Raw genomic sequence first — 57,671 nt, 5'->3', positions numbered from 1 at the left:
CCGGCACAGAGACGTTCATGGTGATGATGTTGATCCGTCCCGCAGCCCGCGGTCGGCTCAGGAGCGGCCCCGAAAGCGTCAGGTCAAGGTCGGCGCTCGCCTCTACGGTCTCGTTCGAGACGAGCTGGGCCCGGGTTCCCGTGATGCGAATCTCGCCGGGCAGCCCCGCGGCAGGATCGATGGTCACCTGGCCGCGGGCCGCCAGGGACCCGCCGGCGGGCGTCTGGGCCGTGAGGTTCTCGATGGAGAGCACCTGCCCGCGGGCGACGAACCGTCCGGCGATGCCGTTGAGCTGGATCCCCTGCAGGGAGTCGACGAAGCTGCCATTGGCGAGCGTCACGCTGCCCTCGATTCGCGGGTTCGAGAACGTGCCGGCAATTGACAGGTCGAGATTGGCGGCTCCTGTCAGACGCTGACCGGATGCGGACAGAAAGGAGTTGGCTATGGCGAGATCGGTGCGCCCGGCAACCCTCAGAGCAAGCTCGTCGGCAGGGCTCAAGGGAACGCTGCCCGAGACCTGCAAGGTTCCGCCGCGGCCGATGGCGATCCTCGCGTCGAGACCAGCGCGCTGGTCGGCCAGCCGCCCCTGCGCGTCGATGGTGAGCGCCGGCAGGCCGGCCCGACGCGTCTCGGCCGTGGCGAGACCCGATACGGTGACCCGGTAGGTTCCGGTAGGACTTGCCACCGTCCCACCAATGGACGCATTGCCGTTGACCGTGCCGGCGAGGCCGAGATTGGGGACCACGATGTCGGCGACCTGAAGCGGCAGGCTGCGGATGTCGACCGTCAGATCCAGCCTGTCGGCCACCGTGCCGTTCACGGTGACCCGTCCCTGATCCGTCGCGATCACCAGGTTGGACAGGGTGACGGCACCGTTCTGCAACGTGATGGCCGCCGGCTGCGCCAGAGCCAGGCGCCTGCCACCCCGACGGGCGCTGAAGCTCGCAAGCTCGATCCGTGTCGCGTCACCGGGTACGACGCGACCCTGTGCATCGAGATCGAACCCTTGGCCGACAGCCGATGCGGTGAACTGCGAGGACTGAGGCGTACCGGCAGCCACAAAGCGTACGGTTCGGTAGGTCTGTCCGCCGGCCGTCAGAGCCTCGGCCGAAACCGTGCCGTCGATCATCGGACGGCGATAGAGATCCTGGAGGGTGAGCCTGGCGTCGACGTCCCTCACCAACACGTCCGCCACGGCAAAGCGCGCGCCACGCGCGGTCACCTGAACGTTCTGACCGCCGTTGCTGACGCTGAGTGAAACAGCGGCATCCAGTGCGCCATCGAGCTTGGTGAGCACGAGCGGCGAGAGATCGTCGAAGTTGCTGCCGGACAGCTTGATGTCACCCTGTGCCAGATTGTCGGCGCCCAGGCTGAGATTTCCGTTCAGCGCCACCGAGCCGATGTCGATATCGAGCCGGTCCAGGAGCCATCCGCCCGCCGCGGGCCTTGCGAGATGCAGAGAACCGGTTGCGGGCTTTCCATCCACCTGCCCATCCAGCGTGAGCGCCGCGTCCAGTGCGCCCGTCACATCTTTGGCATCGAGGCTGACGCCGAGGTTCGGAACAGATCGATTGAGAGCCCGTACGTCGGTGAGTGTTGCGACCCCTTTCACGTCTGGCCGCTCAAGGGAGCCCCCGAGACGAGCCATGATGCTGGCCCGGCCGGCGGTGATCCGTGGATCCACACGCCTGAGCTCGTCGATGGTCACGTCCAGGCCGAGATCGGCCGCCGACTGGGTGGCGCGCCCGTCGATCCTGGCATCGAGATGTGCCCCGTCGAGCCGGAAATTCTCGAAACCGAAGCCGTTGGGAATGCGCCGCACCGTGCCCGCCGCCGTGACCGTCCGTCCGAGAAGGCCATCGACAGCCGGCATCCCCGTCGAGAGTTCGTGCAGCCGGGCATCGATGACAGCCGCCATATCGTATCGACGCGGATTGCCCGACAGCTGCGCCGTCAGGGTGGCCGACCCCTGCAGCGGCCGGCCTGCGAGGCCTGAGAAGGAAGCCAGAGCCGGAAGGCGGGCATCGACCGTGCCGTCGAGAACGGTACTCCCCACCCGCCCCGTGAATCCGGCCTGCGCCGTGGAGGTTTCGATCCGGGCCGTCTCGACATTGGCAACCCCGTCCAGACCGAAGGAACCGCGCGAGGTGATCGAGAGCGTAGGCCCCACCGCGCGGGCGAGCGCCCGGTCGGCCGGCCGGATCCCCGCCGCATTGGCATCGATAGCGAAAGAGAACCGCTCAGGCGGCGAGACGCCTTCCACCGGATTCATCGCAATACGGGCCGTCAGCGTATCCAGCGCCCCGTCCGGCAGCCGGATCTCGGCGGCCTCGAGCGAGCCGTTGATGCGGGGCGCCGTCAAGGATCCCTGCACGGTGCCGTCGAAGTTGAGTCGGGCGATTTCCGCCTCTCCGGCGCGCGTTTTCGCGCCGTCGGTCGGCAGGGCACGCGCGTTGAGGGTCAGATCGAGAACCTGGCCGGAACTGACCGTCCCGGTCATCTCGAATCGGGCGACATTCGACGTAATGCGGATCGGCTGGAACCTCACGCTGCCATCATCGCCGACCGTCACGCTGCCGACGAGCTGGGTGGTCCCGCTGAAGACCGGAGCGGCCGGCGCCGGCAGCAAACCCTCGATGCGGGCCGCGAGATCCAGGTTCGCGTCGTAAGCCGCATTCGCCCGTTTGACGGTCGCGGTCCCGGCGGCGCCGATCGTCGGTCCGGCGGAGAAATCCAGCCGGGCGGCGAAGTCGCTCAAGGGCCCCTGGCCGGCGAGCTTCAGATCGACGGGCGGAAGCCCGGGCAGATCCATCAACCGGGCGGCGATACCGCCAGCCGGTTCCTGGTGCGTGAGGTTGAGAGCCAACCGGTTCGTCTGCGGCACGTAGGTGAGATCGATCGACAGCCGTCCGGGGGCATCGAGGCGCTGCGCCTCGAAGGTCAGGTCGAGTCCCTCGGAGGGATTCCCGAGTTGGGCGGAGCCTGCCGCCGAGAGCCGCGCCTGCGTGCCGAGCACCGGCTGGCCAAGGGCGAGTTCCTGCAGGGCGAACCGATCCACGATCACCCGGACCGGCAGGTCGGGCAGGATCGGCTCGTCGGAAACGGGAGCGTCCTCCTCCGCAGGCAGTGGCCTGCGCGCAATTTGGAGACGATCCATGATGAGTTCGTCGACCTGAAGGCGTCCGGTCAGAAGCGCCGTACGGCTCCAGACGAGACGCGCACGATCGAGGTTCAGCCACACGCCGTCCCGATCGGCGATGCGCACGTCCCGGATGACCGCGTTCGATGAGAGCGCGCCCTCGATGCTGCCGATGGTGACCCGAGTCGTCGGCGTCGACAGGAGACGTGAAATCAGGTTGGCCAGAACGCCCTGATCGCTCTGCGCCTGACTGGGACGGCCTCCGACCAGCCAGAAGGCTGCAGCTGCCAGTAAGGCGATGATCGACAGGAGGGCGATGGAGCGGATTGGCTTGATCATCAGAAGGCCTGTCCGATTCCGACATAAATGGCGTAGGACGGATCGCCGGGTCCCGGATTGACCGGGATTGCGACATCCAGGCGGATGGGGCCGATGGCCGTATAATAGCGCAGGCCCAGGCCTGCCCCGACACGGATGGTCTCGTCGAAATCCGGGAAGCTCGACTCGAAGGCGGTGCCGGCGTCCACGAAGGGAACGATGCCGATGGTGTTGGTGATCTTGATGCGGGCTTCCAGCGAGGCTTCGAGCAGGCTCCGGCCACCGATCGGCTCTCCGAGGTAGGTCGGGCCGAGCGTCCGGTAACGGTAGCCACGCACCGAACCGCCGCCGCCGGCATAGAAGCGCCGATTGGCCGGGATCTCGTCGAGATCCGCGCCGACGATCGAGCCCAGACCGATCCGGCCGGCGAGGATGTAACGAGCTTCCTCATCAAGGGAGAAGTAAGCCGAGGCCGATCCTCGCGCGATCGTGATTGGGACCGTGGAGCCCAGGAATTCCGGGTAAGGGGCGACCGAGGCGAGCACCCGCACGCCCTTGGTGGGATTGAGGAGGTTGTCGGTCGAGTCGTAGCTGAGAGACAATGGAAGGCCGACCAGGGTGTAGTCGATCTGACCGAGGATGTCGGTCGCCTGCCCCTTCTCGTACTCAATGCCGCCCTGGATCGAGAAGGTGTCGCTGAAGCGGTGGCGGATGCCGGTGCTCGCATTCGCGAGGCGGCTCGTATAGCCCTCCGTCCTGTCCCTTTCGACAAGGCCGTCCACCAGCCAGTCGTTGCGGGTTCCCCAGAGGGCGGGCTTGAGGAAGCTCGCGCGGAACCGTCCTCCGAGGTTGTCCCAGGTGAAATCCTGGTTCCGGTTGGGATCGCCCCCATCCTCGGTGAGATAGAAGATGCTGCCCTCGAGCCGCAGCCGCTCGGCGCCGCCGAACAGGTTGCGATGTGCCCAGTAGGCTCGGACCGCCGGTCCGTCCGTCGTCGAATACTGAACCGATGCGCCGATGACCCGCAACGGGCGTTCGGTCAGCTCCACGAAGAGAGGCAGGTTGCCATAGGCGTCGAGGGCCGTGCCCTCGCGGATCCGCACGGACGACAGGGCTTCGATCTGGGAGATCGATTTGCGCATGGACGTGAGTTCTGCGGGCGAATACGGATCGCCCGGCTCCGTGTAGATGAAGGAGCGCACCACCGCCGGATCGACGTTCTCCGCTCCGCTGATCGAAATCTCCCCGATCCCGGCGCGGGGGCCGGGCTCGACCGCGAGGGTCACATCCATGGCCGCGGCCGGATGGATCACGACGGGATCCTGCCGCTGGATCTTGGCGAAGGGACGCGACTGGGCCCGGAAATGGTCAACGATCCGCGCTTCTGCCGCGACGATGTCGGCGGAACGCGCCGGATCGCCCGGCTTGAGTTGAACGATCCTGGGCGGAAGCTCGCCGGGTGGGAAGGGACGCCCCGTCCGTGCATCCACGATGGCGAAATCCCTCAGGGCAAATTGCGGCCCCGGATCCGCGATGATGTGAATGGGCACGAGCGCGCGCGCGAGGTAGCCCGAGGCCGCCCGGGTCGCGGCATCCGACCGGGAGGCCTGCAGCATCAGCGGTACCCCGGCCACGTTGATGGTGACGCGGGCATTGTAGTAGCCCGCCCCCCAGAGCGCATCGATGAGACGGGGCAGATCGGCCTCGGCACGGCTAACCAGCGCGGCGGCGTCGGGCGGGGGATCCGATTGCAGGCTTTGGAGGGTCGAGGCGTCCTTCAGAGTCTGCTTCAGGTCGCTATTGTCGCCGCCGACGACGATATCGAGTGAGTAAGGCAGAGCCTGCTGGCTCGGCGGGGGCGGCGCATCGCTCGTCCCGCGAAGCCACCCGAAGAGATCAAGAGCGAAGGCAGGCGCGATCGGCAGGCTACTGAACAGAACGCCTACGAGAACAGGGACCACGATCCGTCGCTTGTTACTCAGCCACCGCAATTGAGGCACGATCTCCCTGGCCAACTCGGATCAACGTCTCCCGGTCCTTCAGCCCATCGCGCCCAACTCGGCGTCCGGCCCCGATCTGCTTAGTTGACCGGGAGGCACCTAATCACAGTTTCCTCAACGGCAAAACCCTGACGTTCCGATTTTGGAATGATAGTTGAGGAAAGGTCACAGGAGCTGCTGAGGAAAATATACTTTCAGTAGAAGCCACCCTCTCCCGTCGCCGCGCAGGCTCAAATCGGCTTGGGCCCGGCCATTCAATAACATTCTACTCAGATCGGAAGCCAATTGGAGTGATGATCGCGCGACCTCGCCGAATGTGGCGAAAATGAGAACTTGCCGGTGCCCTTCGGAAAATTCGTGCTCATCTAACCTCTACTGGGAACTGATAGCCAAGCCTCATTGACCAACCGGACCACCGGGTGTAATTTTTAGAAACAGGCGCGTGGCTAAGATCAAGTTGCTCCGATGTAGAGCGACCGTCTTGGTGCCAGGTTTGCTTACAGTTTTGTTTTGGTTGAATTCTCCTGTAGAGTTTTCCAGCCAAAATCATTGTAAAGGCGTACAAGAGTTATTGCCTTCTGCTTCAGATCCGAGGCCTCTCGCGGCAAGGATGGGTGAAGAATGGCTGTAGCGCTCATATTGGTTCTGGTGGCCATCGGTTCGGTTGTATTCCACCTCGTCAGCCCCTGGTGGTGGACCCCGATCGCTTCGAACTGGCGCTATATCGACAACACGATCATCATCACCTTCTGGATCACCGGAGCGGTCTTCGTCGCCGTTGTCCTGTTCATGGCCTATTGCATCTATCGGTTTCGCCACCAGAGCGGCCGGCAGGCGCATTATGAGCCCGAGAACAAGCGCCTCGAATGGTGGCTGACCGTTGTGACCGGACTTGGCGTGGCCGCCATGCTGGCGCCGGGCCTGTTCGTCTGGAGGCAGTTCATCACCGTTCCGGATGACGCAACCGACATCGAGGTCTTCGGACAGCAATGGCAATGGAGCTTCCGTCTGCCAGGTGCGGATGGCCGCCTTGCCACCTCGGACACGCGCCTTATCAGCCCGGACAATCCGCTGGGGCTGAACAAGGAAGACCCCAAATCGCATGACGACGTCGTCATCGAAGGCGGCGAGTTGCATCTGCCGGTGGGCAAGCCGGTCAAGGCGCTTCTTCGCTCCGCCGATGTTCTCCATAACTTCTATGTGCCGGAGTTTCGCGCGAAGATGGATCTGGTGCCCGGTCAGATCTCCTACATCTGGTTCACGCCAACGCGAACCGGGGAATACGAAATCCTTTGTGCGGAACTCTGCGGTGTCGGACACCCGCAGATGCGCGGGAAGGTGATCGTTCAGGAAGCAAGCGACTATCAGGCATGGTTGCAGGATCAGGCATCGCGCAGTTTCGCGCGCCTTGCTCCTGCGTCCAACTGAAGAGGCGGTCCCGCCTCGTCACGGAGAGAAGGAACGGAACTGATCGAGGAGAGCCTGCCGATGGTCGACGTGCCACTTGGTCCTGCCGGAGTCGTCGCCCCGGCAGATGTCGAAGATGTCGAACTCTATCATCCCCATACCTGGGTGACGAAGTACGTCTTCAGTCAGGATGCGAAGGTCATCGCCATTCAGTATTCGTTCGTCGCACTCTCTGTCGGGCTGATCGCACTCGTGCTGTCGTGGCTGATGCGGTTGCAGCTCGGATTTCCCGGCGTCTTCACCTTCATCGATGCCAACGCCTATTACCAGTTCATCACCATGCACGGCATGATGATGGTGGTCTATGTGCTCACGGCCTTGTTCCTGGGCGGCTTCGGCAACTACCTCATCCCCCTGATGGTCGGCGCGCGCGATATGGTCTTTCCCTATGTCAACATGCTGAGCTTCTGGATCTATCTGCTCGCCGTTCTGGTTCTCGTCGCGAGCTTTTTCGCGCCCGGCGGCCCGACCGGGGCCGGATGGACGCTCTATCCCCCGCAGGCCATCCTCTCCGGCACCCCCGGCGGGCAGGAATGGGGCATCATCATGATGCTCGCCTCCCTGATGATCTTCATCATCGGATTCACCATGGGCGGGTTGAATTACGTGGTGACGGTTCTTCAGGCGCGCGCACGTGGCATGACCCTGATGCGCATGCCCCTCACGGTCTGGGGGATCTTCACCGCGAGCTTCATGGCGCTGCTCGCCTTCCCGGCCCTGTTCGTCGGCGCCGTGATGATGCTCTTCGACAGGATCTTCGGGACCAGCTTCTTCATGCCGGCCATCGTCGAGATGGGGCAGCCTCTGGAACGCAACGGTGGCTCCCCCCTGCTCTTCCAGCACCTGTTCTGGTTCTTCGGACATCCCGAGGTCTACATCGTCGCCCTACCGGCCTTCGGCATCGTGTCGGACCTGATCAGCACCCATGCGCGGCGCAACATCTTCGGCTACCGCATGATGGTCTGGGCGCTGCTGGCCATCGGGGCCTTGAGCTTCGTGGTCTGGGCCCACCACATGTATGTGAGCGGCATGAATCCCTATTTCGGGTTCTTCTTCGCCACCACGACCCTGATCATCGCCGTGCCCACGGCGATCAAGGTCTACAACTGGATCCTCACGCTCTGGCGTGGCAATATCCACCTGACCGTCCCGATGCTGTTCGCTCTCGCGTTCATCGTCACCTTCGTGAACGGAGGGCTCACGGGCCTGTTTCTCGGCAACGTGGTGGTCGACGTTCCCCTCTCCGACACGATGTTCGTGGTCGCGCATTTCCACATGGTCATGGGCGTGGCCCCCATCCTGGTGATCTTCGGGGCGATCTACCACTGGTACCCCAAGGTGACCGGCCGCATGCTGAACGACACCCTCGGCAAGATCCACTTCTGGGTCACGTTTCTGGGAGCCTATGCGATCTTCTTTCCCATGCACTATCTCGGCCTGATGGGCATCCCGCGCCGGTACTACGAGTTGGGCGACATGGCCTTCGTCCCGCCATCGGCGCATACCCTCAATGCCTTCATCACCATCGTGGCCCTGATCGTCGGAGCGACCCAGCTGGTTTTCGTGTTCAACCTGTTTTGGAGCCTGCGCCACGGGCGGCCGTCCGGCGGCAATCCCTGGCGGGCCACCACGCTGGAATGGCAGACGCCCGAGACCCCGCCGCCCCACGGCAACTGGGGCAAGGACCTGCCCGTCGTGTATCGCTGGGCCTACGATTACAGCGTCCCGGGTGCCGATCAGGATTTCCTGCCGCAGAACCAGCCCGGGATCACGCGGACTGCGCCGGAATCGCCCCATGGCTAGCATCCTGCTGTTCCTGAGCGTGCTCGCCGTCATTGCCGCCTGGTGGCTCGCACGCCAAGGCCTGGCCTCGAAACCCTGGCTGGAGCAGGAAGTGACCGGCGCCCTGCCGGAAGCGGATCCGACCCCGCCGTCCAAGATCGGGCTCGGCATCTTCCTGGCGGTCATCGGCTCCCTGTTCGCGTTGTTCATCAGCGCCTATGCGATGCGCATGCAACTGCCGGATTGGCGCAATGTACCGATCCCGAGAATCCTGTGGCTCAACACAGCGATGCTCGCCTTGAGCAGCCTTGCCCTGCATGGGGCCGGGACGTCTGCCCGACGGGATGATTTGGCCGGCCTCAGGATCGGCCTCTTGGCAGCCGGCATTTCGGCCCTGGCGTTTCTCTCGGGCCAACTCCTGGCCTGGCGGCAGCTGACCGGCGAAGGCTACCTTCTTGCGGGAAATCCGGCCAATGCCTTCTTCTATGTCCTGACCGGCGTCCACGGTCTTCATCTGCTCGGCGGATTGGTCGCACTGGGCAGGACCATCGAAAGGTCATGGCGTGAGACGGCCGACAGCTCACTTCGGCTGTCCGTGGAGCTCTGCGCCACCTATTGGCATTTCCTGTTCCTCGCCTGGCTCGTCTTCCTGAGCGTGATGACCGGCTGGGCGGGAGACTTTGTGGACATCTGTCGGCAATTGCTGACCTGAGGGGGGTTCTGCACATGGCGGAACAGGTTCTGACGGAGTTGAGGACGACCCACAGCGAGGCGACCGGGCTGCGCAGCATCGCGACCGACTTCTCCTCCGACCGGCAGGCCTTCAGGAACGTGTCCTGGGGCAAGGCCATGATGTGGATCTTCCTTCTCAGCGACACCTTCGTCTTCAGCTGCTTCCTGATCTCCTACATGACGGCCCGGATGTCCACGACCGTGCCCTGGCCCAATCCGAGCGAAGTCTTCGCCCTGACCATCGGAGGCACGTCCCTTCCCCTGATCCTGATTGCGATCATGACCTTCGTGCTGATCAGCAGCAGCGGCACCATGGCGATGGCCGTGAACTTCGGCTACCGCCGTGATCGCAGGAAGACGGCCGTCCTGATGCTGGTCACGGCTCTGCTCGGCGCGACCTTCGTCGGCATGCAGGCTTTCGAATGGACGAAACTGATCCATGAAGGCGTCCGCCCCTGGGGCAACCCGTGGGGCGCCGCCCAGTTCGGCTCGTCGTTCTTCATGATCACCGGCTTCCATGGCACGCATGTGAGCTTCGGCGTGCTGTTCCTCCTCGTCATCGCCCGGAAGGTCTGGCGCGGCGATTACGATCATGAGCGGAGGGGCTTCTTCACCAGCCGGAAGGGTCGCTACGAGTCCGTCGAGATCATGGGGCTCTACTGGCACTTCGTCGATCTGGTCTGGGTCTTCATCTTCGCGTTTTTCTATCTCTGGTGAGAACACCCGATGGCACATTCAGCAACCCATGCGCAGGGACAGCAGCATCCGATCAAGCTCTACCTGGTGGTCTGGGCCTGGCTGTTCATCCTGAGCGCCTGCTCCTATTTCGTGGACTACTTCCAGCTCCAGGGGCTGCTCAGGTATTCCCTCATCATCCTGTTCATGCTGCTGAAGGCGGGGCTGATCGTCGCTGTCTTCATGCATATGGCATGGGAGCGGCTGTCCCTGGTCTACGCCATCCTGGTGCCGATCAGCGCCGTCCTGGTGTTCGTGGCCATCATGGTCCTCGAATCCGATTATACGCTCCTGTCCAGAATCGCATTCTTCGGATCGGGCTCATGAGCAGCGCGAGGGCGGCCTGATAATGTGGGCCGCCCTCGGGTTCCTTCTCATGAAGGCCCCTCACCTCACCGGATGGGCATCGTCAGGATGCGGCGGCTCCACGACCCGGCGGTAGAGGTGCCACGTCGCATGGCCGAGCACCGGCATCACGATGGCGAGCCCGACGAAGAGCGGGATCGACCCGATGAGGAGCGCGGCCGCCACGATGAGACCCCATAAGGCCATGGTGAGCGGGTTCATCACCACCGCCTTGACCGACGTGTAGACGGCAACGGCAGCGCCGACGTCCCGATCGAGGAGGAGCGGGAACGAAATCACGCTGATGCTGAGCACGGCCACTGCGAAGACGAAGCCGGCGATGTTGCCCAGGACGATCAAGCGCATGCCCTCGGATGTGGTGAGGACCTGACTGATGAGCTGCGCGAAGGAGGCCGGCACCTCGTAGCCGAAGATCGATTGATAGAGGAGGCGCGCCGTCGTCAGCCATGTCAGGAAGATCACCAGCAACAGGATGCCGAGCGCGATGATCGACGGGATCGAGGGTGACTTCAGAACATTGAACGCATCCTGCCAGGAGGTCGACAAGCCGAGTTCCCGCCTGCGGCTGATCTCATAGAGACCGATGCCGGCAATGGGTCCGATCAGCGCGAAGCCCGAGGCCAAGGGATAGAGGAGCGGCAGCGCATTGTTGCTGAAGGTGAGCGCGGCAAGGCAAACGCCGACGACAGGATAGATCAGCCCGAGAAACACCAAGTGTGACGGCATGGCCCAGAAATCATCGAACCCCTTCGCCAGCGCTTCCTTCAAATCGGCAGGCGTGATCTTTCTGACGACCGGATGTGCCGGAACCTCGCTTGCTCCGGCAACAATGTGGAAATTGGCCATAATCGCTCCTCCAGGGCTGAAACCTTGGCAGTTGAGATCACGGCCGTGCGTGCGGCATCCGGAGGGTCACGCGTAACCGTAACCTATGCTTTGAGTATACGCCCGAACAATCCGCCTGTCGCCCCGGATCGAGACCGGAAACCTCGCGGCTCCGATCCGAATGCGGCAAGCCAGTCACGCATGACTAGCGCGCGAATGCGGCCAGAATCCGAGCCCATGAGCGGATGCCATGATGGAAGCTCGACAGATCGTATTTCTCGTTCGGCGAGTGCACGCGGTTGTCGAAGCGCGCGAAGCCCACCATGAGCGCATCCATGTTGAGCATCCGCTTGAAGTCGCCGACGATCGGAATGGACCCGCCCGTGCCGGCCAGCGCCGCCTCGCGGCCCCATTCCTCCGTGAGCGCATCAAGGGTCGGCTTGAGCCAGGGGCCGTCGAGCGGCAGGCTCAACGCCGGGCTGCCGCCGTGCTCCTTGAACGTCACGGAGCAATCCCCCGGAACCCGGGCGCGCACGTGCGCACGGAAGGCCTCGCGAACCTTGGCGGGATCCTGACCCGTCACGAGCCGGAAGGACACCTTGGCCGAAGCCGTCGACGGAATGACCGTCTTGAAGCCCTCGCCCGTATAGCCGCCGACGATCCCATTGACCTCGCAGGTCGGCCGGGCCCAGATCTGCTCCAGGACGCTGCGTCCCCGCTCGCCTGCAGGAATGCTCAGTCCTACCTGACCAAGGAAGCCTGCCTCATCGAACGGCAGACGGCCCCACTGCTCCTTCACGGCATCGGGGAGTTCCTGCACGCCGTCATAGAAGCCCTGCAGCGTGATCCGGCCCTCGCCGTCGCGCAGCGTGGCGAGGATCTCGGCCAGCACATGGATCGGATTGCGCGCAGCCGAGCCGAACATGCCGGAATGGAGATCCCGGCTCGCGCAGGTGATCTCGATCTCTTCGCCCACCAGACCGCGCAGCATAGTGGTGACGGCGGGCGTGTCGTTGTCCCACATGTCGGTGTCGCAGACGAGAGCGACATCCGCCGACAGTTCCTCGCGATGGGCTTCGAGGAACGGCTTCAGGCTCGGGCTGCCGGATTCCTCTTCTCCCTCCAGGAGGATCGAGACGCGGATCGGCAATGTGCCGGAGACCGCTTTCCAGGCCCGGCAGGCCTCAATGAAGGTCATCAGGGCGCCCTTGTCGTCGGAGGCTCCCCGCGCGACGATCCAGGTGTCGCCGTTGGGAGCCGCCACGAGGGTCGGCTCGAAGGGGGGCGTGGTCCACAGCTCGATGGGATCGACAGGCTGCACGTCGTAATGGCCGTAGAACAGCACATGCGGCCCTCCGGCCGCCTCGACCTGATGGCCGACGACCATGGGATGGCCCTGGGTCATGCACGCCGAGGCATCGAAGCCCAGGTCCCGCAGTTCGGCCGCGAGCCATTCCGCCGCCTGACGGCACTCCGCCTTGTAGGCTGGATCCGTCGAGATGCTGGGGATGCGGATGAACTCGAAGAGACGCTCGAGGCTCTTGTCGAGGTCGGTGTCGATCCGATCGAGGACGGCGGGAAGATGATCTGTCACGGGAAGGTCCTCTTTGCTCGCCGCGTCGACGCGGCACCGGAACGGGATTTCCAGGCGGGCCGTGCCGTTCTACCGTCTCCGCCCGATCGGTAAAAGGGGAATCCTCACGTTCGCCCCAAGGGTATGGATGCTCCCAGGCGTTTGCCAGATCGTCTCCGGAATGGTCAGATGGAGCATCATGGCGAGGCACGCATGGACGCTTCGGAGCGCATCGACGGGATCTCGCGCTGGCTGATCGAGCGGGCGCCGCACGAGAATGTGAGGGACTTGTTCGCCGGCTTCTGCCGTGAGCTCGTCCGGGCAGGCGTGCCGATCTGGCGCGCATCCCTCGGTCTGGAGGTCCTGCATCCGGAGGTCAGCGGCTGGCAGCATGTGTGGATGGACGAGAGCGTGTCCGTGCGGGAATCCGACAGGGCCACTGCAGCAACATCGCCGTCCTATCTCAACAGTCCGACCCGCATCGTGGATGAGACGAGTGCACCCTTCCGCCGCAGGCTCGATGCGCCCGCCCCTCGGATGCCGCTGCTCGAGGAGCTGAGAGCGTCGGGCGCGACAGATTACGTCATGTATCCATTGCCGTTCTTGGATCAGACCCGCACCGCTGCCATCTCCTTCGCCACACGGGATCTCCGGGGCTTCGATCCATCCGAAATCGACCAGCTGGGATACGCCGCAAGGGTGCTGAGCCCCTACCTGGAGCGCCATGTGCTGCGGCGGATCGCGATCGACCTGCTCGACACCTATGTCGGGCCTCGCACTGGCCAGCGCATCATCGAGGGCCGGGTCGATCGCGGCGCGGTGGAATTCATCGAAGCCGCAATCTGGTTCACGGATCTGCGCGGCTTCACCTCCTTGTCCGAGCACTCGCCGATCCCCGACGTGCTCGCCGATCTGAACCTCTGGTTCGGAATCATCGGCGATGTCGTCGAAGCGCATGGCGGCGAGGTTCTCAAGTTCATCGGCGATTCCGTCCTGGCGATCTTCCCGACATCGCCGGAGCAGAACGGCACCTCCGCGTGCCGAAGCGCCCTCGCGGCCGCCCAGGAGTTCTGCTCGAGAACGGAAATCGAAAACGGCGTCCGAGGATCTGCGAGCCGTGCTCCGCTGACGCATAGCCTCGCTCTGCATTTCGGCGAGGTCGCCTACGGCAATGTGGGCGCGTCTCACCGGCTCGATTTCACGGTCATCGGCCCGGCCGTGAACCGCGCCAGCAGGCTCCTGGATCTGGCCAAGCAGCTCGATCGACAAGTGCTCATGTCGCGGGTCTTCGCCCGGGAGCTCGGTCAGCCGCTCGTCGATCTCGGCCGCCACCGCCTGCGGGGCGTCGACCGCCCGCAGCAGGTTTTCGCTCCTCTTGATTGAGCTTCTGCTGTAGATAACGAGGTCATGCGCTGCGGCTTTGCGCGAAGCGGCGAGGAGGACCTTCCGTTGGCAGATTGGAACGCTGGGCAATATCTGAAATTCGAGGACGAGCGCACCCGGCCCTCCGTCGATCTCCTCGGACGTGTTCCCCTGGAGGGCGCCGCGAAGTGCGTGGACATCGGCTGCGGCCCGGGAAACAGCACGGAGCTGATCGCCAGGCGCTATCCGAGCGCGCGGATCCTCGGCCTCGACAATTCACCGGACATGCTCGCCAAGGCGCGCCAGCGCTTGCCGGATCTGCAGTTCGAGGAGCGCGATATCGCAAGCTGGCATCCGGACGAGCGCTTCGACCTGATCTTCGCCAATGCCGTCCTCCAATGGCTTCCCGATCACGCACGGCTCCTGAACCGCCTGATCTCGTTCCTGACGGAGGGCGGATGTCTCGCCGTTCAGATGCCGAACAATCTGGACGAGTCCTCTCACCGTCTCATGACCCGGGTTGCGCAGGAAGCACCGTGGGCCGACCGGCTCGCGCCGGTTGCCAGAGCCCGGGAGACCATCGGATCGTTCGACGATTATTACGGCTGGCTACAGCAGGCCGGATGCACGGTCGACATCTGGCAGACGATCTATGTTCATCCGCTCGACGGCCCCGACGCCATCGTCGAATGGTTCAAAAGCACCGGATTGAAGCCGTATCTCGAAGCTCTTTCCGACGAGGAAAGCCCCGAATTTCTGCGCCGCTACCAGGCCGAGATCGCACGAGCCTATCCCGTCCAGCACGATGGCAAGGTCCTGCTGCGCTTCCCACGCCTCTTCTTCGTCGCACGCAAGCTGTGACGCCACATCGCCGTGGCGTTGTCCGTTCGAAGCGGCGCGGATTGGCTGGATCGGGGCGTGCTGTCGAGCACATCGCTGGCCCGCTCTTGGCCTCCATAGTATATGCGGCGAGAACCGTCCCCCCGCAAGAACCTGCCTATCGCCGGCGCCGGAATTGAAGCATGGCATTGTGTCAGATCGGTCCTTTCGCACCGCGTGCCGCTATCACGCGGCTTCTTCTGCCCGGTCTCGCCTTGTGTCTTGCCTGGATCGGGCGTGCCGACGCACAGAGCATCGGATGCGTCATGCAGGCGACGGCAGCTCCGCCGCGGCAAGTTCTGCGCTGCCATGACGGCCTCACGGTCGAGGCGGAGGCGGGGGCCGACTTCGGTCTCGTCGACCAGAACCGCGACGCCCGTCCGGATGCGATCGATTTGAGAAGTCGCGCGGTTCTCGTCGACGCGCCCGCGACACCTGGAAGGCGGAGCTTCCAGGTGCGGACGCCGCAGGCCATCGCGGCCGTGCGCGGCACGCAATGGGCCGTCGATGTCGCGGGAGGCCGGACCTCCGTTTTCGTGGTGGCCGGCCGTGTCTCCGTGCGGCGGACGCGCGGCGGGCCCGGGAGCGTCACGCTCAGCCCCGGCGAAGGCGTCGACGTGGAGGTGGGGACGGCGCCCCTTGTCGTCAGACGATGGCCCGCCGCGCGCGCGTCCGCCCTCCTGGCACGTTTCGGACGATAATCTCCTCATGGGGCGGCGCCATGCCTCGACCCTGATCGCCGCGGCCCTGGCTGGGCTTTGGGGCGCCGGCCTTGCCCTGCCGCATTGGCGAGGCGGCTCCGATCTCCTCGACCGCGTGGAAGCGCCGCTTGCGGATCTTCGATTCCTGATTCAGGGGCCACGTCCTGCTCCAGACGCGATTACCATCGTGGCCATCGACGACCAGACGATCCAGACGACTGGGTCCTATCCGCTGCCGAGAGCCACCATGGCGCAGCTGGTTTCATCGCTGGCGCTCATGAAGCCCAATGTCATCGCGCTCGACATTCTGTTCATCGACCCCGGTCCGCCGCAGGGCGATCTTGCGCTCGCGGAGGCGCTGCGGAAATCGCCGAGCGTTGTGGCCGCCGCGGGTGTTTTCAAGCCGGGGGAGAACCGTTCGCGCATTGTGAGCGATCGCAGCCTGGACACCCTCCTTCCGGAGGCGGAGAGCCTGCTCCTGCCGCTCGGATCCCTGACAGGTGCGGCGGCCCTCGGTGTGGTCAACATCGCGATCGACGCTTCAGGTGTTCCGCGCCATGTCCCGCTTCTGCTTCAATCGGGCGACCGGATCGTGCCGTCCTTTCCGCTGCGGGCCGCCTCCATGGCCGTGAAGCAGGATCCGGTTCTGGGTCCGGAGAGCGTCGAGCTCGGCGGCGCATCGACCCGAACCGAGACAGGATACGCTCTGCCGCTCCGCTTTTACGGCCCGGGCGGAACCATCCGCACGGTCAGCGCCGCCCAGGTTCTGAACGGCACCCTCGCGGAGGACGCCATTGGCGGCAGAACCGTCGTGATCGGCGCGACGGTCACGGGCGGCGGCGACACCTTCTCGACCCCCTTCGACCCGGTGCTTCCGGGCGTCGAGGTTCTGGCCACGGCGATCGCTCATCTGACGGAAGGCGACGGCCTGGTCAGGGAAAGGAGCGTGCGAACCGTCGATGCCGCCGTGGCGGTGATCCTTCCTGTCCTGTTCGTTCTCCTGCTCTCCTGGCAGCGCAGCGCCTGGGCATTTGCACTGATCGCCAGTAGTGCCCTCGGGTGGATCGGCGTCACCGTCGTGGCCTTCACACGCGGGATATGGCTCAGTACGTCTCTGCCTCTCCTGGCTGCCGTACCGGCGGTCACGCTCTTTGGCGCAGCGCAGCTCTGGCTCGACCGGCGCCGGGCAGATCGTCTGAGCGCGCAGAGCAAAACCCTGCAGAGATTTCAGCCTCCGAGCCTGACCGAGCGGCTGACGAAGGATCCGGCTTTCCTCATGCAGCCGATCCGCCAGGAGGCGGCGGTGATCTTCATCGACCTGTCGGGCTTCACGGGCATGACCGAAATGATCTCCATCGACGAAACCCGGGAAGTCCTTCGAAGCTTCCACACCCTTGTCGATGAGGAAGCGGTTGCTCATCACGGGATCGTCGCATCCTTCATGGGAGATGGCGCCATGATCCTGTTCGGGCTGCTGGACCCCTCGCCCCACGACGCCGGCAATGCTCTGGCGGCCTGCCTTGCGCTTTGCGCGCGCATGGAGATCTGGCTCGCGTCCTTGCCGGAGCCGATCGCAACGCGCATCGGCTTCAAGATCGGGGCCCATCATGGCGGTATCATCGCGTCACGTCTCGGCGGGGACAGCCATCAGCACATCACGGCAACGGGCGACACGGTCAATGTCGCGAGCCGCCTGATGGAAGTGGCAGCCACGCATCAGGCCGATATCGCCATGAGCGACGACCTACTTCAAGCGGCCGGGCCCGCCCGGATCGTCCTTCGATCCGGAAGCCTCGACGGACCGCGGGCGACCGCGATCCGCGGTCGCGCAGGCGCGATTCCCGCGTGGCTTTGGCGAAGAGAGCCGCCCCGGGCGAAGTGACGGAGGCGACACTGATGGCGCATCGGAGCCGTCTCCGGCGCTTGCAATGCGACGTGCGAAATTCAGAGCCGATCAGGTGCGGGCATGCCCGCGCCGAACCAGTTCTTCTGCATCAGGGCTTCAGCTTCCTCGACCGCCTGCTGATCGTTCAGCGCCTGCGCGGCGCGCAGCAATCCTGCGGCCGCCCATCCGTTGTTCGGCGAACGCTGGAGCGCGGCACGGAACGCCGCCTCGGCCTCCATCGGCTTTCCCTGGGCCATGAGGGCCGCGCCGAGGGATTGCTGCACCGGATAGTACCAGTATGGCGGTTCCATGTAAGGCAGCCGATCCTGGATGGCCGCCGCCTCCGCAAACAGCGACGCAGCCTTCGCCTGATCTCCCGCGGCCTGCGCGATCCGTGCCTCGATCTCATGGGCCGCGATGGTCATGAGGTCCGGTCCGGGCACACCGGCATCCGGGAGTGCGGTAATCTCCGGCTTCTTGGCCAGGCCTTCGATCGCGGCCGCCTCGGCCCGGGCTTCGTCCGCCCGCCCGAGACGCGCGAAGGCCACGCCGCGGGCATAATGCCAAGCGGCCTCGACGAAGGGGAAGTCGCCCTCCGGCTTCGGGAGAGCCAGCACATCCTCGGGCATCGAGAAGAGCGCCTGCGCGTAGTAGGGTGCGGCGGCGATCGGCTGCGTCCAGGGCACCTCACGCTTGGCTCGGTCCGACACGATGCCGGAGAGCTTCTGCGCGGCTGCGACCGCGGTGCGTCCGTCACCGCCCGTCAGAGCCGACACCATGACGAAATGGACATTGTGGGCGTAATAGGCCTCCGAATAGAGGAGGCTCGCACTTCCCTGCTGCAGAAACGCCTCATCGGCCGCCTCCGCCCGGACATTCGCGTCGAGACTGTCGCGCCAGCGGCCGAGCCGATACCAGATATGGCTCGGCATGTGCACCAGATGCCCGGCGCCCGGGATCAGCTTCTCCAGCCGCTCCGCGTGCGGCACAGCCCGCTCCAGACGGTCCGATGCTTCGATCGCATGGATGTAGAGATGAATGGCCCCGGGATGATCGGGGTTCGCCTCGAGCGGTCCGACCTGACGCGTCCCGAGAACGCCCTCGATCAGTTCGACGATCCTCTCCGTCTTGCCCTTCGGCGTCTTGCCGCCATCCGCCCAGTAGTCCCAGGGCGTGAGGTTCATGAGCGCGTCCGCGGTGAGCAGCGCCACATGGGCGTTCTGCGGGAAGCGGGCCTGCACCTCCTCCATGGCGTCCGCATAGGCCTGATCCAGGGCCTTGCGGTCCGCCTTGGGATCGGACGAGTGGCGCTTCGACAGGGCCTCCACCAGGGCGACCTGGAGGTCTCCGTTGTCCGCCGCCAGGCCTCGTGCCTTCTCCAGGACGACGAGGGCGCGCACGTTCGCGTCCGCATCCATCGGATAGTTGATATGCGGGCCGAGAACCCAGGCTTCGCCCCACAGGCACATGGCGCAACCCGGATCGAGCTCCTGCGCGGCCCGGAAGGACCGCGCCGCCTCCGCGTGATTGAAGCCCCAGCCCAGGCGATAACCCTGATCGAAATAGGACTGAGCCTGCCCGTTCCGGTCTTTGGTCACCGCCCAGGACAGCTGGCCGAGATTGTCGTAGAGGGGCGGTCGTCCGTCCGCGCGCGGTGCTGCCGCGCCTTTCGGCAGGTCACGGCTGTAGCTGCCGAGTTCCGTGCGCTTCGGCTGCGCTTGGAGCTGGGCGACATCCCGATGATGCCCCGGGCCGGACGCGCCCGACATCTGCAGGGCGTGGAGCATCCGCACTCGCGGGCTGTCGTGAGATCCCAGCGGACAAGCAAACGCGGGAGCTGCCGTGAGAATGATCGTAGCGGCGCTTGCCGAGAGAAGCAGGGATCTCGCCGAGGGGCGGTTGCGCTGGGCGATGAGGGTTGTCATGAGCACGAATTCCCGGAGTGATGGAAGGGAAAGGCGTCGGCGGGCGCACTCGCCCGGCACCAGCCGCGAACGCGGCGAACTCTGCTCGACTGTGCCTGGAAGTTTACTTGCCCGGGAGAGGCGATCATGACAACGTGAGGGGGCAAGACTGCCAAGGAGACCCGCGATGCTCCATGTGGTCGTTCTGTTCCTGAATGGCGGTTGCGCCTCGACGGCCCTGCTCCCGATGGAGATCTTCCGCAATGCCGGGACCCTTTGGAATCTTCTCAGCGGCAAGGCACCGGAACCACGATTCCGCGTGACGACGGCCTCCCTTGGAGGTGGCCCGGCCGTGACGGATCAGCTGGTCTCGCTTCTCCCCTCCAGCGCCGTCGAGACGGTGGAGCGACCGGATCTCGTTTTCGTCCCGGCGGGCGGGCTGCCGCTCGATACACTGATGCAGACGGGCTATTCCATCGACGCGGTCATCGAGCGCAACGCCGGCGTCATCCCCTGGCTGCAGACATGGGCCAAGGCAGGAGCGAGGATCGCCGGTGTCTGTTCGGGGGTCGCCCTGCTTGCCGAGGCGGGACTGCTCGACGGGGAGCCTGCAACGACCCATTGGGCATTGGCGGATGTTTATCGCAAGCGCTTCCCGGAGGTGGACTGGCAGCCGGATTATCTGATCACCGATGCCGGACACGTCGCCTGCAGCGGCGGCATCAACTCAGCCGCTGACTTGAGCCTTTATCTGGTCGAGCGGCTTGCCGGCCGCGACATCGCCTTGCAATGCGCCAAAGCCCTGCTCATCGAGATGCCGCGAACCTGGCAAATCGCCTTTGCCGATGTCGTTCTTCGCAGGGATCACAGGGATGAGAACATCCAGCGCGCGCAGGATTGGGTGCACCAGCATTTTCGGCAGTCGATTGGCGTCGATGCCATCGCAGCCAGGGTCGGCATGAGTCCGCGCAACTTCATTCGCCGCTTCAAGGATGCGACCGGTCACACGCCGATGAGCTACATTCACATCGTTCGCGTGACCATGGCGAAACGATTGCTGGAGGACGGGCAGCAGACGATCCAGGAGGTGAGCCGGGCGGTCGGGTACGACGACGTGATTTTCTTCCGAGACCTGTTCAAGCGCCACACGGGCATTTGCCCGACAGATTATCGAAGCCGCTTCGGAGCGTCACCCATGTCGACTTCCTTCGATCAGCGCGGCTCACGCATCGAGGTTCCTGCTGGCCCCCCGTGGTGAATGGCGCAGAGCCGCGCCGTCGTTTTCGGGATTGCGTCGAACGCGCTTCGGTCAGGCGCTCTGCTCTTCGCCCGACCGTTCCACCCGGACCGAACGCCTTCTCTCGCGCCGCAGGCGCTTCATCAGAGCGATCGATGCGACCATCGTGCGTTCCAATTCAGACAGGATCGTGTTCGTGTCTGCAGCAAACGTTAGGTTCTTTCGTTCCAATTTCATCAGCAGCCTGTTTCGCTTTTCCAATGTTTCAAGGTCATTGTGCCTTAAGGTAAGCGTCGCAGTGCGGCTGCAATATGGCAGATTAAGGATAGGGTTAATGGCTGTTCTTACTATAACGAGTTAATGCGGAGTGAACGCTCTAACGATACATGCAATCTTCTTCACTGAATCGGGCGCGGCCTGACGACTCTGATCTCTGTCGAATGCTCGTCAGCTGACTTCCAGCAACCCTGCGGGTGCTCCAAAGACCTTCAGACGGCATCCTTCTCCACAAGGAGGCCCCACTCGGCACAATATTCGTGAAACGCGGCCGGAAGCTGGTTGAGGACGGGCGCGGGCTGTTCCCGAGCCGCGAGCGGATCTGAAGTTCCAAGCGCAAGAAGCGCCGCGCCGATGCTTGTCCCGGTCGAGCCGGAAACGGGAATGACCGCGCGCCCGACCGCTTTCGACAGGGCTTCCACATAGAGGGCATTGCGCGCGAAAGGACCCTCGACGATGACCAGGCCTGCCGCGCGGGTGAGATCGAGACAAGCCTTCGTCATGAGAGCCGCGTAAAGCGAGGCCGCCACATAGGTCTCATCAGGATTCAGATCGTTCGACGCATTGACGACCCGATGGCGTGCAGCGGGAAACGGGCCGCATCCGGGCACGACGCCCGGCGTCAGGAGAATGCGCTCGTCCACGATGCGGCGGATGGCGTCCGGCGTCGCCGTCCCCTGGCCTTTTGTGAGCAGCTCGAATTCACGCCCGCCCATGAAGCGGGCCGACGGCACTGCGCGCCCGAGAGCGTCCACATTCGCGAGCGTATCTCGGGTCGGATCGAGGTGATCCAGGTCTCCGCCGACCGCGAAGATCACCACCCATGTGCCGGTCGAGACGACGGCGAACGGCGCCTGATGCTGACCGAGATGGGGCAGCAGCGACGCATTCGAGTCGTGGATGCCGCAATAGACAGGCACGGGGCGAGCGAGCCCGATCGTCCCGGCGATGTCCTCCGTCACATCACCCAGACGGTCCGACGGCTTTTGGACGGGAGCCAGCTTGTCGGCAATCCCCAGGCGCTCGACGAGCGAGGAGAAGCTCCCCTGCTGCGGCCGCCAGAGATCGGTGTGGCAGCCGAGCGACGTCACTTCCGTCGCGGCGATGCCGGTGAGCCTCCAGGCCCAATATTGCGGGTAGGTGACGATGGTGCGCGTGGTCTCGAAGGCCTGCGGGAAAGCGGTCTTCTGATAGTGCAGCTGTGCTCCGAGATTGAGGCCGCCGGGTAGGCGCGGCGAGAACGTCTCCGAGAAGGGCGGCCTGATCGCGTCATACGTGGCGTCGATCTCCGGCGGGTAGCCGAACTCGTAGTCGAGGACCGGCATCACCAGGGCGTCTTTCCCGAGAAGCGCACCGCTCGCGCCGTGGGCCGTGATCGAGATGGCGTCGAACCCGCACTCGGCGTTGAGCTCCTTCAGGGACTGCATGAAGAACGCGAAGATCCCGTCCACGTCAAAATGCGGATAGGGTCCGTCGGTCAGCACCCTGTTGGGACGCGTGCGGGCGGCGACTTCACGCCTCTCGTCGGCATCGACGATGACGGCCTTCACATTGGTCTTGCCGACATCGAGCACAGCGACTTTCATGGGATCACGCCATATGGAAGACGGTGACGAGCGGCGTGTCGAGCGGCGAATTGTCGGGATTGGTCGCCATGATGTCCGCCATGTGGGCCCACCAGCGCTTCATCACCGGATGGCCGGGCAGATCCGCCATGCGATGATCCGTCCGCCGCCACAGAACGCCGAACAGGATCCCGGTCTCCCGGTCGAGATGGATCGAGTAGTCCTCGACACCGGCGTCCTTCAGGAGTTCGACCAGTTCCGGCCAGATCTCGTCGTGCCGGCGGCGGTATTCCTCCTCCATGCCGGGACTGAGCTGCATCTTGAACGCGACTTTTTCCCTGGCACTCATGCGGGGGTCCTCGAGCGGATGCGGCGGAACACGATGGGCAGCGCGATCACGAGGATCAGCAGGAGGCCGATGAAGATCGACATGACGATGCCGGGAACGTTGAGAAGGCCGAGCCCGAAGGTGACGAGCCCCATGACGATGGCGGCGAGCACCACGCCCGGGATCGTGCCGGAGCCGCCGAGGATGCTCACACCGCCGAGCACCGCCATGGTGACCACCTCGAGCTCCCAGCCCGCCGCGATGGTGTGGCGCGTCGAGCCTAGGCGGGACGTGAGGCATACGGCCGCGAACCCGCTCATGAGCCCGGTCATCAGGAACAGGGTGAACTTGGTGCGCCGGACCGGGATGCCGGAGAACTGCGCCGCGAAGGCGTTGTTGCCGATGGCGTAGATCCAGCGCCCGAAGACCGTCCAGTGGAGCAGGATGCCGAACAGGACGGCGAGGATCAGGAATGCCACCATCTCGAAGGTCACCACCTCGAATCCGGGAAGCGTCGGCCACCAGGAGAAGTCCGACATGTAGCCCTGCCCGAACCACGCGAAGCTCGCCGGATAGCCGCCATAAGCCTGGTCGCCGAGGACGATCTGGGCGATGCCGCGGAACAGGCTCATGGTGCCGATGGTCACGACGATGGAGGGCAGGCCGATCCGCGCGACCAGAAAGCCGTTGAAGGCCCCGCAGAGCAGCCCGACGCCGAGCCCGACCCCAACCAGCGCCGGCGTCTGGAATCCCGCCTGCGCGGCGGCTCCCATGGCGGTCGACGCCAGGGCGATGACGGCCGCCACCGACAGGTCGATCTCGCCCGAGATGATCAGCAGCGTCATGGCGAAGGCGATCATCGCCTTCTCGGTGAAGTTGTAGGTGGCGTCCGACAGATTCCACAGATCGAGGAAGTGAGGCGACGCCAGGGAATTGGCGATGAAGATCGCGATGGCGACCGCGGCCAGCAGGGTCTCCCAGCTGCCGAGGATTCGCCCGGCGGGCGTGGAGAGCTTGTCGGGGATGTGCCGGGCCAGCTGCTTCTCCAGAATGAGCGTGCTCATGCGGCGGCTCCCTCGGCTGGCGCTTCCGACAGCGTCGGACCGCGTTTGACGGCGTCGCGCAGGATGAGGCGACCCTTCCGCTTCTCCTGCCGGGCGTTGAAGAGGACGGCCACGATGATCACGAAGCCGGAGATAGCCATCTGCCAGAACGGCGAGATGTTGATCACCGGAAGCGCGTTCTTGATCACGCCGAGGAACAGGGCCCCGAGAACGGCGCTGCCGACGGACCCGATGCCGCCGAGGGTCGAGATCCCGCCGATCACGCAGGCCGCCACCGTGTCGAGCTCGAACCCGGCCGCGATGTCCACATAGGCGACCGCATAGCGGGACACCCAGAGATAGCCGCAAAGGCCCGCCAGAGCGCCCGACAGGACGAAGGCGAAGAACCGGGTGCGGCCCACGTCGATGCCGGCATAGAGCGCCGCCGTCGGATTGCCGCCCGCGGCGTAGAGCGCACGCCCGAACACCGTGCGGGTGAACACAAGGCTGATGGCGGCAATTACCAGGATGGCCGTCCAGCCGAGCAGCGGGAGTCCGAGCAGGGAGACGCGCGGCGTATTGAGGAAGGCCGGAGTCATCTGGGTCTGGTTGACCCAGGCGCCGCCCGAGAGCACGAACGCCATGCCGCGGTAGATCGTGAGCGTGCCCAGCGTCGCCACGATGGACGGGATGCCGATCCTCCAGACCATGAAGCCGTTGATCGCCCCGAGCAGCGCACCGAGTCCCATGGCGGCCGCGATGAGGAGCGGCAGCGGGATCTGCGGAAAGGCCGCGTTCGTCATGGCGATCGCCATGCCGGTGAAGGACAGGTTGGCGGCCACAGACAGGTCGATGGACTTGGTGAGGATCACGGCCATCTGGCCGAGCGCCAGGATCATCAGGATGGACGTGTCGTTGAAGATGTTCGCAAGGCTCTCCGGAGCGGCGAAGCCCGGCGCGCGGAAGGAGAACACCGCGATCAGGACCGCGATGATCGCGACCAGCAGGAGTTCACGGTATTTCAGGATTCGGCTCATCGATCGGTTCCAGCTTCCTTGTCGTCAGACGTTGCCCGTGGCTGCGCGCACCAGCGTCTCGGCATCGAGGTTGCCGCGCTCCCAGAGACCTGCCATCCGCCCTTCCCGCATCACCATCACACGGTCGGACATGCCCAGGATCTCGGGCAGCTCGGACGACACCATGATCACGCTCAACCCCTCGCCGGCGAGTTCGCTCATGAAGGCATGCACGGCGGCCTTCGACCCGATGTCGATGCCCTTGGTCGGCTCGTCCAGGATGATGACCTTCGGCCTGGCGGCGAGCCATTTCCCGATCACCACCTTCTGTTGATTGCCGCCCGACAGGGTGCCGACGGGGACCGAGAGCGCTGCGGCGCGAAGATCGAGCCGCTCGGCATAGCGCCGGGCCAGGGCGAACTCCTCCGCCTGCCGGAGGAAGCCGGCCCGGGTGGTCCGGCCGAGCGTCGCCATGGAGATGTTCTGGAAGATCGGCATCTGCAGCACGGCGCCGTGGCGGCCGCGCTCTTCGGGCACATAGACGATGCCAGCCGCGATGGCGTCCGCCGGCGAACGGATGTCGACGGCCCGTCCCTCGAGCTCGAGCGATCCGGCGCTCGGTCGGGTGATGCCGAACAGCGCTTGGCAGAGTTCCGACCGCCCTGCCCCGACAAGGCCGTAGAGCCCAAGGATTTCTCCGCGTCGCAGGTCGAACGAGATGCCGTCGAACTCGGTCGGATGGGAATAGCCCGAGACCTTCAGGACGGTTGCGCCGATCGCCACGTCGGTCTTCGGAAAGACGTGGTCGACGGAACGGCCGACCATCATGCGCACGATCTCGTCCTGCCCGGTCTGCGACAGCAACCCGGACCCGATGGAGCGGCCGTCGCGGAACACCACGAAGCGCTCGGCGATCTGATAGACCTCCTCGAACTTGTGGCTGATGAACAGGATGGCCTTGCCCTGCTTCTTCAGCCGCTCGATGATCCGGAAGAGATCCTCGACCTCCTTGTAGGAGAGCGCGGCGGTCGGCTCGTCCATGATGACCACGCGAGCCTCGACCGACAGGGCGCGCGCGATGGCCACGAGATGGCGATGCGCGATCGAGAGATCCTTCAGCCGCGTGTAGGGGCTGATCGGCGCGTCGATGGAGGAGAGCAGCGCCGCCGCACGGGCGTTCATGGCGCCCCAATTGACAAAGCCCAGGCGGCTCCTCGGCGCGTGCCCGAGGAAGATGTTCTCGGCGACCGAGAGCTCGTCGAAGAGCACGGTCTCCTGATGTATCGCCGTGATGCCGCTCCGGATCGCCGCCTCGGCATTAGCGAAATGCACCGGAACGCCGTCGACGACGATCTCGCCGGCATCCGGCTGATAGATCCCGGTGAGGATCTTCACGAGGGTCGACTTGCCGGCCCCGTTCTCGCCGATCAGCGCCGTCACGGTTCCCGGATGGAGCGCGACATCCACCTGATCGAGAGCCTTGACTCCGGGAAACGACTTCGAAATGCCGCGCATTTCCAGAAGCGGAACCTGGATCTCGGGAAGCGCCTGAACCACGGACATGGAAAAGCCTGTCAATCGCCGATGAGTGCAGGGAGGACGCGGATCGCTGCGCCCTCCCTGTGTGGCTTGAAGCGATCTCAGAAGATCTTGGCGAACTCGTCGACGTTGCTCTTGTTGTAGACGAAGGGGTCGGCCATGGCGGCCTCGCCGTTGTCGCCGATCTTGATCTTGCCCATGCGACCGGCATTGATCTCGGAACCGGGCTTGCCGTCGGTCTCGCCCTTCACGAGGCGATAGGCGATCTGCGTGGCCGAGTAGCCGAGGTCGATCGGGTTCCAGATCGCGAATTCCTTCGTAGCGCCGGAATGGACGGCTCCGGCCATTTCGGACGGAAGGCCGAGGCCCGTCACGTAGACCTGACCGATCTTGCCGGCATCCTTCACCACCTGCGAGGCGGCGAGCACGCCCACCGTGGTCGGGGCGACGATCACCTTCACGTTCGGATGCGACTTCAGCAGGCCCTGCGCTTCGCGGTAGCTCTTGTCGGCCAGATCGTCACCGTACACGGTGGTGACGAGGTTCAACCCCGGATATTTCGGAAGCTGCTTCTTCATCTCGGCGATCCAGGTGTTCTGGTTGGTCGAGGTGGAGGTCGCCGACAGGATCGCGAAGTCGCCCTTGCCGTCAGGCAGATGGGACGCGGCGAGCTTCAGGCACATGTTGCCGATCAGCTCGTTCGACGACGGGTTAAGGTGAACGATGCGTCCGTCCTTGCCGACGGCGGAATCCCACGAGATCACCTTGATGCCGCGCTGCGCGGCCCGTTTCAGCGCCGGGACGACCGCATCCGGATCGTTGGCCGAGATCGCGATCGCGTCGACTCGCTGGGCGATGAGCGCGTTGATCACCTCGATCTGGCCTTCGGCGGTCGTGCTGGTCGGACCGGTATAGATCACCTCGACGCCGCCCAGCTCCTTGGCGGCTTCCTGGGCGCCCTTGTTGGCCGCTTCGAAGAAGCCGTTGCCGAGGGATTTTGCCACGAGGCCGATCTTCATGGTCTGGGCGCTGGCCTGGCCGGCGAACAGGGCCAGACCGAGTGCCGTGCCGAGGGCGAGCTTCGCAAATGCTTTCATGTTCTTCCTCCCTTTCAAAGCACCTCTCGCCGGCTCTCAGGCCGCCGATGAGGATTCCATCGACTGATCGGCCGCCGTCGTTCGGGCGATGATCAGCTTGATTCCCGCATTCTCGATCATGGTCCTGGCCGAATCCGGGATGGCGTCGTCGGTGATCAGCGTGGAGACCCTGTCGAGGGGACAGAGAATGAGGCTGGAGCGGCGCTGGAACTTGGTGGAATCCACCATCAGGACCAGCTCGTCCGCCTGATTGATGAGCTTCTGCTCGGCCTGGATGATCAGGGCGTCCTGCTCCATGACGCCCAGCGTGCCGACGCCTTGGGCGCCCATGAACATGCGGCGTGCGTAGAAGTTGCGCGTCACGTCGTTCTCGAACGGCGAGAGGATGATGCTCTGGTCGCGATAGATCGAACCGCCCGGCAGCATCACCTGGTTCTTGGAATGCTTGACGAGGTGCTCGGCGATAGCGAACGAGTTCGTGAAGACCTGCAGCCGCCGGGCCGACAGGTAATGCACCATCTGGAACGTGGTCGTGCCGCCATTGATGATGATGGCGTCGCCCTCGGTGCACAAAGCCACGGCCTCGCGGGCGATGGCGCGCTTCTTGGCGATGTTCTCCGCCTCCGAGACGCGGAAGGGCTTGGCCGCGAGGCTGCCGATCTGGGCCGGGTGAAGGGCCTCCGCGCCGCCGCGGACGCGCCGCAGGCGCCCCTGAACATGGAGGGCCGCGATGTCGCGGCGGATCGTGGCCTCCGACGCGGAGGTCAGCTCCACGAGATCCTGGACTGTCGCGACCGGCTTCTCCTGGACGGCGCTCAGGATGATCCGGTGCCTTTCACGTTCGTGCATGGTTCCTCGACGGGCGGCGCTACGATGATCGGAAGGATCAGGGACCTTTCACATTCACGCAAGTTCCGACTGAGACTGAGCCGCGAACCGATCACAGTCAATCAACAGAATGATAGGACCTTCGTATAATGATCGCAAATGATCATATTTGATCGTTTCTGGTTGACATCCTCGGAGGCTCCCGCCACCTTTCGGCTCAAATCGGGGCAGATTGCGCCCCCGCGAGCGATCAGGAGGACACCGTGGACACCGCGACCCAAGCCGTCAAACTCCTCGACAATCACTGGGACGACGCCAAGGCGGCCACTCTCGACGAGCCGGGCCTCCTGCTCTACCGCTCCAATCTGCTCGGCGCCGACAAGCGGATCACCAATTACGGCGGCGGCAACACCTCGGCCAAGGTGATCGAGACCGATCCGCTCACGGGCGAGAAGGCCGAGGTGCTCTGGGTCAAGGGGTCGGGCGGCGACGTGGGCACGATCAAGCTCGACGGCTTCGCGACCCTCTACATGGACAAGCTGCGCTCCCTGAAGACCCTCTACAAGAGCGTCGAGGACGAGGACCGCATGGTCGGCTTCCTGCCCCATGCCACGTTCAATCTCAACACGCGGGCGGCGTCCATCGACACGCCGCTCCACGGCTTCCTGCCCTACAAGCATGTGGATCACATGCATCCCGATGCGATCATCGCGATCGCCGCGTCCAGGAATTCGCGCGAGCTGACCCGGGAGATCTTCGGCGACGAGATCGGCTGGCTCCCCTGGCGCCGCCCCGGATTCCAGCTCGGCCTCGATCTGGAGGCTTTCGCCAGGGCTAATCCCGATGCCAAGGGCGTGGTGCTCGAGAGCCACGGCCTCTTCACCTGGGCGGACGACGCCAAGGAATGCTACGCGCTGACCCTGCGCATCATCAACCGGGCCATCCAGTGGTTCGCCGAAAGGACGGCCGGCAAGCCGGTCTTCGGCGGCGCCGTGACGTCGAGCCTCGCGCGCGACGAGCGCCGCAGGATCGCCGCGCGCCTGATGCCGGAGATCCGCGGCAGGATCGGCCAGGCGGAGCGCAAGCTCGGTCATTTCGACGACCAGGATGCGGTGCTCGAATTCGTCAACTCGGCCGACCTGAAGCCCCTGGCCCAGCTCGGCACAAGCTGCCCCGACCACTTCCTGCGCACGAAGATCCGCCCGCTCGTGCTCGACTTCGACCCGAAGGCGCCGGACGTCGACGCGGTTCTCGCCGGTCTCAATGCGGCGCTCGAAGCCTACCGGGCCGATTACACCCGCTACTACGAGCAGTCGAAGCACCCGAACAGCCCGAAGATGCGCGATCCCAACCCGGTGATCTTCCTGATCCCCGGCGTCGGCATGCTGTCCTTCGCCCGCGACAAGGCGACGGCGCGCATCGCGAGCGAGTTCTACGTCAATGCCATCAACGTGATGCGCGGTGCCTCCTCGGTGTCCGAGTATCAGGGTCTTCCCGAGCAGGAAGCCTTCGACATCGAGTACTGGCTGCTCGAAGAAGCCAAGCTCCAGCGCATGCCGAAGCCCAAGAGCCTTGCGGGCCGCGTGGCCTTCATCACCGGCGGCGCCGGCGGCATCGGCCGAGCCACGGCCGAGCGGCTGGTGACTGAGGGCGCCTGCGTGGTGCTGGCGGACATCGATCAGGATTCGCTGACCGGCACGGTGGAGGATTTCTCCAAGCGTTACGGGCAGGATTCCGTGCGCGGCGTGACGCTCAACGTCACGAGCGAGCCGGAAGTCCTATCCTCCTTCATCGAGGCCAGCGTCGAATTCGGCGGCATCGACATCCTCGTGTCCAATGCCGGCATCGCCTCCTCGGCGCCCGTCGAGGACACCGACCTGGCGATGTGGAACCGCAACATCGACATTCTGGCGACGGGCTATTTCCTCGTCTCGCGGGAGGCCTTCCGCCTGTTCCGGCGCCAGAAGCTCGGCGGCAACGTGGTCTTCGTCTCGTCGAAGAACGGGCTCGCCTCCTCGCCCAACGCCTCGGCCTATTGCACCGCGAAGGCGGCGGAGATCCACCTCGCCCGCTGCCTGGCCCTGGAGGGGGCAGACGCCGGCATCCGCGTGAACACGGTCAACCCCGACGCCGTGCTGCGCGGCTCCAAGATCTGGACCGGCGAATGGCGCGAGCAGCGCGCCGCCTCGTCGAAGCTCGCCGTCGACGAGCTGGAGGAGCATTACCGCAAGCGCTCCCTGCTGAAGCTGAACGTCTTCCCGGAGGACATTGCCGAGGCGATCTACTTCCTCGCATCCGACCTATCGGCGAAGTCGACCGGCAACATCATCAACGTGGATGCGGGCAACGCGACGTCGTTCACGCGATAGAATCCGCACCAGCGCATCGTGCCGACCCGGAGGGCCGCTCCGCACGATGCGCTGCTCAAGGAATCGAGCATTGGATCGGATCCCGAGGGTGGATCCACGCTTGGGTCCGATGCTCCAGGGAGAACGCCATGACCGAATACAGGATCGCGCAAGGGACCGTCTCGGCCGACAACGAGACCCGCATGAGCGCCTTGAAGGCGGATTACGAGGCGCTGGGCGCCCGGCTCGCCCGCGACGGCCTCGACATCGACGCCGTCACCGGCAAGGTCGCGCAGTTCTTCGTGGCGGTTCCCTCCTGGGGCGTCGGCACGGGCGGCACGCGGTTCGCGCGCTTTCCCGGCATCGGCGAGCCGCGCAACATCTTCGACAAGCTCGATGATTGCGCGGTCATCCAGCAGCTCACCCGGGCGACCCCCACCGTGTCGCTCCACATCCCGTGGGACAAGGTCGACGATCCGCGGCGGCTCAAGACCCATGGCGACGCCCTGGGTCTCGGCTTCGACGCGATGAATTCCAACACCTTCTCGGATGCGCCGGGCCAGGAGAAGAGCTACAAGTTCGGCTCCCTGAGCCACACGGACGCCGCGACGCGTCGGCAGGCTATCGAGCACAACATCGAGTGCATCGAGATCGGCCGGGCGATCGGCTCCAAGGCCCTGACCGTGTGGATCGGCGACGGCTCGAACTTCCCGGGCCAGACGAACTTCACCCGGAGCTTCGAGCGCTATCTCGACTCGATGAAGACGATCTATCAGCAGCTGCCTGAGGATTGGCGCATCTTCTCCGAGCACAAGATGTACGAGCCGGCCTTCTACTCCACCGTCGTGCAGGATTGGGGCACCAACTACCTGATCGCGACGGAGCTCGGCGAGAAGGCCTCTTGCCTCGTCGACCTCGGCCACCATGCGCCGAACGTCAACATCGAGATGATCGTGGCGCGCCTGATCCAGTTCAGGAAGCTCGGCGGCTTCCACTTCAACGATTCGAAATACGGCGACGACGACCTCGATGCGGGCGCGATCGACCCTCACCGCCTCTTCCTGGTGTTCAACGAACTGGTGGATGCCGAGCAGCGCGGGGCGCAGGACTTCCACCCGGCCCACATGATCGACCAGTCGCACAACGTGACCGATCCGATCGAGAGCCTGATCCGCAGCGCCAACGAGATCCGCCGCGCCTACGCCCAGGCGCTTCTCGTGAACCGGAAGGCCCTCGAGGGCTACCAGGACGACAACGACGCCCTGATGGCGTCCGAGACCCTGAAGGCGGCCTACCGGACGGACGTCGAGCCGATCCTCGCCATGGCGCGCCTGCAGGCCGGCGGCGCCATCGACCCGATCGCCGCCTACCGGGCGAGCGGCTACCGCCAGATGGTCGCCAAGGAACGACCGGCCGTCGCCGGCGGCAGCGGGGGCATCGTCTGACGGGGTCAGGTGATCCCCTTCAGCGACCCGTCATTGCCGCCGGTCTCGCCCTTGTCCTTCCGGATGACGCTGATCGTCCCGTCGCCCTCGATATAGGCCTTCTTCACGTCGGAGCAGTGCTCAACGCCCTGCTCCCGCAGCTGGCTGGTGAGCTCCTCCGTGGTGATCATCTCCTGCCGCATGTTTTTCGGCAGCATCTTGCCGTTCTCGATCAGCAGGAGCGGCGACGGCCGCGTGAAACGCTGGAAGGCCGGGAAGTGGAAGCCGAGCCAGTCGATCGCGTAGTTCCAGAACACGATGGTGAGGACGAGAAGGCCGCCCTCGGTGATCGACTTGTATTCGTTCGCCATGGCGTTCTGCGCCGCGTCGGCGATGAGGACGATCACGAGAAGATCCGCGACCCCGATCACGCCGGTCTGCCGCTTGAGCAGGAACCGCAGGATCAGGAACAGCATGATGTAGGTCATCGTCCCGCGCAGGATGATCTCGGGGATCGAGTGAACCGGGATGAACATCTCCTGCCAGTTGATCATGGTCGAGCCTCGTGCATGGTGCGCCTCACGCGCAAGCCGGAAGGATGAGGGCGGGAAGTCCCTGCCACAGGATCGCGATCAGCGAGAAGCCGCCGATCAGCGCTCCCGCCTGGGTCATGAAGCGATCCGCCGGGGCCGCCTGGTCGCTTGTTCGCTTCTGAGCCCACAGCAACCAAGCCAGCGCACCGGCGGCGGCCAGGAAGGCCGCGAGCGTCGTCGCCAGGACGACGGCCTGAACATTCCCGATCCCGAGGAGCGTCGCGTCCGCCCGGTCGAGGCCGCAGAGGGTCGACGTCGCCCCGTAGATGATGGTGAACTGGACCGCCCATGCGAGGAGCCCGGCCAGCATCAGCACAACCTGTCCGGTCCGCCTGCCGATCATGCTCAGGGCCCTCCGATCAGGCGCGGGAAGCCGTGGACGACCGCCAGGCCGACCAGGCCCTGGCCGACCGTGTAGGACCAGAACAGCATCGTATTGTCGAAGGTGGTCCGGCGGATGCTGTCGAGCCGGCCGGCGAGCCAGCGGGCGATGGTGTAGAGCCCCATGACGAGCGTCGTCAGCACGAAGAAGATCTGTAGGGACACGATGGCGTAGACCGCGGCCCCGTAGGCATGGGCCGAGGGGCTCAAGCCCGTCCGCCATTGCGCCCACAGGTCCGCCGCCGACGCGCCGGACACGAGCAGGAGCGCCACCGCGATGAGGATCGGCACGGCGCGCGGGCTGCGGCGGTCGTCGCCCCTCAAGATGCGGCTGGCCACGACGATCAGTGCCGCGCTGGCGATGTAGAGCGCAGCCGACACGAGGGGCCAGAGACGCTCCGGGGGCTCGATGCCCTGAGGCGGCCAGGCGCCGGGATTCACGAGCCACAGGAACAGGTAGGAGAAGATCAGGCAGGTGAACACCATGCCGCACACCACCATGAGGACGATCATCGCCCACCAGGAATGGTTCATCGGGCCGGTGACGTAGACCGGCACCACGATGCCGCCGCCGATATCGGCGGGCGGGCGGACGGGGCCGGGATCGGTCTCCCACAGCCACCAGATCACGCAGCCGACCGCGATCACGCCGCAGACCACGGACGTGAGCACGAACTTCACCGTCAGGAGCAGGAAGAACGCCGCCGTGAACACGGCCGCCAGCACGGGCTGCCATCCGGGGCCGGGAACCTGCAGGATGTATTGCGGCGTCGCATCGAACGGGCTCGTGACCAGCGCCTCGCGCCCGCCCGTGGCGGTTCCGGGCAGGTAGTAGCGGCCGTCCTCCACGTGTTTCGACAGGTTGGGCTGATCCCAGAGCGGATCGCGGCTGACGACCGAGGGAATGCTGCGCGTGTTGTAGTTGCCGTTCGGCAGCCATTCGAGGGTGCTGGCGTTCCAGATGTTGCCGGCATTGTCCTCGCCGGCGAAGCGGAAGTTGCGTGCCAGATCGACGAGGAAGACCGCGACGCCCGCGGCGATCATGAAGGCCCCGACGGTCGAGACCAGGTTGAGCGCGTCCCATCCCATGCCGACCGGATAGGTATAGACGCGCCGCGGCATGCCAATGAGACCGGTGACGTGCATCGGCAGGAACGTGACGTTCACGCCGAGGAACATCAGGCCGAACACCCAGCGCCCGAGCCGCTCGGACAGGGGGCGTTTGCTCGCCACCGGCACCCAGTAATAGAAGGCGGCGAAGAGCGGGAACACCATGCCACCGATGAGCACGTAATGCAGGTGCGCCACGACGAAGTAGCTGTCATGCGCCTGCCAGTCGAACGGCGCCATGGCGACCATCACGCCGGTGAGGCCGCCGAGGGTGAAGATGAACAGGAACCCGATGATGAAGAGCGACGGCGTGGTGAGCTTCATGCGCCCGGACGCGATGGTGGCGATCCACGCGAAGACCTGGATGCCGCTCGGCACCGACACGGCCGTGCTGGCCGCCGAGAAGAAGCTCAGCGACATCTTCGGCAGGCCGGTGGCGAACATGTGGTGCACCCACAGGCCGAAGGAGAGGAACCCCGTGGCGATGAGCGCCAGCACGATCAGGCGGTAGCCGACCAGCGGCGTCTGCGCCATGGCGGGCACGATCATCGACACCATGCCGGTCGCCGGCAGGAAGATGATGTAGACCTCCGGGTGGCCGAAGAACCAGAACAGGTGCTGCCACAGCAGCGGATCCCCGCCCCTCTCGGCGATGAAGAACGGCCAGTCGAAGGCGCGCTCCATCTCGAGCAGCAGCGTGCCCAGGATGATCGCCGGAAACCCGATGACGATCATCACGGCGAAGACGAGCATGGCCCAGGAATAGACCGGCAGCTTGTCGAGGCTCATGCCGACCGCCCGGGTCTTCATCACGCCCACGATGATCTCGATGGCGCCCGCGATGGCCGAAATCTCGATGAAGCCGATGCCGAGCAGCCACCAGTCGGCGTTCTCGGCCGGCGAGTACTTGCTGCCGGTGAGCGGCGGATACATGAACCAGCCGCCATTGGGCGACAGGCCGAAGAAGATCGTGCCGAAGAACACGAGCCCGCCGACGAAATAAGCCCAGAAGGCATAGGCCGACAGACGCGGGAACGGCAGGTCGCGCGCCGCCTGCATGTTGGGCAGGAGATAGACGCTCGCGGCCTCGACGGCCGGCACCGCGAAGAGGAACATCATCACCGTGCCGTGCATGGTGAAGAGCTGGTTGTAGAGATCGTGTCCGACGAGATCGCTTTCCGGGGCCGCGAGCTGCGCGCGCATGATCAGCGCGAGGATGCCCGCCAGGATGAAGAACAGGAACGCCGTGCCGACATACCACAGGCCCACATAGGTGTTGTTGACGGCCGTGATGAAGCTGAGGCCGCGCGGAGCCTTCCAGGCCCTCTCGAGCGCCTCGAACTCGCCTGCCGGGCGCGGCAGCGGATTGGGGAGATCGGGCTCCTGCGGGGCGAAGGATCCGGGGCGCTCGGACACATTCATTTCAAGCTCTCCAGATACCCGGCCAGCGCCCGCAGGTCCTCGCCCGTGAACGACCCGTAGGACGGCATCCTGACGCCCGGCTTGATGTGCTGCGTGTTGGCGATCCAGCCGGCGAGCGTGCCGACATTGTTCGGAAACTGGCCGGCCCCGATGGTGCGGCGGCTGCCCACATGGGTCAGATCCGGACCGAACGCCCCATCGGCCTCGGTCCCGCGCACCACATGGCACGAGCCGCATCCTCCGGCGCGGAACAGCTCCCGGCCCCGCGCCCGGTCGGGAAGGTCCGGCTCCCGGGCGGGGTTGGCCTGCTCATCGCGCCAAGCCGCGAAGGCATCGGGCTCCAGCGCCACCACGTCGAAGGCCATGCGGGCATGCTGGTCGCCGCAGAACTCGGCGCAGACGCCGCGATAGGTTCCCGGTCGCTCGGCCGTGAAGTTGAGGCGGTTGACGCGCCCCGGGATCATGTCGACCTTGCCGCCGAAATTCGGGATCCAGAAGCTGTGGATCACGTCGGCGGCGGTGACCGACACCGTCACGGGCCGGCCGACGGGAACGACGAGCTCGTTCGCCGTGGAGAACTCGGCCCTCTCCTGCTCGGCCGGATATTTCACACGCCACCAGTACTGCTCGCCGATCACCTCGACGGGGAGCGCGCCCGACCTCGGGACGTCCGTGTCGCGCATGACGATGAGCCCATAGGGCAGAAGACCGGACAGAACCACGATGGGAAAGGCGAGCCCGCCGATGATCACCGTCCTGCGGCTGCCGAGCCAGACCCGGCGCTCCGGCGCGGCGAAGATCGCATAGAGCAGGAGCCCGGTGACGAGAAGAAAGATCAGACTGCCGCCGATCGTCATCACGAGCGTGAGCCGGTAGATCCGAAGCGCGTCGCCGCCGGCTGGATCGAGCGCCGACTGAACCCCGTCGCAACCCATGAGGGAGAGCGCGCACGCGACGACGGCCGCACGCGCCATCGCCGTGCGCAGCCGCCCCGCAGGGCCCTGCCGTGTCGCTTCGAGATCCATCCGCCCTACATGGGTGCTGCATGCCCTGAACGGATAAGCTTGGCCGTGAGACTTGGTTCCCGCGAAACGTCCTGTCGGAAATGGCCGAAAGCCGCGCCGCGCCTCGCGGTTGCGGCCGCGCTCCTGTCCAGCGGCCCGGCCCTCGCCCATGGCACGGCTCCTCACGGCCCGGGCGATCTCTGGCATTCCTGGTCGGTCGATCCTCTCGTCACGATTCCGCTCGCGGCTTCGAGCCTGCTGTTCGTCCTCGGCACATGGCGCCTGCGCGCGCAGCTCGGCCGGTTCCTGCCGGGATTCGGCCTGGCGCAGGTCCTCTCCTTCGCCGCAGGAATCCTCGTGCTGGCGGTCGCGCTTCTCTCACCGCTGGAGGGGCTCTCCAAGCCGCTCCTGTCGGCCCACATGGTGCAGCACATCCTCCTGATCGCGGTCGCGCCGCCGCTCCTCGTGCTCGGCAAGCCGGAGGTGCCCTGGCTCTGGGCCCTGCCCGCTTCCTGGCGGCGCGGGCTGGCGCGCAACGGACCGACGAGAGCGGCGTTCGCCCTACTCGCGCCCTGCGCGAAACCGATCCCGGCCGCCATGATCCACATGGCGACCCTGTGGATCTGGCACAGCCCGGCGCTCTTCGACGCCGCGCTCGCGTCGGACCGGCTTCACTGGCTCGAGCATGTTCTCTTCTTCGGCACCGCGCTCCTGTTCTGGCGCGCGATCATCAAGGCCCGGTCGGGGCGCCAAGGGGCGGCTGCCGCCCTGATCGCGTGCTTCGTCACGCTGCTGCAGAGCGGCCTCCTGAGCGCCCTCCTCAGCTTCGCCCGCGAGGCGCTCTATCACTCGCCCGACACTGCCGCCTGGGGCCTGAGCGCCCTGGAGGATCAGCAATTGGCCGGCGCGATCATGTCCCTTCCCATGTGCGGCATCTATCTCCTGGCCGGCCTGATCATGGCGCTCCGGCTGGTGACGGCCCCGGGCCGGGAACGGAGAATGCGCCCGCCGGTTGCCTCACCGAAACTTCTCAAGCAGAGCCCATGATCCGGCGCGCACTGACCTGCCTCTCCCTCGTCCCGATTCTTGCGGGGATCGCCGCCTGCAGCGAGTCGCAGGATGGGTCCGCCATGAAGATCGCCGATGGCGAACCCGAACGGGGACGCGCCCTGATCCAATCCTATGGCTGCGGCACCTGTCACGCGATCGACGGCGTCAGAGGGGCGAGAGGCCGGGTCGGGCCCGAGCTGAAGGATTATGCCCGCCAGCACCTTCTCGCCGGGTTCCTGCCGAACACCCCGCCGAACCTGATCGCCTGGCTCGTCGACCCCGTCGCCCTGAAGCCCCGCACCGGCATGCCGACCCAAGGCGTGACGGAGGCGGAGGCCCGCCACATCGCAAGCTATCTCTACAGCCGCAGCGCCGACCGGGCGCCGGTCTATCCCCCCGATCCCCCGCTCCCGCTCCGCGAGCCGGACGACACGATAATCGATCCGCCGCGGCCGGCCTCCGATCCGTCGGAAACGGAGCCGCGCACGCGCCGCCTCATCCCGAATACCCCCATCGGCTCTGGCGCCAAAAGTTAGGGTTCCGCCGCCGCTTCCTCGGCGTAGGTCGGACGAAGTCGCATCACGGCCGCGAATGCCGCAAACCAGACGATCGCAGCCCCGAGGATCACGCCGAGATCGGCCCATGACGGATCCTTCTCGGGCTGGAGGATCCAGAGTGTGTGGGCGCCGTGGTAGAGGAGCGCCAGCGCGCTTCCGGCGATCATGCCGGCCCGGCTGACGCCGGACGGCACCAGCACCACGATGGCGGCCAGCATCAGCCCGTAGGCTCCTTTGAGAAGGGTGAGACTCCCGGCATCCGACCGCCTCATGTACCACGCGGCGCCATCCGGCAGGTTGGCCAGCCAGACGATGATGAACTGCGCGAACCATGTCCACAGGGTGACAAGCGCCAATGTCAGTAAGGCGCGCTCCAGGCTCTTCATGCGCGCCGGCGAGGCAGGCTCCGGCCTGAGCAGCGTGACGAGGATCGCGAGTGCGAGGGCGGCCAGGGCCTGGCTCAGCCCGAAGGCGAAGCCGAAGAGGCTCGACCACCAATGCGGCTCCCGGGACAGAACCCAGTCATAGGCCGCAAAGCTCATGATCGGCGTCAGGAGCGCGAGCCCGACAGCGCTCGCCCGGCGCACGTTCCGGGCGCGGATCAGCCAGAGGGCCAGCCCGGCGCAGACCGTCAGATAGGCGGCGCTCCTCAGGAGGAAGAAGCCAGGGCTCAGGAACGCGGCCCGAAGGGGCGGCAGGCCGGCTCGCCCGCCGACCCAGGGAAAGATCTCCCCGAGGCCGAAGGCGAGCGGCACGCCGAGGAGCATCAGGAGCGGCACCGTGAGGGCGGCGGCCTCCACCTCGGCTCGCACCGGGGCGAGCCAGTGCTCGCTCATGACGTGGCCGATCATCAGTACCGCGAGGCTGCCCATGGCGAACCCCGACAGGCCGATGAACGCGACGTAGAAGGCGTCGATGAGGCTCATGGGGTTCCGGCCTCCGAAGCCTCGGGTGCATCGGCGTCCCGCTCCTGCAACCGCTTCACGTGATGCGCTATGGCCCAGCGCTCCTCGGGCGGCACGCGGTCCGCGTAAGGAAACATCCGGCCCTTGCCGTGGGTGATCACCTGGACGATCTGCTCGGGCGTCAGGCCGCGCAGCCTCTCCTCGTGATAGGAGGGCGGCGGCGCAAAGCCGCGCGAGACCACGGTTCCGTCGCCGCGCCCGCTGATCCCGTGGCAGGGTGAGCAGAACACCCGGAACCTCTCCTCGCCCCGTGCGAGGAGTTGTGGCGTCGGTTCAGGCCCGGGCGGTTCCAGGGCCGCCTGCCGGGCGGCCGTTCCCCGGGCGACGGTGCCCGGCGGCAGCGCCTGGTAGGGTCTCTGAACGGTCCGCGTGGACGCGACGGCATTCCGCTCCTCGGTGCCGGTATCGCAGGCGGCCAGGAGAAGACCCAGGCCGACGAGGCTCAAGATCAGCCGCATGCGGGAACCTCCCGCACGATCATCGGCGACTGGGCCTCCAGGAAGCCGCGGGTCTCGTTGTCCTCGAAGAGCGGATCGTCGCCGAGAATGCAGAGGAAGAAGCGGTCGTTGGACGCCCGCTCGAAACCGTGAACGGCGAAGACGGGATGATGGAGCCGCGGCAGCCGCAGAATCAGGAGCAGCCCGATCAGGGTCGCGGCCCCGGCCCAGAGGATCGCCACGATCAGCGTCGCCGGGATGAAGGCCGGCCAGCTGTCCAGCGGCCGGCCGCCGACGTTCAAGGGATAGTCGACGGCGTTCATCCAGTACTGGGCGCCGTATTGAAGGCCGGCGCCGATCAGGCCCGCCACGAAGGCGATCCAGGGAATGACGGTGGTGCGGACGCCGAGCTCCTCGGCGAGATCCGGCAGCGGGAACGGACTGTAGGCATCGAACCGCGTGTAGCCGGCGCGCTTGGCGGATCTGACGGCCGCCAGAAGGGCGTCGGGCGTCTTGAATTCGGCCATGACGCCGTAGGGAGCCTGCGTCATGAGGAGGCCTCCTCGTGCTCGTCGTGGCGGGTCTCGAACATGGAGACCACGGGGAGGAAGCGCACGAACAGCAGCAAGAGAGCCGCGAACAACCCCAGGGTCCCGAGGAACAGGCCTGTTTCCGGAAGCGTCGGCGCGTAGGTTCGCCAGATGGAGGGCAGGTAGTCCGTCTGGAGGCCGCCGATGATGATCGAGAAGCGGTCGAACCAGATTCCGACCCCGATGGAGATTCCGACGAAGATCCCCGCGACGGTGCTCTGACGCGCGGCCTTGAGCCAGAGAAGCTGCGGGATCACGATGCTGTAGACGATGGACATCCAGTAGAGGCCCGCGTAATCACCCGTGATGCGGTTGAAGGTGGCTTCCTGCGGGATGCGCTCGGCCAGAAGCGCGGACGCGATCTCGTCGAGATAGAGATAGCCGGACACGAGGGCGCTCGCGAGGACGAGCCGGCCCAGGAGATCGACGTCCTCCTCGTCAATGTAGCGTCCCAGCCGCAGCCCCCAGCGCAGCAGAACCGCCACGAGCAGCACGATCGACAACCCTTGAGCCAGGCCGGTGGCCACGAAATGCAGCGGCTGGCGCGTCTCGTGCCAGTCGGGCACCAGGGTCACGGCGAACTCGAACGCCACCGTGCTCTGCATGATGAGGATCAGGGGCAGCACCAGGATGGCCACGAGGCGGTACGCGCGCTGATGATAGGCCCAGTGGCGGACCGAGCCGCGCCAGCCGAGGGCGAACACGCCATAGACCCGCTTCGCCGCCCGGGTTCGGGCGCGGTCGCGCAGGGTCGCGAGGTCGGGAATGAGGCCGACATACCAGAGCAGGCTCGTCACGATGGCATGGGTGCTGATGGCCCAGAAGTCCCAGGTCAGGGTGCTGCGGAACTGCGGCCAGACCTGGAACGTCGCCGGATAGGGAAACACCCAGTAGAACAGCCAGGGACGCCCGAGATGGACGATCGGGAAAATGCCCGCGCAGATGACGGCGAAGAACGCCACGCCTTCGGCGAAGCGGTTGACGGCCGTGCGCAGACCGTGGCGACGCAGCACCAGGATGGCTGCGAACAGGCTCGCCCCGTTGGCGATGCCGATCCACCAGGCATAGTTGATGAGGTCGAAGCCCCAGACGAAGGGAATGTTCACCCCCCAGACGCCGACTCCGAGGATCGCTACCGAGATCAGCGTGTAGCCCAGCAGCAGCACGAGCGCTCCCGAGGCGAGAAGCGCGATCCACCAGACCCAGCCGAACCGGCGGGACAGCGCAACGTCCGCGACCGTGCTCGTCACCGCCTGGGCTCTACCGCTCATTGGGCTACCCATTCTCGCTGGAGGGCTCGATGCGGGCGAGATAGGTCGTGCGCGGCTTGGTGTTGAGCTCGCCGAGCAGGGCATAATTGCGCGGGCTCCGCTTGAGGCGGCTCACGGCGCTTGCGGGATCGTTCACGTCCCCGAACACGATGGCTTGCGTCGGGCAGGCCTGCTGGCAGGCCGTCGCCACCTCGCCGTCGCGCAGGGGCCTGTCCTCGACCCGCGCATCGGCGCGGGCCGCCCCGATGCGCTGGACGCAATAGGTGCATTTCTCCATGACGCCGCGGTCGCGGACCGTCACCTGCGGGTTCATGGCCTCGGGCGAGGCCGTGTAGTCCGTGCCCCGATAATCGAGGAAGTTGAAGCGCCGCACTTTGTAGGGGCAGTTGTTCGAGCAGGTCCTCGTGCCGATGCAGCGGTTGTAGACCATGTCGTTGAGCCCCTCCGACGAATGCACCGTGGCGTTGACCGGGCAGACCACCTCGCAGGGCGCCTTCTCGCAATGCATGCAGGGCACGGGCTGGAAATAGGTCGCGGGATTGGCGGGATCGCCCGCATGGTACCGGTCGACCCGCAGCCAGTGCATCTCCCGCCCCTTCGCCACCTCGTCCGGCCCGACGACTGCGATGTTGTTCTCGGCCTGGCAGGCGATGACGCAGGCGTTGCAGCCGATGCAGGCATCGAGGTCGATCGCCATCCCCCAGGCATGGCCCTCGTAGGGCCATTCCGGATAGAGCGAGGGCTGCGCCTCCTGCTCCCGAGCCGGCGCCTGATCGGGGGCGACCACCCGCACGATGTCGCGGCCCTGCAGGGAATGGTGCTGCTGGGTCGAGATGACCGGGATCCGCTCGCCGGCCTTCCTGATCTCGCCGGTGGCGATCCAGGGGCGCCGGGAGGGGCGTACCGCATAGGCGTCGAACCCGATGCCGTCGCCGATCCTGCCGGCGCGCTGGCGGCCGTAGCCCAGGGTCAGCGTCACCGCGCCGGGCGCATGGCCCGGCATGATCCACACCGGCACCCGGATCGTCCTCCCGTCGACTGCGAGATCGACGGCATCGCCCGAGGACAGGCCGAAGACGGCTGCGGTCTCGGGCGCGAGAAGCGCCGCATTGCCCCAGACCTGCTTCGTCAGGGGCTTCGGCAGCTCCTGCAGCCAGCCGTTATTCGCGTAGGTGCCGTCCCAGACGGACGGATCGGGAGCGAACACCACGTCGATCCCACTGGATATGGAAGGAACTGCCATTTCAGCTGTCAGATCGAACCGTTCGGTCAATGCGACCGTCGGGGCGGCCGAGCCCTCGATCATTCCGTCTTCGAGCGCGCGGGCCCAGCGTTCCTCGAAGCCCTCGCCCCAGGCCTCACGCCACGTGGCCTGGACCAGCGCCTGACCGGTCAGGTTCTGACCAGCCATGAGGCCGAGGAACTCTTCCTGGCTCAGCCCCGGCTTGAGCGGCATCGTTGCGGGCTGCCTCAAGCCGACCGTGCCATCGAAGGCCCGCAGGTCGCCCCAGCTTTCGAGCGGATGCGCCTCGGGGATATGCCACTGGCAGACGGCCGCCGTCTCGTCGCAATGCGGGCCGAGATGAAGCGACAGCGGAACGCGCCTCACCAGCGAGGCCAGGTCGATGTCCGCTGGAGCGGCATAGACCGGATTTCCACCAAGAATGACGAGACGGGACACTTCGCCGGCCTCGATGGCCTGCGCCAGATCGGGCAGCGTCCGCATTTCGGCCATTGCCGGCCTGACCGGTTCGATGGCGCGGATCGTGGTGCCGAACGCGCCGAGCCGGGCATTGATCGCATGCACGAGAGCATGAATCCGGGTCGGCTGCTCGCGCCCTGCCACGACGAGGCTGCGCGATCCCGCCTGGCGCAACGCATCCGCCAGCTTCAGGATGGCCGGATGCGTTTCGGACGTCGACGCAACGCCGATTTTCAGAGCAGCCGCAAGAGCTTGAACGAAGGGTTGGAAATCTCTCGGCCTAACCGGAAGGCGCTCCTCCGCGCGAGCGCCGGTGAGGCTCAACCGCGTCTCGACGGCGTAGAGACGCGGCAGAGCGCGCTCCTGCACCCGCCGCCGTGTCTGGAAATCCGCGGCATAGCGCAGGTGCCCCGGCTCCTCGGCGAACAGATCGCCCCCGAGCGTCACGATGATGTCGGCCCGGGTCAGATCGTAAACGAAATCCAGATCCCGGCCGAACGACTCTATGGCGGCGTCTCGCCGGCAGCCGTCGTCGACGGGTGAGAACTCATGGAACTTCGCAAATGGAAAGAGCTGCCGCGCTTGTGCCATAAGCCGGTGCAGGGTCGGCGACGAGGTCGGCGGCATCAGGATGTGCAATCCCCCTCCCTCCGACACGACGAGATCGTTGCGCACAGGTCGGATGAAGCCCGTGAGCTCCTCCCAGCTTCTCGCAGAGCCGTTCTGGAGCGGAGTGTCTGATCGATCCGGGTCGTAGAGGGACAGAATCTCCGCCTGGGCGAACACATCCGTCGCGCCGAGGCTTGCCGGATGTAGGGGGTTGCCCTCGATCTTGATCGGCCGCCCCTCCTGGGTCTTGACGAGGACGCCCCGACCAAGGCCGTTGAGCGCCATCGACGTGGCTACGGTGAGCGGCACCCCGGGCGTATGACCGGGCATGTTGCGGCTCAGCGACAGGAGCGGTGCGTTGCTGCCGGATCCACTGCCATTGCAGGCCGCGAGGCCTCCCAAGGCCAAGGATGCGCTCATCAGCCGGAGCAGGGTCCGCCGGTCGATGGCGGAGGCCCGCACGATGTCGGGAAACTCGGCCTCGATATGCCGGAGAACCTCCGGCCGATCGGCGAGCTCCTCCAGGCTGCGCCAGAGCGTGGGTCCCTTCTCCGTCGCAAGGCGGACCCGCACGGCATCGACATCGAATGGTGGTTCCTCACGCATCGCTTCTACCGGTGGCAGGTGTTGCAGCTGGTGAGGCGTCGCGAAGCCTCCTCATAGAATGTACGCACGTCCTCGGGCAGGTTCTGGCCATGCGCCTCATATCCGGTCGCGAACACCGCCTCGCGCGGCCGCAGATTCGGCACGGGATCGCGATGGCAATCAAGGCACCATCCCATGGACATGGTCTGGGACTTCACCGTCTTCGGCATCTGATCCACGCGGCCGTGGCAGGTCTCGCAGGCAACACCCTTGGTCACGTGAGCGGCGTGATGGAAATAGGCGTAGTCCGGCAGGCGATGAACGGACGTCCATTCGATCGGCTGACCGAGGACGAAGCTCGATCGGACCGGCTCGAGGACGCTTGCTCCCACCCATACCTGCGAATGGCACGACATGCAGGTCTGGGCGGAGGGCATGCCGGCATCCGCCGCGCGCTCCACGGTCGCGTGGCAATACCGGCAGTCGATGCCGAGGGAACCGCTGTGGAGATCATGCCGGAAAGGCACCGGCTGCGGCGCCGCCTTTCCGACATTCCAGGTGCTGTCGGAGCGTGCCCAGACATAGGCTATGCAGCCGGCCGCTACGGCGCTCAGACCTAGGAGCACGATCACCACCCGAAACAGAGTGGTGGCCGCCGGTGTGAAGAGCTGCGCCATCGCCTGTGCCGCGCACCCTTTGCTGGATCAGGCCGTGCGCCCGAAATAAAGCTTCGCTGTTGACACAATCGGCTCGGCGCAGCTTCGTTCCCTCATGCTGGATGGAAGTCGATGCGATCAGGGTGCGTGAAAACCTCGAAGGCATCGCCTCGGGCCACGGCCACGAGGGTGATTCCGCAGCTTTCCGCGACCCGTACGGCAAGGGCGGTCGGCGCCGAGACGGCGACCAGGATTGAGGCGCCCATACGAGCCGTCTTCTGCACCATTTCGAGGGATACGCGGCTGGTCAGCAGCACGAGACCATCGGAACCAGGCTCCGATGCCCTGGCCAGAGCCCCGGCGAGCTTGTCGAGCGCGTTGTGCCGTCCGACGTCCTCCCGAATAGCGATCACGCCCTCACTTGGTCGCCAGAAGGCTGCGGCATGGATGGCGCGGGCTTCCCTGTTCAGGCGTTGCGCATCGGAAAGATCGGTCATGGCGATTTTGACAGCCCCCGGATGCACGCGAAGCGAGCCCGTCACCGTCTGAACCGGCCGTGTGGCCTCGGCCAGGGATTCCACGCCGCACAATCCGCAACCGACTGGACCGGCCAAGGCGCGTCGGCGCATCTGGTAGGAGCTGCCACTTCGGTCTGACAGCCACATCCTGATCTCGCATCCGAGATCGTGCTCGACCATTTCCATCGACAGGAGATCGGCGGGATCGTGAATAATCCCTTCCGACAAGCTGAAGCCGATGGCGAAATCCTCCAGATCGGACGGACTCGCCATCATCACGGCATGCGTCGAACCGTTATAGGTCAGGGCAACCGGCGTTTCCTCCGGCACCACGCGTTCGCCCGGGAAGGAGGCATCCTGCGCCACGCTCATGCGCGGCAGGCGGATGACTGGCGACAGGTGTAACGTCATTCCGCTGCCTCCGGCTGCCGTTCCTGCATCGGGGCGATACGGATCGGAATCGATTTCGCCGCCGGCACCTTGCTGTGATCCGCATGGTGCCAGACCGGTATCAGCGGATTGCACTCAGGGTAGTACGCGGCACAGCAGCCTTCCGGGATCTCGTAAGGAGTCACGCGCAATCCGCTCACCTGTCGCACGACGCCATCATCGACGGCCGTCGTGAGAGTGACCAAGTCGCCCTCATTTAATTTCAACTTGGCGACGTCATTCGGATTCATGAAGAGCACCATGCGGGTGCCCCTGACGCCTCTGAACCTGTCGTAGTAGCCGTAGACGGTCGTGTTGAACTGATCGTTGGAGCGTACGGTCATAAGCTTGAAGATGTCGGGATCCTTTTCGGCGGTCCCGAGATCCTCCTCCAGGCTCTGAGGGACGATGAAGTTGGCCTTGCCCGTCTTCGTCTTCCAGCGCCTCTCGCGCGCCGCGATGGGGCGGTGGAATCCGCCCGGCTTCCACATTCGCTTGTTGAAAGCGCGGAAATCCTCCGGATAGGTTTCCTCTATCGCGTCGCGGACGAGGGCATAATCGGCCACCCATTCATCCCAGGGCACCTTGTCGTTCACCGGGAGCGTCGCCTTTGCAATCTCCGCGACGATGCGCGGCTCCGACAGGAGATCGGAGCTTGCGGGCTTCGCCACGCCCTTCGATCCGTGGATGCAGGCCGTCGAGTCTTCGACGGCAACGGCTTGGGGCCCGGTCTCCTGCTCATCGATCTCGATGCGCCCGAGACATGGGAGAATGTAGGAAATCTCACCAGGGATGAGATGGTTGCGGTTGAGCTTCGTCGAGATCTGCACCGACAGGCGCAAGCGCGTCCAAGCCTTCTCCAACGCTGCCGTCTCCGGCGCAGCCCGCACGAAGTTTCCGCCGAGCGCCACAAAGGCTTTCATCTCGCCTTTGAGAATGCCTTCACAGGCCTCGACCGTCGTGGTTCCCTTCCAGCGCGGCGGCTCGAACCCATATTGCTCCTTCAGCTTGTCGAGGGGCACCAGCTCGGGTTTCTCCGCAATCCCGACCGTACGCTGTCCTTGCACGTTGGAATGGCCGCGCACCGGGCAGATCCCGGCTCCCGGCCTGCCGATATTGCCGCGCAGTAGGAGCAGATTGACGAGCATCTGCACGTTCTCGACCCCGGCCTTGTGCTGGGTCAGCCCCATGCCGTAGATGCCGATGACTGCGTTCGCCTGAGCATAGGCGGCTGCGGCCGCTTCCAGTGTCGCCTGCGGCAGGCCGGACTGGCGCTCCAGTTCAGGCCAGGACGCCTGGCGTGCAGCGCGCGCGAACTCCTCGAAGCCATGGGTATGCTCGGCGATGAAGGCATGGTCGAGCACGGGCTTGCCGCCGACCTCCCGGGCGCGATCGTCGGCTTCGATCAGGATCTTGGCCATGCCCATGAGGGCCGCGATATCCCCGCCGATCTTCACCTGATGATACTGCGACGAGATCCGCGTTTCCGAGCCCGTCAGCATTTCAGTCGGCGCCTGAGGGTTGGTGAAACGTTCGAGCCCGCGCTCCTTCAGAGGATTGAAGGTGATAATCGGCACCCCGCGCTTCGCCGCTTCCTGGAGCGGATGGAGCATGCGCGGACTGTTCGTCCCGACGTTCTGGCCGAAGAACAAGATGCAGTCGGTTTTCTCGAAATCGTCGAGAATGACGGTCCCCACCGAAACACCGATGCTCTGGGGCAACGCCACTGAGGTGCTCTCGTGGCACATGTTGGAGGAATCCGGCAGGTTATTGGTGCCGTAGAGCCGAGCGAACAGCGCCCACATGTAGGAGGTCTCGAGGGAAGCGCGGCCGGAGGCATAGAGCACCACCTGACGCGGATCGAAGCCTTTCAGCTCCTGGCCGATCTCGCGGAACGCGTGCGCCCAAGTCACCGGCTTGTAGGTATCCGACGCCGCATCCCAGCGCATGGGGTGCGTCAGGCGTCCGGCCTCTTCGAGGTCGTGATCGCTCCAGGTTCTCAATTCGGAAAGGGTATGCTTGGCGAAGAACTCAGGCGTTACCCGCTTGGTGGTCAGCTCCCAGGCCGTGGCCTTGGCACCGTTCTCGCAATACTCGAAGGTGCGGGGTTCGGCGGGCTTGGCCCAGGCGCAACTCACGCAGGCATAGCCGTCCGGCTTGTTCTGCTTGAGCAGAATCGCGTTGCCGCTGAGGAGCCTGCCTTCCCTGGACAGGATCGTCTCCACGGATCTAAGGGACCCCCACCCCCCTGCAGGCCCGGGGTAAGGTTCGATCTTCGGCTCATCATTCATGGGACAGCCTCCCGCCGGCCGCCGTTCACGCCCGGCGATCCTTGCAACCCATGTCAATGTTCGGAAAGCCTGACCGTTCCGGCCGAGCGGATACCGGCCGGAAAAGTTCCAGGATGGTCACCAGAAAGGGGCCCCGCGAAAATCTGCGGCGCGAGGCCGAAAACGGGCTAGACAGGGGGCGAGCGGTTTGTTACACGCACGGCCTCTTCAGCGGACATCGCGCCGCTGAATTCGCTTCGGCGACGGGTGTGTAGCTCAGTTGGTAGAGCAGCTGACTCTTAATCAGCGGGTCCAAGGTTCGAATCCTTGCACACCCACCAATCTTTTCAAGATCGAGAATCGCAGAACGGGCCGCTGAACCGTGTTTGACGGCGTAGCGGACAGTCGTGACAGGTCATTCACAACAGAATCGATCCTGTGAATCACCCTTTTCTCGTCGAGCGCATCGCCAAGGGCCGTGCTCGTCATCACTGATGGAAGCAAGCGCGCAACCCGGCTTGAACCGGGATGCGCGACAGGTATGCAATGTTACTCCGCTGCGTGCTGGGCGTGCAGGCGCGCCCCCCGGCTCATGAGCTTGTTGAGCGCGCCCAGATAGGCTTGGGCCGAGGCGACCAGGGTGTCGGGGTCGGCCGCGCGGGAGGTCACGCTGCGGTTGTCGGCCGAGAGACGGACCGAGACCTCAGCTTGGGCGTCCGTTCCCTCGGTCACCGCATGCACTTGGTAGAGTTCCAGCACCGCTTCGTGGGGCACCAAGGCCTTGATGGCATTAAAGGTGGCATCCACGGGTCCGTTGCCCTCCTGCTCCTCGATCACGATCCGATCGTCGACCTGGAGACGCATGGTGGCGCGCTGCGGACCACGGGTTCCGGCCACGATGTGGAGAGAGACCAGCTTGATGCGGTCGTGGGCCATGGCGATGTTCTGGTCGACCAGGGCTTCAATGTCCTCGTCATAGACGTGCTTCTTGCGGTCCGCGAGTTCCTTGAACCGCTCGAAGGCATCCTGGAACTGGTTATCGGACAGGCTGTAGCCCAGCTCCTCCAGCTTGTTGCGGAAGGCCGCCCTGCCAGAATGCTTGCCCATGATCAGGGACGTCTTTGACACGCCGACGCTCTCGGGCGTCATGATCTCATAGGTCTGGGCGTTCTTGAGCATGCCGTCCTGATGGATGCCGCTCTCATGGGCGAAGGCGTTCCGGCCCACGATGGCCTTGTTGTACTGCACCGGAAAGGACGTGGCGGCCGATGCCAGCTTCGAGGCGCGCATCAGCATGGTGGCCTCGATGCCGGTTTCAAACGGGAGCACGTCGCCACGAGTCTTGATCGCCATGACGACCTCCTCGAGGGCCGCATTGCCGGCGCGCTCGCCAATGCCGTTGAGGGTGCATTCGATCTGCCGGGCGCCGCCCTCCAGGGCCGCCAGGGAATTGGCGACGGCAAGGCCCAGATCATTGTGGCAATGGGCGGAGAAGATGGCCTTGTCGGCGCTCGGCACGCGTTCGCGCACGGCCCGGAACATAGCCCGGTACTCGTCCGGGGTCGCATAACCCACCGTGTCGGGCAGGTTGATGGTGGTGGCGCCGGCCTTGATGGCCGCTTCCACGCAGCGGCACAGATAGTCGATTGGTGTCCGGGTGGCGTCCATGGCCGACCACTCGATGTCCTCGATCAGATTGCGCGCCTGGGTCACAGTCTTGGTGATGATCTCCAGGACCTCCTCTTCCGACTTGCGCATCTGGTGCGCCAGATGGATCGGCGAGGTCGATACGAAGGTATGGATCCGCGGACGGGCCGCGTGGCGCACAGCCTCGCCGGCGCGGGCGATATCCGCCGAGATGGCGCGGGCGAGTCCGGCCACGGTGGCCTGCTTCACCTGCTTGGCGATGAGCGCGACAGCCTCGAAATCGCCGTTGGACGCGATGGGGAAGCCCGCCTCGATGATATCGACTCCCATCGTGTCGAGCAGTTCCGCAACCTCGAGCTTCTCCTCCAGGGTCATGGTGGCGCCCGGGCATTGCTCGCCGTCGCGCAGGGTCGTGTCGAAGATCAGAACGCGGTCCTTGGAGGAGCCGGATACGGAAGCGGTCATCATGTATTGTCCTTCTCGGAGGGAGCGAGGCCTTGCGAGTAGCCTTCAGCGCTCAAGGTTGTTTCTGCTGGTCCAGAACCCCTGAGAGCCCAGGCGGCGACGCCCAGCCGACCCTCAGGGGCAGCTAAGGAGAAGGAGGCCAAGAAGACGAGCGCGATCGGCCGCGGGAGCGGGTCCGTTCATCCATGCGCTGAGGGAGACGATGATCATCGCTACCCGAATCCTCCTCGGCCGCGGACGTGAAGCCGCGAACAACGGGCCTGTTTGTAACGGGGCTTCGTCCTTATGGCAAGCCGTTGAAACAAACGAAAAGACAATGCTCGACTAACGTATGGGTTATGACGCCGGACCGTAAAGGACTGGTCGGCAGCCAAAACGCCCTAGATCGGGTGAAGCTTGGCTTTTGTCTCGGACTGTCATCGATCCAGGAGTGCTTTTATGAGAACTGTGACCCACGCTCTGTCCCTGACCGGCTTGCTAGCGCTGGCTGCCTGCAACCAGACGGCTTCGGCCCCTGCCCCAGCGAGCGCCAGCCTCACGCCGTCGAGTTCCCACATGCCGCAAGGATCGGGCTGCTCGGGCGAGATCGACCGCTACCGCGCTGTCATGAGCAACGATCTTGCCATGGGGCACGTGAACCAGTCGGTTTACAATCAAGTCGACCGGGAGCTCCGCCAGGCGGAATCCGCCTGCGTCGGCGGGCGCGATGCGGAAGCTGTCCGGCTGGTCCGTGCCACGAAGTCCCGTCACGGCTATCTCTGATCGAAGGCCCAGCCGAAGAAGGATTGCAGGAAGAGCGGCATCCGCTCGGGGTCGATATCCGCCCGCCCGCGGACGATGCGCACATCCTGCAGCTCGGGCTCGGGCTGGGCCGCGATGTTCGCTCGGATCGTCGCCGCGCCCTCCTCCGCCGTGACCGGCAGCGTCACCATCCGCAGGAGAGCGATGGTCGGCCAGCGCTGGACGATGATCCATTCGTCGTCCACGCGGTAATCGCCATCGGCGAGGCCCGTTTCCTCGGCCAGCTCGCGCGTGAGACTTGTGGCGAGATCGACCGTGCCGTCAGGCCTCAAGTCGGATAGATCAGGTGTCCCGGCGGCGAAATAGACACGACCCGCATTGGTGGTGCCGTTCCCCATCACCCCGCAGATGAAAGCCCCGTCCGAGCCGCGCAGCGCTCCCATGGCGAAGCCGTTGGCGATGGCGGGGTCCGGATAACCCCTGTCGATCCAGGCAACAAAATCGGCGTAGTCGACCTCGAAATAGATGTTGCGGCACAGGTCCTGCTCGAACTGGACGTCCTGAAGCAGGAGCACCCGCCCGTTGAACATCTGCGGCTTGCCCGCGGTGCGGCGCTTCCAGTTCTCCGTGATGAAGTCCCGGTTCTGCCCGGGCCATTTCCAATCGAACGGGCGGCAGAACGCCTCGACGCGGGAGACGCGCCGGATCTGAGGCTCTCGGTTCACGCCAGGATCTCGCCGCGGCTCACCATCACGGCCGAGCCGCCGATCTCGGCCGACGCGAGGGCACCGTCCTTGATCACCATCTGAAGGACGATCTCGCTCGGGCGCCCCATCTCGACGCCCTGCTCGATGACAATGTTGTGCTCGCCGTCGCCCAGGGGCTCGCATTGCATGAGCGCGCCCGCGAAGGCCGCCGCCGCGGAGCCTGTCGCCGGGTCTTCCGCGATGCCCATTCCCAGACCAAACATGCGGGCGCGGAACCGCAGGCCGTCAGCCTCAGGGATCCGAGCATAGACATACGGCGCCGGATGATCGCTGTCGCCGAAGGCCTTGTCGAAAGCCTCGCCTTGCGGTTTGGACTTCGCCAGCGCTTCGAGAGACGAAACCGGCACGAGATCATAGGCGACACCTGCCGAATGGCGGCTCGGAACGTGCCGGTCGAAACCAATGTCGGTCGGATCGAGACCGAGCGCCCAAGCGCATGTCGCAGAATCCTTGCCCTCGCCCCACACGAAGGGCAGGCGCGGCAGACGGAACCGCGCCGTGCCGCTCGTGGCACCCTGCACCTCGACGGCGCAGGGAACGATGCCGACCTGCTCCTTCAACCCGAAGGCTGCGGCGCCCGGTTCGCCGTTCTGGTCGAGAAGCGCCAAAAGCACCGCCGTTCCCACGGTGGGATGTCCCGCGAACGGCAGTTCACGGGCGGGCGTGAAGATGCGGATGTCGGCGCGCTGGCGCGGCTCGGACGGGGGCAGGACGAAGACCGTCTCCGAGAGATTGAACTCCTTGGCGATCCTCTGCATGCCCGCGGTGTCCAGTCCCTCGGCCTCCAGGACAACCGCGAGAGGGTTTCCGGCAAAGCGCTCGGACGTGAAGACATCGAGAGTGACGAAACGACGGGACATACGGATCGATCCTTTTCGGGAGCCTTCAACGGGGCGGCAATGGCGATTCTTCGGCGCCAGATGAGGCACCGCCGGGAGTTCTCCTGTCAACAAAACTCCGACTCGGCACAGAACGTCATGGCCGCCCCGGATCAAGTCCGGAGACGTCCATGACGTCAATGGTGCGGTCGCAGCAACGCGCAATCTCCTCTGCGCCTTCGGCCAGCTTACATAGCCGCCTGCCGCACGAAGCGGTCGTTGAAGGTCGCGGAGAGATCCACCTTGGCATCCTTCAGCTCCGGATCGAGCTGGCGCAGCATGTCGAGCACGCTCTGCATGCCGGTCATCTGGACGATGCCGTCGCGCGAGTAGCTCTCGAGCGAGTTCTGCACCGCCTTGAGGTAAAGCGGCTTGTCACCCAGGTAGTATTCCTCCGGGACCGTCGCGGCGATATCCTCGGGCTTTGCGCTCTGGAGCCATTTCAGGCTCTTCACGAAGGCGTTGACGAGGCGCTGCGTGGTCTGCGGGTTCTGCTCAATGAAATCCTTCTTCGTATAGAGCGTCGCCGCGGGATTGGAGCCGCCGAAGAGCGCGCGGGTTCCAGCTTCCGTACGGGTATCTATCAGGATCTGAATGTCCCCATCGGCTTCGAGCTTGGCGATGACCGGATCGAGATGGGAGATCACATCGATCTCGCCCTTCTTCATCGCAGCCACGCCACTGGCGCCGGACCCGACGCCGATGATGGCGGCATCGGACGGCTTCAAACCAGCCTTCACCATCGCATATTGCGCGGTGAGCGCAGTCGATGATCCCGGTGCGGTAACGCCGATCTTCAGACCTTTGAAGTCCGCCGCCGACCTGATCTGCCCGGCCTTGTCCTTCTTGACCGCGATCACGATGGCGGGGAAGCGGCCGAGTTCCGTAACGGCTACGACGTCCTGTCCCTTGGCCTGCATGCGGATCGTGTGTTCGTAGGCGCCGGTCACCACGTCGACGGAGCCGCCGATAAGCGCCTGGAGCGACTTCGCGCCACCGCCAAAATCGTTGATCTCGACCTCGAGCCCCTGCTCTTTGAAGAAGCCCTTGCGCTCGGCGATGGTGAGCGGGAGGTAGTAGAGCAGTGGCTTGCCACCGACGCCGAGCGTCACTTTCGCCTTCTCAGGCGCACCCTGCGCGAATGCCTTCGGGCCCAAAGCTGCAGTCAGTCCGAGCGCTCCGGCGGTCTTCAAGAATGTACGGCGTTCCATCGCGTCTCTCCCTGTTGTGATGGCGTCGGTGTGGAGCTCTTACGTTCGCGCGGCCAGCGATGCTTGCGGCCGCCAGACGAGGAAAGCGTTCTCGATCCTCGTCACGAGCATGTCGATGAGGATGACGAACACGGACAGGATCAGCATGCCGGCGAAGACGCCGGTCACGTCGAAGACGCTCTCGGCCTCGTGGATCTTATAGCCCAGGCCAGCGGAGGACCCGAGATACTCCCCGACGACCGCGCCGACGAGCGCGAAACCTACGGACGTGTGAAGCGACGAGAACACCCAGGTCAGCGCTGACGGCCAATAGACGTGCCGGAGCAGCTGGCGTTCGTTCATGCCCAGCATGCGGGCATTGGCGAGCACGACCGGCGACACCTCGCGCACCCCCTGATACACGTTGAAAAATACGATGAAGAACACGAGCGTGAATCCAAGCGCCACCTTCGACCAGATGCCGAGGCCGAACCACAGGGCGAAGATCGGTGCGAGCACCACGCGCGGGAGGGCATTCGCAGCCTTGATATAGGGGTCGAAGACCGCGGCCAGCAGTTCCTTGCGTGCGAAGAGGAATCCGAAGATGATGCCGCCACCGGCGCCGATCAGGAAGGCCAGGATGGTTTCCACCAGCGTGATCCAGAGATGCCCCCAGATCTCGCCGCTGGCGAAGAGAGTCCAGCAGCGTTTCAGGACGTCGAGCGGAGTCGAGAAGAAGAACTGCACCTGCTTGGGCGTGCCGGAGATCGGATATACGGTCAGCACGTGCCATGCCAAAAGGAAGATCAGGCCCACGCCGATCTGAAGAACCGTGAGTTTCAGACGCGGCATCACGCATTCTCCCCTTGGCTGTAGGCCTTTTGAACCTCGACGCGAAGGCTCGCCCAGATCTCCTTGTGGATGCGGTGGAAGGTCCGCTCCATACGGACCTCGGCGATGTCGCGCGGCCGGGGCAAGTCGACCGGAAAGTCGCCGATGATCCCGGCAGCCGGCCCTGCCGACATCAGAACCACGCGATCGGCGAGCGCAATCGCCTCCTCCAGATCGTGCGTGACGAACAGGACCGCCTTGCGGTCCGCCGCCCACAGGCTCAGGAGCAGGTTGCCCATGATCTGCCGCGTTTGGGCATCGAGGGGACCGAAAGGTTCATCCATCAGAAGGATCTCGGGATCACGGATCAGGACCTGGGCCAGGGCCACGCGCTTACGCTGCCCGCCGGAGAGCATGTGCGGATAGCGGTCGACGAAGGCTGCAAGGCCCACCCGTCCGAGCCAATCCCTCGCGCGCTGGACAGCGTCGCTGCGGGACACACCTTTCGATTCAAGGGCGACTGCCACGTTGTCGAGGGCCGTTTTCCATGGCATCAGCGCATCCTGCTGGAAGAGGTAGCCGGCACGCAGATTGAGGCTGGCGAGATCGCTGCCGAATATCGTGACCCGACCGGCCGAGGGCTTCAGCAGGCCGGCGGCCGCGTTCAGGATTGTGGATTTGCCGGATCCCGTTGGCCCGACGATAGCCACGAACTCCCCGGGACGAACCGCAAGATCGATGCCCCTGACGGCCGTATAGCCACCCACTCTCGGCCCGAACGTGATGGCGACATCGTCGAGCGCCACCGCCGCAAGGGAGGTTGCCTGATCCATTCCGATCCTCATGGTCCCATATTCGGGCGCATTCTAGGACCGCCTCCGGAAGGATCGCAAGGTAAGCCGGCTTCTCCCTTCGGCCTATCCGCCGTCAGCGACATGACGAACCATAACCCAGAGAGCGGGTCGGCCTAGACCTCCACCGCCTCGAAGCGATGACTGGGCGAGACGAACTCGTCCTGCGCGGCGATCGTCAGGATCTCGCGCGATCCCGCCTCCTCGGTGCGCTTGAGCAGGCCGTAGACGGAGGCCGAAGCCGCGGCCAGAGCCGTTGGGGCCGAACGCGAGCGGGCATAATGGACGAAGAAGAGAGCCGCGATGGCGTCCCCTGCCCCGTTGACGGACAGCGACAGCTTAGGCGTCCGGACGCACCAGAAGCGCCCACTCTCACCGGCCACGAGATCGACGCTGTCGGCCGGGGTCTCCTTCGTCTCGACCGAGGTCACGAGAATGACCCTCGGGCCTAGTCCCTGCACGATCGAGACGGCCTGTTTCACATCGGCCAAGGTCTGGGTCGCGAGGCCTGACAGGTAATCCAGCTCGAACTGGTTCGGGGTGATGATGTCCGCGGAGGGAACCGCCTGCTCGCGCATGAATTCCGGAATGCCCGGCCGTACGAAGACGCCACGGCCCACGTCGCCGATCACCGGGTCGCAGCAATAGAGAGCCTTCGGGTTGAGCACGCGCACCCGCGCCACCGCCGAAAGGATCGCATTGCCGATGTCGGCTGACCCCATATAGCCTGAGAGAACCCCGTCGCACCGGGTGAGCACGCCTCGCTCGGCGATTCCCTCGACGAGATCCTCGATGGCAGGGCCGTCGAAAACCCGCCCCTTCCAGGAACCGTATCCGGTATGGTTGGAGAACTGAACCGTGTGAATGGGCCAGACCTCGACGCCGAGGCGCTGCATCGGAAACACCGCCGAGGCGTTACCCACATGACCGTAGGCGACATGCGATTGAATTGAGAGAACGTTCATGGATCTGGCCCCTTTCGCTTACCCGTTAGCGCAACGGCCGTCGCGCTTCAAATCGCCTGATGTGATCTCACTCATCACAAAGGCAGTTGGTTCTCTCCGCGACAATCCGTATTGATCTTAGCTCCTCCTGCGAAAGGGCGGCCTCAGGCATCATGGACATCGGGTTTTTGAAGACCAGCATCGTCGGATTCGTGCAGACCCATCAGGCCTATGCCCCCTTCGTCCTCGGCCTCATGACCTTTGCCGAATCGCTCGCCTTCGTGTCGCTGCTCCTGCCGACCATGACGATCATGATCGCGGTCGGTTTCGTGATCGCCGCTGCCGACATCCCCTTCTGGCAGGTCTGGGCAGGGGCTGCGTGCGGGGCCTTTCTCGGAAATTGGGTCTCCTTTGCGATCGGCCAGCGCTACAAGAAGGCGGTCTATGAAACGTGGCCCCTGTCGCGCAATCCCAAGCTCATCATGCGGGGAGAAGATTTCTTTCAGCGCTTCGGACCTTGGGCCGTGTTCCTCGGGCGGTTCTTCGGCCCGATCCGCGCCGTGATCGCCCTGATCGCCGGGATCTTCCTGATGCCGGTCGTGCTGTTCCAGGCTGCCAACGTGGCGTCAGCCTCCGTCTGGGCCTTCATCATCCTGGCACCCGGCGCGGGGCTCGCGCAGTATTGGCTGTGGTAGGTCCGCACAGCGGGGAACCGGGCGTCCCAGGGTTCATTAACCTCCCACACCGAAGGAGGTCCCTGATGGGAAAAGGCAAGATGAACGGCGACAACTCCGCCGAAAGCAAGAAGCATCCTGGCCATGAGATCCGCGGCTCGGGTG

The 57,671-nt window shown here is 65.1% G+C and carries 48 protein-coding genes and 1 tRNA gene (2 of these 49 only partly in view); 18 read left to right on the top strand and 31 right to left on the bottom strand.

Translation table 11 applies throughout. The features are described from left to right. Both HPT29_RS07955 and HPT29_RS07950 read right to left on the bottom strand, forming a co-directional pair. Window positions 1–3,478, bottom strand: the 5' portion of a protein-coding gene (locus HPT29_RS07955) for a translocation/assembly module TamB domain-containing protein (RefSeq protein ID WP_173948402.1). Its footprint begins 824 nt before the window's first position; 3,478 of the gene's 4,302 nt are visible here — the first part of the coding sequence; its start codon is at window positions 3,476–3,478; its stop codon lies off the left edge, out of view. Beyond that, a complete protein-coding gene (locus HPT29_RS07950; protein ID WP_259060689.1) occupies window positions 3,478–5,421 on the bottom strand; it encodes an autotransporter assembly complex protein TamA in 1,944 nt (647 codons plus the stop codon). Before HPT29_RS07950 ends, HPT29_RS07955 begins: the two co-directional genes overlap by 1 nt. A gap of 657 nt (window positions 5,422–6,078) precedes the next feature. Between HPT29_RS07950 and coxB (HPT29_RS07945) the strand changes: the two genes are divergently transcribed. Genes coxB (HPT29_RS07945) through HPT29_RS07925 form a run of 5 tightly spaced genes read left to right on the top strand, consistent with a single transcriptional unit; the run spans window position 6,079 to window position 10,500 of the window. Then, the gene (gene coxB, locus HPT29_RS07945; protein ID WP_173948401.1) at window positions 6,079–6,885 is read left to right on the top strand and encodes a cytochrome c oxidase subunit II; all 807 of its coding nucleotides are present in this window, start codon (window positions 6,079–6,081) and stop codon (window positions 6,883–6,885) included. 60 nt (window positions 6,886–6,945) lie between these two features. Then, complete coding sequence (gene ctaD, locus HPT29_RS07940; protein WP_173948400.1) at window positions 6,946–8,727, top strand: cytochrome c oxidase subunit I; 1,782 nt, start codon at window positions 6,946–6,948, stop codon at window positions 8,725–8,727. Then, window positions 8,720–9,418, top strand: coding sequence for a cytochrome c oxidase subunit 3 (locus HPT29_RS07935; protein ID WP_173948399.1), 699 nt, complete (start codon window positions 8,720–8,722; stop codon window positions 9,416–9,418). The genes ctaD and HPT29_RS07935 overlap by 8 nt, the downstream gene beginning before the upstream one ends. A gap of 14 nt (window positions 9,419–9,432) precedes the next feature. Then, window positions 9,433–10,155, top strand: coding sequence for a heme-copper oxidase subunit III family protein (locus HPT29_RS07930; RefSeq protein WP_173948398.1), 723 nt, complete (start codon window positions 9,433–9,435; stop codon window positions 10,153–10,155). A gap of 9 nt (window positions 10,156–10,164) precedes the next feature. After that, on the top strand, window positions 10,165–10,500 hold the full coding sequence (locus HPT29_RS07925) for a cytochrome C oxidase subunit IV family protein (RefSeq protein ID WP_173948397.1): 336 nt from the start codon (window positions 10,165–10,167) through the stop codon (window positions 10,498–10,500). A gap of 60 nt (window positions 10,501–10,560) precedes the next feature. On the opposite strand, the gene HPT29_RS07920 is transcribed toward HPT29_RS07925, so the two are convergent. Together HPT29_RS07920 and HPT29_RS07915 are read right to left on the bottom strand one after the other, a co-directional pair. Further along, a complete protein-coding gene (locus HPT29_RS07920) occupies window positions 10,561–11,385 on the bottom strand; it encodes a DUF2189 domain-containing protein (RefSeq protein WP_173948396.1) in 825 nt (274 codons plus the stop codon). 184 nt (window positions 11,386–11,569) lie between these two features. After that, window positions 11,570–12,958, bottom strand: a complete 1,389-nt coding sequence (locus HPT29_RS07915) for a dipeptidase (protein WP_173948395.1) — start codon at window positions 12,956–12,958, stop codon at window positions 11,570–11,572. A 192-nt stretch (window positions 12,959–13,150) separates the two neighbouring features. Here HPT29_RS07915 and HPT29_RS07910 point away from each other — a divergent pair, with 192 nt between their 5' ends. From HPT29_RS07910 to HPT29_RS07895, 4 genes are all read left to right on the top strand, one after another. Then, window positions 13,151–14,320 (top strand): adenylate/guanylate cyclase domain-containing protein, encoded by a 1,170-nt coding sequence (locus HPT29_RS07910; RefSeq protein WP_173948394.1) that lies wholly within the window; start codon window positions 13,151–13,153, stop codon window positions 14,318–14,320. A 66-nt stretch (window positions 14,321–14,386) separates the two neighbouring features. Beyond that, window positions 14,387–15,160 carry a trans-aconitate 2-methyltransferase gene (gene tam / locus HPT29_RS07905; RefSeq protein WP_173948393.1) on the top strand — a complete coding sequence of 258 codons (774 nt, stop codon included), beginning with the start codon at window positions 14,387–14,389 and terminating at the stop codon, window positions 15,158–15,160. Window positions 15,161–15,321: 161 nt separating this feature from the next. After that, entirely contained in the window at window positions 15,322–15,879 is a 558-nt protein-coding gene (locus HPT29_RS07900) for a FecR family protein (RefSeq protein WP_259060513.1), read from the top strand. A 7-nt stretch (window positions 15,880–15,886) separates the two neighbouring features. Then, window positions 15,887–17,761: a CHASE2 domain-containing protein gene (locus tag HPT29_RS07895; RefSeq protein ID WP_173948392.1), complete on the top strand. Its 1,875-nt coding sequence runs from the start codon at window positions 15,887–15,889 to the stop codon at window positions 17,759–17,761. Window positions 17,762–17,823: 62 nt separating this feature from the next. Here HPT29_RS07895 and HPT29_RS07890 read toward each other — a convergent pair whose 3' ends face one another. Then, complete coding sequence (locus HPT29_RS07890) at window positions 17,824–19,689, bottom strand: tetratricopeptide repeat protein (protein WP_173948391.1); 1,866 nt, start codon at window positions 19,687–19,689, stop codon at window positions 17,824–17,826. 166 nt (window positions 19,690–19,855) lie between these two features. On the opposite strand from HPT29_RS07890, the gene HPT29_RS07885 reads away from it, so the two are divergent. Next, the gene (locus HPT29_RS07885) at window positions 19,856–20,926 is read left to right on the top strand and encodes a GlxA family transcriptional regulator (protein WP_173948390.1); all 1,071 of its coding nucleotides are present in this window, start codon (window positions 19,856–19,858) and stop codon (window positions 20,924–20,926) included. A 467-nt stretch (window positions 20,927–21,393) separates the two neighbouring features. On the opposite strand, the gene HPT29_RS07880 is transcribed toward HPT29_RS07885, so the two are convergent. The 7 genes from HPT29_RS07880 to HPT29_RS07850 form a co-directional block, all read right to left on the bottom strand. After that, window positions 21,394–22,767 carry an FGGY-family carbohydrate kinase gene (locus HPT29_RS07880; RefSeq protein ID WP_173948389.1) on the bottom strand — a complete coding sequence of 458 codons (1,374 nt, stop codon included), beginning with the start codon at window positions 22,765–22,767 and terminating at the stop codon, window positions 21,394–21,396. Between the two features lie 4 nt (window positions 22,768–22,771). After that, the gene (gene rhaM, locus HPT29_RS07875) at window positions 22,772–23,095 is read right to left on the bottom strand and encodes an L-rhamnose mutarotase (RefSeq protein WP_173948388.1); all 324 of its coding nucleotides are present in this window, start codon (window positions 23,093–23,095) and stop codon (window positions 22,772–22,774) included. Then, window positions 23,092–24,138, bottom strand: coding sequence for an ABC transporter permease (locus tag HPT29_RS07870; RefSeq protein WP_173948387.1), 1,047 nt, complete (start codon window positions 24,136–24,138; stop codon window positions 23,092–23,094). The genes rhaM and HPT29_RS07870 overlap by 4 nt, the downstream gene beginning before the upstream one ends. Beyond that, window positions 24,135–25,154: an ABC transporter permease gene (locus HPT29_RS07865; protein ID WP_173948386.1), complete on the bottom strand. Its 1,020-nt coding sequence runs from the start codon at window positions 25,152–25,154 to the stop codon at window positions 24,135–24,137. Before HPT29_RS07865 ends, HPT29_RS07870 begins: the two co-directional genes overlap by 4 nt. Window positions 25,155–25,178: 24 nt before the next feature. Then, window positions 25,179–26,696 (bottom strand): sugar ABC transporter ATP-binding protein, encoded by a 1,518-nt coding sequence (locus HPT29_RS07860; RefSeq protein WP_173948385.1) that lies wholly within the window; start codon window positions 26,694–26,696, stop codon window positions 25,179–25,181. A gap of 77 nt (window positions 26,697–26,773) precedes the next feature. After that, window positions 26,774–27,769 (bottom strand): rhamnose ABC transporter substrate-binding protein, encoded by a 996-nt coding sequence (gene rhaS / locus HPT29_RS07855; RefSeq protein WP_173948384.1) that lies wholly within the window; start codon window positions 27,767–27,769, stop codon window positions 26,774–26,776. A gap of 36 nt (window positions 27,770–27,805) precedes the next feature. Beyond that, window positions 27,806–28,618, bottom strand: a complete 813-nt coding sequence (locus HPT29_RS07850) for a DeoR/GlpR family DNA-binding transcription regulator (RefSeq protein ID WP_173948383.1) — start codon at window positions 28,616–28,618, stop codon at window positions 27,806–27,808. Between the two features lie 242 nt (window positions 28,619–28,860). Between HPT29_RS07850 and HPT29_RS07845 the strand changes: the two genes are divergently transcribed. Together HPT29_RS07845 and rhaI are read left to right on the top strand one after the other, a co-directional pair. Then, window positions 28,861–30,966, top strand: coding sequence for a bifunctional rhamnulose-1-phosphate aldolase/short-chain dehydrogenase (locus HPT29_RS07845; protein WP_173948382.1), 2,106 nt, complete (start codon window positions 28,861–28,863; stop codon window positions 30,964–30,966). 128 nt (window positions 30,967–31,094) lie between these two features. Then, complete coding sequence (gene rhaI, locus HPT29_RS07840; RefSeq protein ID WP_173948381.1) at window positions 31,095–32,390, top strand: L-rhamnose catabolism isomerase; 1,296 nt, start codon at window positions 31,095–31,097, stop codon at window positions 32,388–32,390. A 5-nt stretch (window positions 32,391–32,395) separates the two neighbouring features. Here rhaI and HPT29_RS07835 read toward each other — a convergent pair whose 3' ends face one another. Genes HPT29_RS07835 through coxB (HPT29_RS07820) form a run of 4 tightly spaced genes read right to left on the bottom strand, consistent with a single transcriptional unit; the run spans window position 32,396 to window position 36,900 of the window. Continuing rightward, the gene (locus HPT29_RS07835) at window positions 32,396–32,923 is read right to left on the bottom strand and encodes a DUF421 domain-containing protein (RefSeq protein WP_173948380.1); all 528 of its coding nucleotides are present in this window, start codon (window positions 32,921–32,923) and stop codon (window positions 32,396–32,398) included. Window positions 32,924–32,948: 25 nt separating this feature from the next. Further along, complete coding sequence (locus tag HPT29_RS07830) at window positions 32,949–33,305, bottom strand: hypothetical protein (protein WP_173948379.1); 357 nt, start codon at window positions 33,303–33,305, stop codon at window positions 32,949–32,951. A 2-nt stretch (window positions 33,306–33,307) separates the two neighbouring features. Beyond that, on the bottom strand, window positions 33,308–35,875 hold the full coding sequence (locus tag HPT29_RS07825) for a cbb3-type cytochrome c oxidase subunit I (protein ID WP_173948378.1): 2,568 nt from the start codon (window positions 35,873–35,875) through the stop codon (window positions 33,308–33,310). Further along, window positions 35,872–36,900: a cytochrome c oxidase subunit II gene (gene coxB / locus HPT29_RS07820; RefSeq protein WP_259060512.1), complete on the bottom strand. Its 1,029-nt coding sequence runs from the start codon at window positions 36,898–36,900 to the stop codon at window positions 35,872–35,874. The genes HPT29_RS07825 and coxB (HPT29_RS07820) overlap by 4 nt, the downstream gene beginning before the upstream one ends. A 45-nt stretch (window positions 36,901–36,945) precedes the next feature. On the opposite strand from coxB (HPT29_RS07820), the gene HPT29_RS07815 reads away from it, so the two are divergent. Next, window positions 36,946–37,926, top strand: coding sequence for a cytochrome c oxidase assembly protein (locus HPT29_RS07815; protein WP_173948376.1), 981 nt, complete (start codon window positions 36,946–36,948; stop codon window positions 37,924–37,926). Continuing rightward, complete coding sequence (locus tag HPT29_RS07810; RefSeq protein WP_173948375.1) at window positions 37,923–38,465, top strand: c-type cytochrome; 543 nt, start codon at window positions 37,923–37,925, stop codon at window positions 38,463–38,465. The genes HPT29_RS07815 and HPT29_RS07810 overlap by 4 nt, the downstream gene beginning before the upstream one ends. Here HPT29_RS07810 and HPT29_RS07805 read toward each other — a convergent pair. From HPT29_RS07805 to HPT29_RS07770, 8 genes are all read right to left on the bottom strand, one after another. Then, entirely contained in the window at window positions 38,462–39,412 is a 951-nt protein-coding gene (locus tag HPT29_RS07805; RefSeq protein ID WP_173948374.1) for a hypothetical protein, read from the bottom strand. The two genes, HPT29_RS07810 and HPT29_RS07805, sit on opposite strands and share 4 nt — an antisense overlap. Beyond that, window positions 39,409–39,909 carry a c-type cytochrome gene (locus tag HPT29_RS07800; RefSeq protein ID WP_173948373.1) on the bottom strand — a complete coding sequence of 167 codons (501 nt, stop codon included), beginning with the start codon at window positions 39,907–39,909 and terminating at the stop codon, window positions 39,409–39,411. The genes HPT29_RS07805 and HPT29_RS07800 overlap by 4 nt, the downstream gene beginning before the upstream one ends. After that, a complete protein-coding gene (locus HPT29_RS07795) occupies window positions 39,900–40,439 on the bottom strand; it encodes a DUF3341 domain-containing protein (protein ID WP_173948372.1) in 540 nt (179 codons plus the stop codon). Before HPT29_RS07795 ends, HPT29_RS07800 begins: the two co-directional genes overlap by 10 nt. Next, window positions 40,436–41,749, bottom strand: a complete 1,314-nt coding sequence (nrfD, locus tag HPT29_RS07790; protein WP_173948371.1) for an NrfD/PsrC family molybdoenzyme membrane anchor subunit — start codon at window positions 41,747–41,749, stop codon at window positions 40,436–40,438. Before nrfD ends, HPT29_RS07795 begins: the two co-directional genes overlap by 4 nt. 4 nt (window positions 41,750–41,753) lie before the next feature. Next, window positions 41,754–44,666 (bottom strand): TAT-variant-translocated molybdopterin oxidoreductase, encoded by a 2,913-nt coding sequence (locus HPT29_RS07785; RefSeq protein ID WP_173948370.1) that lies wholly within the window; start codon window positions 44,664–44,666, stop codon window positions 41,754–41,756. 5 nt (window positions 44,667–44,671) lie between these two features. Continuing rightward, window positions 44,672–45,322: a cytochrome c3 family protein gene (locus HPT29_RS07780; protein WP_173948369.1), complete on the bottom strand. Its 651-nt coding sequence runs from the start codon at window positions 45,320–45,322 to the stop codon at window positions 44,672–44,674. Between the two features lie 92 nt (window positions 45,323–45,414). Continuing rightward, window positions 45,415–46,230, bottom strand: coding sequence for a formate dehydrogenase accessory sulfurtransferase FdhD (gene fdhD / locus HPT29_RS07775; protein WP_173948368.1), 816 nt, complete (start codon window positions 46,228–46,230; stop codon window positions 45,415–45,417). Next, the gene (locus tag HPT29_RS07770; protein ID WP_173948367.1) at window positions 46,227–48,539 is read right to left on the bottom strand and encodes an FdhF/YdeP family oxidoreductase; all 2,313 of its coding nucleotides are present in this window, start codon (window positions 48,537–48,539) and stop codon (window positions 46,227–46,229) included. The genes fdhD and HPT29_RS07770 overlap by 4 nt, the downstream gene beginning before the upstream one ends. Window positions 48,540–48,783: 244 nt before the next feature. On the opposite strand from HPT29_RS07770, the gene HPT29_RS07765 reads away from it, so the two are divergent. After that, window positions 48,784–48,859: transfer RNA gene (locus HPT29_RS07765), tRNA-Lys, on the top strand. Window positions 48,860–49,067: 208 nt separating this feature from the next. On the opposite strand, the gene HPT29_RS07760 is transcribed toward HPT29_RS07765, so the two are convergent. Beyond that, the gene (locus tag HPT29_RS07760; protein ID WP_173948413.1) at window positions 49,068–50,630 is read right to left on the bottom strand and encodes a 2-isopropylmalate synthase; all 1,563 of its coding nucleotides are present in this window, start codon (window positions 50,628–50,630) and stop codon (window positions 49,068–49,070) included. 438 nt (window positions 50,631–51,068) lie between these two features. Here HPT29_RS07760 and HPT29_RS07755 point away from each other — a divergent pair, with 438 nt between their 5' ends. Further along, window positions 51,069–51,392: a hypothetical protein gene (locus HPT29_RS07755; RefSeq protein ID WP_173948366.1), complete on the top strand. Its 324-nt coding sequence runs from the start codon at window positions 51,069–51,071 to the stop codon at window positions 51,390–51,392. On the opposite strand, the gene HPT29_RS07750 is transcribed toward HPT29_RS07755, so the two are convergent. The 6 genes from HPT29_RS07750 to pdxY all read right to left on the bottom strand — a co-directional run bounded on the left by HPT29_RS07750 (window position 51,383) and on the right by pdxY (window position 56,853). After that, a complete protein-coding gene (locus HPT29_RS07750) occupies window positions 51,383–52,096 on the bottom strand; it encodes an NUDIX hydrolase (RefSeq protein WP_173948365.1) in 714 nt (237 codons plus the stop codon). The genes HPT29_RS07755 and HPT29_RS07750 overlap by 10 nt on opposite strands. Further along, on the bottom strand, window positions 52,093–52,998 hold the full coding sequence (locus HPT29_RS07745; protein ID WP_173948364.1) for a PhzF family phenazine biosynthesis protein: 906 nt from the start codon (window positions 52,996–52,998) through the stop codon (window positions 52,093–52,095). Before HPT29_RS07745 ends, HPT29_RS07750 begins: the two co-directional genes overlap by 4 nt. 206 nt (window positions 52,999–53,204) lie before the next feature. Beyond that, window positions 53,205–54,227, bottom strand: coding sequence for an ABC transporter substrate-binding protein (locus HPT29_RS07740; RefSeq protein WP_173948363.1), 1,023 nt, complete (start codon window positions 54,225–54,227; stop codon window positions 53,205–53,207). A gap of 39 nt (window positions 54,228–54,266) precedes the next feature. Next, window positions 54,267–55,058: an ABC transporter permease gene (locus HPT29_RS07735; protein ID WP_173948362.1), complete on the bottom strand. Its 792-nt coding sequence runs from the start codon at window positions 55,056–55,058 to the stop codon at window positions 54,267–54,269. Continuing rightward, a complete protein-coding gene (locus HPT29_RS07730; RefSeq protein WP_173948361.1) occupies window positions 55,058–55,870 on the bottom strand; it encodes an ABC transporter ATP-binding protein in 813 nt (270 codons plus the stop codon). Before HPT29_RS07730 ends, HPT29_RS07735 begins: the two co-directional genes overlap by 1 nt. 134 nt (window positions 55,871–56,004) lie before the next feature. Next, window positions 56,005–56,853, bottom strand: coding sequence for a pyridoxal kinase PdxY (gene pdxY, locus HPT29_RS07725; protein ID WP_173948360.1), 849 nt, complete (start codon window positions 56,851–56,853; stop codon window positions 56,005–56,007). Between the two features lie 152 nt (window positions 56,854–57,005). Between pdxY and HPT29_RS07720 the strand changes: the two genes are divergently transcribed. Then, a complete protein-coding gene (locus HPT29_RS07720; protein WP_173948359.1) occupies window positions 57,006–57,527 on the top strand; it encodes a DedA family protein in 522 nt (173 codons plus the stop codon). 65 nt (window positions 57,528–57,592) lie between these two features. Then, window positions 57,593–57,671 carry the 5' portion of a hypothetical protein gene (locus HPT29_RS07715; RefSeq protein ID WP_173948358.1) on the top strand. The gene runs 77 nt beyond the window's last position, so the window shows 79 of its 156 coding nt (coding positions 1–79); it begins with the start codon at window positions 57,593–57,595; its stop codon lies beyond the right edge, outside the window.

This window comes from Microvirga terrae, from assembly GCF_013307435.2.
Lineage (GTDB): Bacteria > Pseudomonadota > Alphaproteobacteria > Rhizobiales > Beijerinckiaceae > Microvirga > Microvirga terrae.
The sequence above is the reverse complement of the archived record's forward strand: the minus strand, read 5'-3'. Positions and strand labels throughout refer to the sequence as shown.

Bases quoted from the DNA above. Each gene is read 5' to 3' on its own strand.
- coxB (WP_173948401.1), top strand. From the start codon at position 6,079: ATGGCTGTAGCGCTCATATTGGTTCTGGTGGCCATCGGTTCGGTTGTA.
- ctaD (WP_173948400.1), top strand. From the start codon at position 6,946: ATGGTCGACGTGCCACTTGGTCCTGCCGGAGTCGTCGCCCCGGCAGAT.
- HPT29_RS07935 (WP_173948399.1), top strand. From the start codon at position 8,720: ATGGCTAGCATCCTGCTGTTCCTGAGCGTGCTCGCCGTCATTGCCGCC.
- HPT29_RS07930 (WP_173948398.1), top strand. From the start codon at position 9,433: ATGGCGGAACAGGTTCTGACGGAGTTGAGGACGACCCACAGCGAGGCG.
- HPT29_RS07925 (WP_173948397.1), top strand. From the start codon at position 10,165: ATGGCACATTCAGCAACCCATGCGCAGGGACAGCAGCATCCGATCAAG.
- HPT29_RS07920 (WP_173948396.1), bottom strand. From the start codon at position 11,385: ATGGCCAATTTCCACATTGTTGCCGGAGCAAGCGAGGTTCCGGCACAT.
- HPT29_RS07910 (WP_173948394.1), top strand. From the start codon at position 13,151: ATGGACGCTTCGGAGCGCATCGACGGGATCTCGCGCTGGCTGATCGAG.
- HPT29_RS07900 (WP_259060513.1), top strand. From the start codon at position 15,322: ATGGCATTGTGTCAGATCGGTCCTTTCGCACCGCGTGCCGCTATCACG.
- HPT29_RS07895 (WP_173948392.1), top strand. From the start codon at position 15,887: ATGGGGCGGCGCCATGCCTCGACCCTGATCGCCGCGGCCCTGGCTGGG.
- HPT29_RS07890 (WP_173948391.1), bottom strand. From the start codon at position 19,689: ATGACAACCCTCATCGCCCAGCGCAACCGCCCCTCGGCGAGATCCCTG.
- HPT29_RS07885 (WP_173948390.1), top strand. From the start codon at position 19,856: ATGCTCCATGTGGTCGTTCTGTTCCTGAATGGCGGTTGCGCCTCGACG.
- HPT29_RS07880 (WP_173948389.1), bottom strand. From the start codon at position 22,767: ATGAAAGTCGCTGTGCTCGATGTCGGCAAGACCAATGTGAAGGCCGTC.
- rhaM (WP_173948388.1), bottom strand. From the start codon at position 23,095: ATGAGTGCCAGGGAAAAAGTCGCGTTCAAGATGCAGCTCAGTCCCGGC.
- HPT29_RS07870 (WP_173948387.1), bottom strand. From the start codon at position 24,138: ATGAGCACGCTCATTCTGGAGAAGCAGCTGGCCCGGCACATCCCCGAC.
- HPT29_RS07865 (WP_173948386.1), bottom strand. From the start codon at position 25,154: ATGAGCCGAATCCTGAAATACCGTGAACTCCTGCTGGTCGCGATCATC.
- HPT29_RS07860 (WP_173948385.1), bottom strand. From the start codon at position 26,696: ATGTCCGTGGTTCAGGCGCTTCCCGAGATCCAGGTTCCGCTTCTGGAA.
- rhaS (WP_173948384.1), bottom strand. From the start codon at position 27,769: ATGAAAGCATTTGCGAAGCTCGCCCTCGGCACGGCACTCGGTCTGGCC.
- HPT29_RS07850 (WP_173948383.1), bottom strand. From the start codon at position 28,618: ATGCACGAACGTGAAAGGCACCGGATCATCCTGAGCGCCGTCCAGGAG.
- rhaI (WP_173948381.1), top strand. From the start codon at position 31,095: ATGACCGAATACAGGATCGCGCAAGGGACCGTCTCGGCCGACAACGAG.
- HPT29_RS07835 (WP_173948380.1), bottom strand. From the start codon at position 32,923: ATGATCAACTGGCAGGAGATGTTCATCCCGGTTCACTCGATCCCCGAG.
- HPT29_RS07830 (WP_173948379.1), bottom strand. From the start codon at position 33,305: ATGATCGGCAGGCGGACCGGACAGGTTGTGCTGATGCTGGCCGGGCTC.
- HPT29_RS07825 (WP_173948378.1), bottom strand. From the start codon at position 35,875: ATGAATGTGTCCGAGCGCCCCGGATCCTTCGCCCCGCAGGAGCCCGAT.
- coxB (WP_259060512.1), bottom strand. From the start codon at position 36,900: ATGGATCTCGAAGCGACACGGCAGGGCCCTGCGGGGCGGCTGCGCACG.
- HPT29_RS07810 (WP_173948375.1), top strand. From the start codon at position 37,923: ATGATCCGGCGCGCACTGACCTGCCTCTCCCTCGTCCCGATTCTTGCG.
- HPT29_RS07805 (WP_173948374.1), bottom strand. From the start codon at position 39,412: ATGAGCCTCATCGACGCCTTCTACGTCGCGTTCATCGGCCTGTCGGGG.
- HPT29_RS07800 (WP_173948373.1), bottom strand. From the start codon at position 39,909: ATGCGGCTGATCTTGAGCCTCGTCGGCCTGGGTCTTCTCCTGGCCGCC.
- HPT29_RS07795 (WP_173948372.1), bottom strand. From the start codon at position 40,439: ATGACGCAGGCTCCCTACGGCGTCATGGCCGAATTCAAGACGCCCGAC.
- nrfD (WP_173948371.1), bottom strand. From the start codon at position 41,749: ATGAGCGGTAGAGCCCAGGCGGTGACGAGCACGGTCGCGGACGTTGCG.
- HPT29_RS07785 (WP_173948370.1), bottom strand. From the start codon at position 44,666: ATGCGTGAGGAACCACCATTCGATGTCGATGCCGTGCGGGTCCGCCTT.
- HPT29_RS07780 (WP_173948369.1), bottom strand. From the start codon at position 45,322: ATGGCGCAGCTCTTCACACCGGCGGCCACCACTCTGTTTCGGGTGGTG.
- fdhD (WP_173948368.1), bottom strand. From the start codon at position 46,230: ATGACGTTACACCTGTCGCCAGTCATCCGCCTGCCGCGCATGAGCGTG.
- HPT29_RS07770 (WP_173948367.1), bottom strand. From the start codon at position 48,539: ATGAATGATGAGCCGAAGATCGAACCTTACCCCGGGCCTGCAGGGGGG.
- HPT29_RS07760 (WP_173948413.1), bottom strand. From the start codon at position 50,630: ATGACCGCTTCCGTATCCGGCTCCTCCAAGGACCGCGTTCTGATCTTC.
- HPT29_RS07755 (WP_173948366.1), top strand. From the start codon at position 51,069: ATGAGAACTGTGACCCACGCTCTGTCCCTGACCGGCTTGCTAGCGCTG.
- HPT29_RS07745 (WP_173948364.1), bottom strand. From the start codon at position 52,998: ATGTCCCGTCGTTTCGTCACTCTCGATGTCTTCACGTCCGAGCGCTTT.
- HPT29_RS07740 (WP_173948363.1), bottom strand. From the start codon at position 54,227: ATGGAACGCCGTACATTCTTGAAGACCGCCGGAGCGCTCGGACTGACT.
- HPT29_RS07735 (WP_173948362.1), bottom strand. From the start codon at position 55,058: ATGCCGCGTCTGAAACTCACGGTTCTTCAGATCGGCGTGGGCCTGATC.
- HPT29_RS07730 (WP_173948361.1), bottom strand. From the start codon at position 55,870: ATGGATCAGGCAACCTCCCTTGCGGCGGTGGCGCTCGACGATGTCGCC.
- pdxY (WP_173948360.1), bottom strand. From the start codon at position 56,853: ATGAACGTTCTCTCAATTCAATCGCATGTCGCCTACGGTCATGTGGGT.
- HPT29_RS07720 (WP_173948359.1), top strand. From the start codon at position 57,006: ATGGACATCGGGTTTTTGAAGACCAGCATCGTCGGATTCGTGCAGACC.